This window comes from Nocardioides albidus (genome assembly GCF_006335005.1).
In the GTDB taxonomy this organism is placed as follows: domain Bacteria; phylum Actinomycetota; class Actinomycetes; order Propionibacteriales; family Nocardioidaceae; genus Nocardioides; species Nocardioides albidus.
In genome coordinates this window covers 203,801-246,717 of the sequence record NZ_VDMP01000024.1, presented here as the reverse complement: position 1 = coordinate 246,717, position 42,917 = coordinate 203,801, and the positions used below count along the sequence as shown (strand labels likewise).

Here is a 42,917-nt window from a genome sequence, read left to right as displayed (position 1 = left end):
CCTCCAGGCCGTCGGCGTGCAGGAAGGTGAAGACCATGCCGCCGCCGATGAGCAGCTTGTCGGCCTTGTCGAGGAGGTTGTCGATGACGCCGAGCTTGTCGGAGACCTTGGATCCGCCGAGGACGACGACATAGGGCCGCTCCGGCGCGACGGTGAGTCGGCGCAGCACGTCGATCTCGGCCGCGACGAGAGCGCCCATGGCGTGCGGGAGCCGCTGCGCGACGTCGTACACGCTGGCCTGCTTGCGGTGCACGACACCGAAGCCGTCGGACACGAACGCGCCGTCGGCACCGGCCAGTCCGGCGAGCTGGTCGGCGAAGGCGCCGCGCTCGGCGTCGTCCTTGCTGGTCTCGCCGGCGTTGAACCGGACGTTCTCGAGCAGCGCGACCTCGCCGTCCTCCAGCGCCGCGACGGTCTCCTGCGCCGACGCGCCGACCGTGTCGGTGGCGAACGCGACGGGTGTTCCGAGCAGCTCGCCGAGGCGGGCGGCGACGGGCGCCAGGGAGTACGCCGGATCCGGCTCGCCCTTCGGACGGCCCAGGTGCGCGGTGACGATCACCCGCGCACCCGCGTCGGCCAGTGCCTTGATGGTCGGGACGCTCGCGCGGATCCGCCCGTCGTCGGTGATCCGGGTGCCGTCGAGCGGCACGTTGAGGTCGGAGCGGACCAGGACACGCTTGCCACTGACCTCGCCGAGGCCGTTGAACTCAGTCACGGGGTCAGAGCGTAGTGCCCACGTGCGTGATGAGGTCCGCGAGGCGGTTGGAGTAGCCCCACTCGTTGTCGTACCACCCGGCGACCTTGACCTGGTTGCCGATCACCTTGGTGAGGGGGGCGTCGAAGATGCACGAGGCCGGGTTGGTGACGATGTCCGAGGACACGATCGGATCGGTCGAGTAGACGAGGAAGCGCCCGTCGGCCGCGGCCTTCACGATCGCGTTGACCTCCTCGACGCTGGTCTCGCGCGAGGCCTCGAAGGAGAGGTCGGTGAGCGACCCGGTCGGCGTCGGGACACGCAGGGCGTAGCCGTCGAGCTTGCCCTTCAGCTCCGGCAGGACCAGCCCGATCGCCTTGGCGGCGCCGGTGGAGGTCGGCACGATGTTGAGCGCCGCCGCGCGGGCGCGTCGCAGGTCCTTGTGGATGTTGTCCTGCAGGTTCTGGTCGGCGGTGTAGGCGTGCACCGTCGTCATCAGCCCCTTGACGATGCCGAGGCCGTCGTTGAGCGCCTTGGCCATCGGGCCCAGGCAGTTGGTCGTGCACGACGCGTTGGAGATGACCGTGTGGGCGGCCGGGTCGTAGCTGTCGTGGTTGACGCCCATCACGATGGTGACGTCCTCGTTGGAGGCCGGGGCGGAGATGATGACCTTCCGCGCTCCCCCGCCGTCGATGTGAGCACGCGCCTTGGTGGCGTCGGTGAAGAACCCGGTCGACTCGACGACGACGTCGACGCCCAGGTCACCCCAGCCGAGGGCGGCCGGGTCGCGCTCGGCGAACGCCTTGATCTCGGTGCCGCCGACGATGATCGCGTCGTCGGTCGACTCGACGGTCGCGTCGAGCGGCCCGAGGATGGAGTCGTACTTCAGCAGGTGCGCCAACGTGGCGTTGTCGGTCAGGTCGTTGACACCCACGATCTCGATGTCGGCTCCGCTCGCGCGAACCGCGCGGAAGAAGTTGCGGCCGATCCGGCCGAATCCGTTGATGCCTACGCGGACAGTCACCGTTGTTGCTCCTCTGTCGTCAGCTCTGGGTGAGTCGGGTGTGACGCAGATCATGCGTCCACTCCGACCCTAGCCGTGCGTCCTGACCCGCGGCCATGCGGGTGTCCGCGATACGGGCAGGTAACAACACAAACGAAGGCAAAACAACATGCGCCGGCCCCGGCGGACGGACGACCGGGGCAGGGCCCGAGCTCGGTCAGGCGTCGCCGGCGAGCATCTCCGGCGTCAGCGACGCCTCGGTGTCCGGTACGCCGAGCTCCTCGGCCCGCTTGTCGGCCATGGCCAGCAGCCGGCGGATCCGGCCCGCGATGGCGTCCTTGGTGAGGACGGGCTCGTGGAGCTGGCCGAGCTCCTCGAGCGAGGCCTGCTTGTGCTCGAGGCGCAGCTCGCCGGCCATCCGCAGGTGGTCGGGCACCTCGTCGCCGAGGATCTCCATCGCACGGTGCACGCGTGCCCCCGCGGTGACCGCGGCTCGCGCGGAGCGGCGCAGGTTGGCGTCGTCGAAGTTCGCGAGCCGGTTGGCGGTCGCGCGGACCTCGCGCCGCATGCGGCGCTCCTCCCAGGCCATCAGCGTCTCGTGGGCCCCGAGCCGAGCGAGCAGCTGCCCGATCGCGTCGCCGTCGCGGATCACGACCCGGTCGACGCCGCGCACCTCGCGGGCCTTGGCCTGGATCCCGAGCCGACGGGCGACGCCGACGAGGGCGAGTGCCGCCTCGGAGCCGGGGCACGTCACCTCGAGGGAGGAGGAGCGTCCGGGCTCGGTGAGCGAGCCGTGCGCGAGGAACGCGCCGCGCCACGCGGCGACCGCGTCGCAGGCGCCACCGGAGACCACCGCCGGCGGCAGGCCGCGCACCGGACGGCCGCGCTGGTCGAGGAGGCCGGTCTGGCGCGCCAGGGCCTCGCCGTCCTTGACCACCCGGACGATGTAGCGGCTCCCCTTGCGCAGGCCGTTGCCCTGCACCATCACGACCTCGGAGCCCTGTCCGTAGATCTCGGAGATGTCCTTGCGCAGGCGGCGAGCGGCGGCACCGGTGTCGAGCTCGGCCTCCACGACGATCCGGCCGCTCACGATGTGCAGTCCGCCGGCGAAGCGCAGCATCGACGCGACCTCGGCCTTGCGGCAGCACACCTTCGTCACCGGGATGTTGGCGAGCTCCGCCTTGACCTGTGCCGTCATCGCCATGGCCCCGATCCTCCCACGAGGGTCAACAACGCTCGAAGACGGATGCGTACGCCGCCGCCAGCTTGACCGGGTCGTGGCGGGGGCTTCCGTCGTCGGCCGCGACCTCGCCGACGACCAGTCGGGCGCCGAGCGCCGCGACGGTCTCCTCGAGCTCGTCGAGACCGTCCGCCACGGACGCGCGGTCGGCCAGCACGACGTCGATGCGGAGGTCCGGAGCGTGCTCGGCGAGCACCGCCAGGTGGTCGGCCGGCGCGAACCCGCCGGTCTCGCCGGCCTGCTCCTCGAGGTTGAGGACCACGACCACGCGCGCGGAGGTGGCGACGAGCGCCTCGCGCAGCCGCGGGACCACGAGGTGGGGCAGGACGCTGCTGAACCAGGATCCGGGACCCAGGACGACCCAGTCGGCGTCGGCGATCGCCCGGGTGACGGCGGGGCTGACCTCGGGGTCGGGCGGCTCGAGCGCGATCTCGGTGATCACGCCGTCGGTGGTCGCGACCTCGACCTGGCCGCGCACGGAGGTCAGGGCGTCGGGGTGGTCCGGGTCGAGCCCGCGCACGTCGGCGGTGATGTCCATCGGCGTCATCGCCATCGGCAGCACCCGCCCCTTGGCGCCGAGCAGCCGACCGACCCAGTCGAGGGCGTCGACGTGGTCGCCGAGCAGCTCCCAGAGTCCGACGATGAGCAGGTTGCCGACGACGTGGCCGCGCATCTCGCCGTCGCCCTCGAAGCGGTGCTGGAGGACACGCGCCCAGGTCGCGCCCCAGTCGTCGTCACCGCAGAGCGCCGCGAGCGCCATCCGCAGGTCGCCCGGCGGGAGCACGCCGAACTCGCCGCGCAGGCGTCCCGACGAGCCGCCGTTGTCGGCGACGGTGACGACGGCGGTCAGGTCGTCGACGGTGAGGTCGTCGACCAGATGCCGCAGCGCGCTCAGCGACGCGTGCAGGCCGTGTCCGCCGCCCAGCGCCACGACCGCCTGCGCTCGCTGGTCGGGGCCCGGGCAACCAGCGCTCACTCGCGCCCCAGGTCACGGTGGATGGCGCGGGCGACGTACCCCTGCTCCCCCATCCGGCGGGCGATCTCCTCGCTCATCGCCACGCTGCGGTGCTTGCCGCCGGTGCAGCCGATCGCGACGCGCATGAAGCGCTTGCCCTCGCGCAGATAGCCCTCGGCGACGCCGGTCAGCAGGGGCACGTAGGCGTCGACGAACTCCTCGGCACCGGGCCGCCCCAGGACGTACGCCGAGACCTCGGGGTCCTGTCCCGTGCGCGGGCGCAGCTCCGGGACCCAGTGCGGATTGGGCAGGAAGCGCATGTCGGCGACGTGGTCGGCGTCGACCGGGATGCCGTACTTGAAGCCGAAGCTGATCACCGAGACCCGCAACCGGGTGGTCTCGGTCGTGCCGAAGGACTCCGCGATCCGGTCGGTGAGCTGGTGGACGTTGAGGGCACTGGTGTCGATGACGAGGTCGGCCTCGGCGCGCAGGTCGCCGAGGACGACCCGTTCGCGCTGCAGACCGTCGATCAGACGGCCGCCCTGCTGCAGCGGGTGCGGGCGACGCGCCGCCTCCTGGCGGCGGACGAGCACCTCGTCGGTCGCGTCGAGGAAGACCAGGCTGGTGGTGCGCCCGGAGACGCCGTGCGCGATGGCGCTGCGCAGGCCCTGGAAGAACGACCCGGACCGGACGTCGACGACCACCGCGACGGGCTGGGCCGGGCCGTGGCTCTCGTCGACGAGGCGCACGACCTCCGGGAGCAGGCTCGGCGGGAGGTTGTCGACCACGAAGAAGCCGAGGTCCTCCAGCTCCTTGGCGGCGGTGCTGCGCCCGGCACCGGTCATGCCGGTGATCACCACGAGCTGTCCGTGCGTGTCATCCATGGGCGTCATTGTGCCCATCGCCGGCGCCGAGGGCCTCCTTGATGGCGGCCGCGGTCCGCGGACCCACCCCGGGCACGGCCGCGATCTCCTCGACGGTGGCGGCGCGCAGCTTGCGCAGGGACCCGAAGTGGCGCAGCAGCGTCCTGCGCCGCACCTCGCCGAGGCCGGGCACGTCGTCGAGGAGGCTCTCGACCATCGACTTGGAGCGCCGGTTGCGGTGGTGGGCGATGGCGAAGCGATGCGCCTCGTCGCGGACCCGCTGCAGCAGGTAGAGCCCCTCGGAGGTGCGCGGCAGGATGACGGGGTCCTCGCTGTCGCGGCCGTTCTTGGCGGGCACCCACACCTCCTCGAGGCGCTTCGCGAGTCCGCACACCGGGATGTCGTCGATGCCGAGCTCGTCGAGCGCGCGCTGGGCGGCAGCGACCTGGGGCGCGCCGCCGTCGACGACGACGAGGCCGGGCGCGTAGGCGAACTTGCGCGGACGCCCGGTGTCGGGGTCGACGAGCATCGGTCCGGTGCCCGCGTCGGGGTCTCCTGGCCGCAGCTCGGAGCGCGCCTGCTCGTCGAGGAGACGGCGGAAGCGGCGGGTGATCACCTCGTGCATGGCCTTCACGTCGTCGGATCCGTCCTGGTCCTTGATCACGAACCGGCGGTACTCCCCCTTGCGGGCCAGACCGTCCTCGAAGACGACCATCGACGCGACGATCTGGGTGCCCTGGATGTGGGAGACGTCGTAGCACTCGATGCGCAGGGGCACCTCGTCCAGCTCGAGGGCCTCGGCGATCTCGGCGAGCGCGCGGTTGCGGGTCGTCAGGTCGCTGGCTCGCTTGGTCTTGTGCAGGGCCAGCGACTCCGTGGCGTTGCGCGCCACCGTGGCCTGGAGCGCCTTCTTGTCGCCGCGCTGCGGGACCCGGATCTCGACCCGGGAGCCGCGCAGGTCGGAGAGCAGCTGCTCGAAGGTGGCGTGCTCGCCCGGGAGCGCGGGGACGAGGATCTCGCGCGGCACCGCGTCGCGGGCGTCCTCGGGTGCGACGCCGGCGTACAGCTGGAGCAGGAAGTCCTCGACCAGCGCGGCGGTGTCGCCGTCGTCGGTGCGGTCCGCCACCCACCCGCGCTGTCCGCGGATCCGGCCACCACGGACGTAGAACACCTGGACGGCCACCTCGAGCGGGTCCTCGGCCAGCGCGATCACGTCTGCATCGGAGCCGTCGCCGAGCACCACGGCCTGCTTCTCCAGCGCCTTGTTCATCGCGCCGAGGTCGTCGCGCAGGCGCGCGGCCTTCTCGAAGTCGAGGGCCTCGGAGGCGGCGTACATCTCCTGCTCGATGCGCTTCATGAACGGCCGCGTCCGCCCGGCCATGAACTCGCAGAAGTCGTCCACGATCGCGCGGTGGTCCTCCGGCGAGATGTTGCCGACGCAGGGCGCCGAGCACTTGTCGATGTAGCCGAGCAGGCAGGGTCGGCCGATCTGGCTGGATCGCTTGAACACGCCGTTCGTGCACGAGCGCATGGGGAAGACCCGGAGCAGGATGTCGACGGTCTCGCGGATCGCCCAGGCGTGGCTGTAGGGGCCGAAGTAGCGCGTCCCCTTGCGCTTCGCCCCGCGCCCGACCATCACCCGCGGGAACTCGTCGGACACCGTGACGGCGAGCCACGGGTAGGACTTGTCGTCGCGGTACTTCACGTTGAAGCGCGGGTCGTACTCCTTGATCCAGGAGTACTCCAGCTGCAGCGCCTCGACCTCGGTGCCCACCACCGTCCACTCGACCGAGGTGGCGGTGGTGACCATGGTCGCGGTGCGCGGGTGGAGGTTGCCGATGTCCTGGAAGTACGACGACAGGCGCGCGCGGAGGTTCTTGGCCTTGCCGACGTAGACGACCCGGCCGGTCCGGTCACGGAAGCGGTAGACGCCCGGCTGGGTCGGGATCGAGCCGGGCTTCGGCCGGTAGCTCAGCGCGGGTGACACGACATCCACCCTACGGAGCAGGGCCGACATCGCTTTATTCGCGTTAGTCGCGCGCTTTACTACAGATATGCGCTGTCGGGACGCCTACGGATACGACCTCACCACCAGCCCCCTCGCCGCGACGGCGTACGTCGACGGGGTGCGCGACGTGCTCCGGCTGAGCACCGGCGCCGCGGGCCGGATCGCGACCGCGATCGCCCTCGATCCGACCTTCGCCTTGGGACACGCGGCGCTCGCCCTGCTGGGCCACGAGATGTGCGTCGAGGTCGACATCGCCGCCCGACTCGCCGACGCACGCCTGCACGCCGCGCGCGGCACCGAGCGCGAGCGCAGCCACGTCCACGCGATCGACCGGCACCTGCAGGGGGATGCGGCTCCCCTGGTGACCCACCTCTCGGCGTACCCGCGCGACGCCCTGCTGCTCTCGGTGGCGATGCCGACGATCGCCTTCGCCGGCGTGACGGACGTGCCGGAGCAGGCGTGGCGGATCGTCGAGACCGCTGCCCCGGCGTACGGCGACGATCCCTGGATCAACGGCCTCCTGGCGTTCGTCCGCCAGGAGCAGCGCCGCTTCGACGAGGCCATGGACCTCTCCTGCCGCTCGCTGGCGGCGGAGCCTGCGGGCGGGCACGCCGCGCACGCGCGAGCGCACGCCCACTACGAGACGGGCGACCACGCCGCCGGCCTGGCCTGGATGGACGGCTGGATCGCCGGGGACGGCGCCGTGACGGACAGCCTCACCCACTTCTCCTGGCACGCCGCCCTGCACGAGCTCTCGGTCGGGGATCTCGACGCGGTGCGCGCACGCTACGAGAGCCAGCTCCAGCCGCGCCACGCGGTCGGCTGTCGCGCCCTCGTCGACAGCGGCTCCCTGCTGTTCCGCTGGGCACTCACACCGGACGCCGTCGACGTGCCCCCGATCGAGGACGTCGTCGCCGTCACCGGCCGCGACGTCCTCGAGCGCCCCGCGACGGCGTTCCTCGGACTGCATGCCGCGATCGCCCTGCTCGCCACCGGCGACCGGCACGGCCTGAGCCGGCTCGCCGCGTGGTGCGCCGCCCACCCGGCGCCGACCCATCGCGAGGTGGTCGCTCCCCTGGCCTCCGCCCTGGGCCTGCTCGCCGCAGGACGGTCCTCCGCGGCCGCCGACCGGCTCGCCGCGCTGGCCCCGTCGACCTGGCGGCTCGGAGGATCCGACGCCCAGCGCGAGCTCCTCGAGGAGGCGCGGATCGCGGCGCTGCTCCGCGCCGGCCGGTACGACGAGGCGCGTCAGGTCCTCGACGCCCGGCTGGACCGGCGGCCGTCGCCGCGTGACCGGCGGTGGCGCGATCAGGCCGCGAGGATCTGGTCGCCGTCGACCTTGATCTCGACCTTCGCCAGCGCGGAGGACGCCGGGCCGCCCTCGACGTCACCCGTGCTGGCCGAGAAGGCCGAGCCGTGGTTGGCGCACTTGATGGCGCCGTCCTCGACGGAGGTCACCAGCAGGCCCTGATGGGTGCACACGGCCGTGAACGCCTCGAAGGTGCCCTCCGTCGGCTGCGTGAGCACGATCTTGTGATCGGCGAGGACGATCCCGCCACCGACGGGCACCTCGGACGTCGTCGCCAGCTTCGCGCCGGCATCGACGCTCGTCCCCGATCCCTGCGCGTCGCCGTCGTCGCCGTCGTCACTGCCGGCACAGCCGGCGAGCGCCACGGCGACGCCGAGAGCGCCCAGACCCGAGAAGACGATGCGACGGCTGGCGCGGACCTCTCCGAGCGTCATGCGCGCTGCACCTGCCCGTCGACGACCGTGACGGCGACCGCGGCCAACGGGCTGCTCGCCGGGCCGCTCTCCACGGAGCCGTCCGCGGCGGAGAACCTGCTGTCGTGGCACGGACAGTGGATGGCGCCGTCGGCGACGGAGCCGACCAGGCAGCCCTGATGCGTGCAGAGGGCACTGAACGCCTTGAACTCGCCCTCGGCCGGCTGGGTGACGACCAGCTCCGGGCCCTTGAGGACCACGCCGCCGCCGACGGGGACGTCCCCCGCGGCGACCAGGCCCTCGGCGGCGGAGCCGGAGGCGGAGGCCGTGGACCCGGTGGTGGCCGGAGCGGACGAGGCCGTCGGGGACGACGGGGACGACGGGGTCGTCGCCGGCTCCTGGGCCGATCCGGCCTCCTCGCCACCGCAGGCCGCGAGCAGAGGGACACTGACACCGAGCGAGGCGACGCCGGCCAGCGCGCGCCTCCTGGTCACCGAGGAAGTCATGGGCACACGCTAGGGATACCGGATGAGAGCCGGCTGAGAGAACCGCGGACCGGGCTATGAGACCGCCTTGCGCGCGGCCGTGCCCTTCGCGGGCGCCTTCCGCGCCGCCGCCTTCTTGGCGGTCGTCCTCTTGGCTGCCGTCTTCTTGGCTGCCGTCTTCTTGGCGGCGGTCCTCCTGGCCGGCGTCTCCTCCGCGGGCGGACGCCTCGGCGCAGAGGGCTGCTGGGCGGACCGACCCTCGAGCAGAGGCTTGAGGAACTGGCCGGTGTAGCTGGCCGGCGTCGCAGCGATGTCCTCGGGCGTGCCCTCCGCGACGACCGTGCCGCCGCGGGAGCCGCCCTCGGGACCCATGTCGATGAGCCAGTCGGCGGTCTTGATCACGTCGAGGTTGTGCTCGATCACCAGGACGGTGTTGCCCTTGTCGACCAGGCCCGAGAGCACGCCGAGGAGCTTGCGGATGTCCTCGAAGTGCAGGCCGGTGGTCGGCTCGTCGAGCACGTAGACCGTGCGACCGGTCGAGCGCTTCTGCAGCTCCGCGGCCAGCTTGACCCGCTGCGCCTCGCCGCCGGACAGGGTCGTCGCGGGCTGCCCGAGCCGGACGTAGCCGAGCCCGACCTCGGTGAGCGTCTTCATGTGTCGCGCGATCGGAGGCACGGCCGCGAAGAAGTCCAGGGCCTCCTCGATCGGCATGTCGAGGACCTCGGCGATGGTCTTGCCCTTGTAGTGGACCTCGAGCGTCTCGCGGTTGTAGCGGGCGCCGTGGCACACCTCGCACGGGACGTAGACGTCCGGCAGGAAGTTCATCTCGATCTTGATCGTGCCGTCGCCGGCGCACGCCTCGCAGCGGCCGCCCTTGACGTTGAAGGAGAAGCGGCCCTGCTGGTAGCCGCGCATCTTCGCCTCCGGCGTCTGCGCGAACAGCTTGCGGACGTGGTCGAAGACGCCGGTGTAGGTCGCCGGGTTGGACCGCGGCGTGCGCCCGATCGGCGACTGGTCGACGTGGATGACCTTGTCGACGTGCTCGAGGCCGGTGATCCGCTGGTGGCGGCCCGGGATGGCCCGGGCGTTGTAGATCTGCTTGGCCAGCGAGGTGTAGAGGATGTCGTTGACCAGGGTCGACTTGCCCGAGCCGGACACACCGGTCACCGCGGTGAAGACCCCCAGCGGGAAGGCGACGTCGACGTTCTGGAGGTTGTGCTCGCGCGCGCCGATCACCTTCAGCTCGCGGCCCTTCGTGCGCGGGCGGCGTACGGCGGGCACCGGGATCTCGCGACGTCCGGAGAGGTACTGCCCGGTCATCGAGTCGGGGTGCTCGAGGAGCTCCTTGACCGTGCCGGAGTGGACCACCTGGCCGCCGTGCTCGCCGGCGCCGGGACCGATGTCGACGATCCAGTCGGCGACGCGGATGGTGTCCTCGTCGTGCTCGACGACGATCAGCGTGTTGCCGAGGTCCTTGAGCCGGACCAGGGTCTCGATCAGCTTCTGGTTGTCGCGCTGATGGAGGCCGATCGACGGCTCGTCGAGGACGTAGAGGACTCCGACCAGGCCGGCGCCGATCTGGGTCGCGAGCCGGATCCGCTGGGCCTCGCCGCCGGACAGCGAGCCGGAGGGGCGATCGAGGGAGAGGTAGTCGAGGCCCACGTCGAGCAGGAAGCGCAGCCGCTCCTGGATCTCCTTGAGGACCCGCTCTCCGATCTGGCGCTCGCGGTTCGAGAGATCGAGGTTGTCGAGATAGTCGGCGGCCTCGTTGATGGGCAGGCGGCACACCTCGGCGATGTTCTTGCCGCCGTTCTCGCGCGACCCGAGGGTGACCGCCATCGACACCGGCTTGAGACGGCTGCCGGCGCACACCGGGCAGGGGACCTCGCGCATGAAGCCCTCGAACCGCTCGCGGCTGGTGTCGCTCTCGGCCTCGCGGTGCCTGCGCTCGACGTAGGTCCGCACGCCCTCGAAGTCGGCGTAGTAGGCGCGCTCGCGCCCGTAGCGGTTGCGGGTGACCACGTGCACCTTGGTGGAGTGCCCCTCGAGGATGGCCTTCTGCGCCTTGGCCGGGAGCCGCTCCCAGGGCGTGTCCACGTCGAACCCGAGCTCCTCGCCGAGCGCGATGAGCAGCCTGCCGAAGTAGTCGGCCACATGCGCGTGGCTCCACGGCTGGAGCGCGCCCTCGGCGAGTGTCGCGGTCGGGTCGGGCACCACCAGCTCGGGGTCGACCTCCATCCGGGTGCCGAGCCCGGCGCAGGAGGGACAGGCGCCGAACGGCGAGTTGAACGAGAACGACCGGGGCTCGAGGTCGTCGGTCTCGATGGGATGGTCGTTGGGGCAGGCCATCTTCTCGGAGAACCTCAGCTCCTGGCCCCCGGGCTCGGTGCTGTCGACGAGGTCGAACACGACCAGCCCGCCGGCCAGGCCGAGCGCGGTCTCGACGGAGTCGGTGAGCCGCCGCTTCGCGCTCTCCTTGACCGCCAGCCGGTCCACCACGACCTCGATCGTGTGCTTGTACTTCTTGTCGAGGGTCGGCGGGCTGTCCAGGTTGTGCGTCTCACCGTCGACCCGGGCTCGCGAGAAGCCCTGCGCCTGCAGCTGGCGGAACAGCTCGACGAACTCGCCCTTGCGCCCGCGGACGACGGGGGCCAGCACCTGGAAGCGCGTGCCCTCCTCGAGGGTGAGCATCCGGTCGACGATCTGCTGGGGGGTCTGCCGCTCGATCGGCGCGCCACAGGTCGGGCAGTGCGCCCGCCCGGCGCGGGCGTAGAGGAGACGGAGGTAGTCGTAGACCTCGGTGATGGTGCCGACCGTCGAGCGGGGGTTCTTGGAGGTCGACTTCTGGTCGATCGACACCGCCGGCGAGAGGCCCTCGATGAAGTCGACGTCGGGCTTGTCCATCTGGCCGAGGAACTGGCGGGCGTACGCCGACAGGGACTCGACGTAGCGGCGCTGCCCCTCGGCGAAGATCGTGTCGAACGCCAGGCTCGACTTGCCGGAGCCCGAGAGCCCCGTGAACACGATCAGGGAGTCGCGGGGAAGGTCGATCGAGACGTCCTTGAGGTTGTGCTCTCGTGCCCCACGGATGATCAGCTGATCGGTCACTACCCGTCCCCACTCGATGTCTCAGTTGCCCATGTCGGCGTTCGAACAGGCGTTCGCCATGGTACGGCGCCGGGCAAGTCCCGGCACACAGGAGCCAGCCTCTCACCCGGCACCGACAGTGCCCCCGTTCGCGGCCGGGCATCCGGGCATGATGGCCGCGTGACCTCTCTCACCCACGATCTCACCGATGCCGTCGCCTCCGCCACGGACCGTCTCCTGGGCACCGTCCGCGCGCTCTCCGACGAGGACGGGACCGCGCCCTCGCTGTGCGAGGGGTGGACCCGGTGCCACGTCGTCGCCCACCTCGCGCTCAATGCCGAGGCTCTCGCCGGGGTCCTCCGGGGCCTGCGCGACGGGCGACCGACGACGATGTACGCCTCGGCCGGCGGGCGCGACGCCGACATCGACGCGCTGGCGACGGAGGCGCTGTCGGTCGTGCGCGAGCGCCTGGCGACCGCGAGCCGCTCGTTGGGCGAGGTGCTCGGGATCGCCGCCGGCCTCGGAACGGACATCGTCTTCGAGCGCACCCCGGGCGGACCCCGCATCCCGGCCGGACGGATCGCGCTGATGCGTCTGGGCGAGGTCGAGATCCACCACGCCGACCTCGACGCCGGCTACTCCTGGGCGGACTGGCCCGAGGCCACCGCGCGGACAATGCTCGACGACGCGGTGGGCAGGAACGACGGTCCCGGCGTGGTGCTGTCCGCGACCGAGGGCGGTCGCTGGACGCTCGGCTCGCGTGCCGACGCCGTCACGGTCGCCGGGCCCGCCGCGGCACTGGCCTGGTGGTCGACCGGACGCCGGGCCGACGCCGTACTCTCGAGCTCGACTGGAGAGCTGCCGAGGATGGAGGGGCGATGAGCTACACCGGAGAGGTGACCCCGGGCGGGCCCACCGACGTGAGGGAGCTGACCAGGCTCACCATCACCAAGGTCGCGGTCGACGAGAAGATGTCGAACAACTGCTACCTCCTGCGCTGCAGGGAGTCCGGCGCCCAGGTGCTGATCGACGCGGCCGCATCCCCCGAGACGCTGCTGCCGCTCATCGGCGACGGCGGCCTCGACCGGGTCGTCACGACCCACCAGCACTGGGACCACCACCGGGCGCTCGCCGACGTCGTCCGCGAGACGAAGGCGGTCGTGGTGGCGGGCGAGCCCGACGCCGACGCCATCACCGAGCAGACCGGCGTGAGCGTCGACCAGCGGGTCGGCGACGGCGACACGGTCGCGGTCGGCGCGTGCGATCTCGAGGTCATCCGGATCACCGGACACACGCCCGGCTCGATCTGCCTGCTCTACCGCGACCCCGACGGCCACCCGCACCTGTTCACCGGCGACTCCCTGTTCCCGGGCGGGGTGGGCAACACCTTCGGCGACGCCGACGCGTTCGCGACGCTGATCGACGACGTCGAGACCAAGCTGTTCGGCGCGCTGCCCGACGACACCTGGTTCTACCCCGGCCACGGCAACGACTCGCAGCTCGGTGTCGAGCGGCCGCACCTCGCCGAGTGGCGCGAGCGAGGCTGGTGACCGGCTCCGTGGAGGAGCAGGTCGCGCTGTACGGCGACGACGGCCGCCCGACCGGCGAGGTGGTGCCGCGCTCGGAGATGCGAGCGCGCAACCTGCGGCACGCGGCGACCCTCATCGTGGTCCGCAACAGCGCCGGGGAGATCTACGTCCACCGGCGCACCGACACCAAGGACGTCTTCCCCGGCCGCTACGACCTCGCCGCGGGCGGCGTTCTCCAGGCCGGCGAGGACCCGTACGACGCGGCGGTGCGCGAGGCCGCCGAGGAGCTGGGGGTGACGGGCGTCGAGCTCGAGCCGATCGGCGAGGACGACTACGCCGACGACCACACGTCGTACCACGCCTTCGCCTATGCCTGTGTGTACGACGGCCCCATCACCTGGCAGCCCGAGGAGGTCGCCTGGGGCGACTGGGTGAGCGCCGAGCGGCTGCGGGAGATGGTCGGGACGCTCCCGTTCGTGCCGGACAGCCTGGCCGTGCTGGGCGAGCGCCTCCTCGGGACCGGCTGAGCCTCAGCGCCCTCGTCAGCCCAGAGCGACGAGCTCGGCCAGCTCCTCCTCGAGGTGGTCGATGATGGTGGACACGTCCGGCACCAGGTCGGGACAGCTCGTCAGGCCGAAGGCCAGGGTGTCGCCGTGACTGATCACGGTGATGTTGAGGCCCATGCCGTCGCTCACCATCGACACCGGATAGTGGCCCACGCACCGGGCCCCGGCGAGGTAGAGCTCCTCGCGCGGACCGGGCACGTTGGAGATCACGACGTTGAACGGGAGGCTCACCTTGTCGGCCAGTCGCAGCGAGGCGGCGGACCGGGCGACCAGCTCCGAGGCCGCGGGGGCGGCGAAGTTGCCGAACTCCAGCAGGAGCGCCGCGGGCACCGCCTTGAACTCCTCCTTCGCCGCCGCCATCTCGGACCGGACGGCGTCGAGCCGCTCCCGTGCCGTCGCGAGGTGGGTGGGCAGGTCGGGTGCCATCGACGCGACCTGGTTGCCGGCGGATCCCTCGTCGGTCCGGATCGACACCGGGACCATCGCGCGGATCGGGCCGTCGGGAAGCTCGTCCCGGTCCGACAGCCAGGAGCGCATCGCGCCCGCACACATCGCCATGACCACGTCGTTGACCGTGCATCCCTGGGCGGTCTTGACCCGGGCGACGTCCGCGAACGGCACCGCGCCGTAGACGTACTCCCGGCGGGGGGTCAGGCTCCGGTTGATGGAGAGCCGCGGGGCGCTGCCGCGCAGCGGCTTGCCGAGCTGCGAGGTCGCGAACGTCTGCCAGTCGGCGAGTCCGCGCGTGACGAGCTCCGCGAGCTTCCCGGGACGGGCCATGAGGGCGCTGGCGGTGAGCTGCAGCATCTCGAGGTCGCTCGGCCTGCTCTCGGAGGGCGGCATCTGCGCCGGGGGCGCCAGCGGCTCGGGCCGGGGGTCGGTGGTCAGCAGCGTCGAGAGCAGCGCCATGTTCGCCTTCCCGTCGAAGGCGGCGTGGTGGGTCTTGAGGAAGGTGGCCACCTTGCCGCCCTCGAGACCCTCGATGACGTACAGCTGCCACAGCGGCCGCGACCGGTCGAGCGGGCCCTCGTGGAGGCGGCTGACGAGTTGCAGGAGCTGCTCCTGGCCTCCCGGCGCCGGGACCGCCGAACTGCGGATGTGGTAGTCGAGGTCGACGTCGTGGTCGTCGTACCAGTAGGGCAGGTCCATCCCCATCGGCACCTCGACGAGCCGCCACCGCAGCGCCGCGATGTGCGGGATCCGCGCGGCGTAGTGCTCGCGGATCGCGGCGACGTCGATCGGCTTCTCGGCGGTCGACGGATCGAGGATCATCAGCCCGCCCGTGTGGGCCGTCACGCGGGCGTCCTCCATGTGCAGGAAGGACGCGTCCAGGGCGGTGAGTTGCTGCATGGGGGGCTACCTGCCGATCGGTGCGACGGACGGGGAGACTATCCGACTCCCCGGTATGTTAGTCGTCACGTTCCCACAGCAGCGCCCCCGTCCACAACGAGCGGTCTCGCGGGGGGGCCGCTCCCGCAGCGGCCGGCTCACTCGGGAGGCGTGAAGCGGGCGCGGGCGAGCGCTGCCTCCTCGCGCGTCACGCAGCCCGCGACGTGGTCGTTGACCAGACCCATCGCCTGCATGAACGCGAACGCGGTCGTCGGTCCGACGAAGCGCCAGCCCCGCCTCTTCAGGTCCTTCGACATCGCGATCGCGGCGGGCGAGGTGGTCGACGTCTGCGGCTCCCCCAGCTCCTCGGGAGGAGGCTCGAAGCTCCAGAAGTACGCCGCCAGCGAGCCCCGCTCCTCGATCAGCTCGATCGCCCGGCCGGCGTTGTTGACCACCGCCTCGATCTTGCCGCGGTGGCGGACGATGCGGGCGTCGGCGAGCAGCCGGGCGACGTCGCTCTCGTCGTACGCGGCGATCACCCGGTGGTCGAAGCCGGCGAAGACCTCGCGGAACGCGGGCCTCTTGACCAGGATCGTGCGCCAGCTCAGCCCGGACTGGAAGCCCTCGAGGCTGACCTTCTCGAAGAGCCGCCGGTCGTCGGCGACGGGGAACCCCCACTCGGTGTCGTGGTAGGCGGGGAACTCGGGCGCGGTGAGCGCCCAGGGACAGCGTGGCAGGCCGTCGGCCCCGGGCACGGCAACGCTCATCCCGGAGTCCCCGATCGGTCGTACGCGGAGGAGCGGAGCGGGGCAACGGAGAACCGAGTGGGGTGGTTCATGGGCCGACCCTCCCATGTCCCGCCGACATCCGGCCTCGGACGGTTCCGAGCCCGGATGTAACACCCGGGGGCGGTGGCGACATGTACCGGGTGACGAACGATCCGACCAACGAAGGAGCGTCTCCCATGACCTTCCCCCGCACCGCTGCCGCAGCGGCCGTCCTGACCCTCGGCCTCTCGGTCGCCCCGCTCACCAGCGCGGCCGCCGACACCCCGGCCACCGACGCCCCGTGCGCGACCCAGCAGGCCCAGCTCGACAAGGCGCAGGCCAAGCTGGAGTCCCTCACCGCCAAGCTGGCCGCCAAGAAGGAGGCCGTCGCCGAGGCGAAGGCCGAGGTCAAGGCGTCCGACACGGCGAAGGAGAAGCGCTCGGCCAAGGCCGCGCTCGCCACGGCCAAGGAGAAGAAGGAGCGCGTCCAGAAGGCCAAGAAGTTCCAGCTCAAGCGCGTCGAGCACGCGCAGGAGCGTCTGGACAAGTGCATGGCAGCCCAGCCGGCCTCCTGAGGCTGAGCGCCACCCGGGCCAACGGCCGCCGGCTGCATCCTAGGGGGGTGCAGCCGGTGGCCGTTGTCATTTCCGCCGGCGTCCTGTCGCCGCGCGAAGCTCGGTCCTCACCAAGGAGATCGCGGGCGCGGCAGCGTGGCGCGACGAAGGTCCGACGCGCTCGCGGGACCTAGGAGTAGCTGACCTTGACCGTGTCCGTGAGCGGGACGGACTGGCAGCCGAGGCGGATGCCGTCCTCGAGGTCGTCCTTGTCCAGCACGTCGTTGTAGACCATCTTGACGTCGCCCTCGATGAGCCGGATGGCACACGCCGAGCACTCCCCCTCACGGCAGGAGTACGGCGCCTTGACGCCCTTCGACTCGAGGAAGTCGAGCATCTTGGTGCGCGGGTCCCAGTCGTCGAAGGTGAACTCCTCGCCGTCCAGCTCGACCTCGAGCTTGACCGGGCCGGCGGGAGCGTCGGCGAACACGTCGGCCCCGGCGCCGTCGTCGTCGGACTCGGCGAGGGCGATCTCGGCCTCCACGGCCTGGAGCTCCTCCAGGTCGCCGAAGGGGTTGCCGCCCAGGGAGACGAACTTCTCCTGGTGGCGCAGGCTGCGGGGCACCTCGAGCTCCTTGAGCACGGTGGTGACCATCTTCATGAACGGCGCCGGACCGCAGACGAACGAGTCGAACCCGCCGTACTGGGACGCGAAGGCCTTCATCTGCGCCTCGGTCGGCAGGCCCTGGACGGACTCCAGCCAGTGGATCACCTGGAGCCGGTCGGGGAACTCGCTGGCGAGGCGGGTGAGCTCGCCGGCGAAGATCACCGAGGACTCGTCGCGGTTGGCGTAGAACACCACGATCTGGCCCTTGCCGTGGGCGAGGGCGGTGCGGGTGATCGACATGATCGGCGTCACGCCGGAGCCGCCCGCGAAGAGGAGCAGGTCGGCGTCGATGGAGGCGGGCGTGAAGATGCCGGACGGCGGCAGCACGCGCAGCGTGTCACCGACCTGGAGGTTGTCGCAGATCCAGTTGGACGCGTAGCCGTCGGCGGTGCGCTTGACGGTGACGGTGAGCGGCCCGCCGTCGTGGGGGCTGCTGGAGAGCGAGTAGCACCGCGCCGCGATGCCGGTCCGGTCGCTCGGCACCGCAACGGTCAGGAACTGGCCGGGCAGGTAGTCGAACCGCTCCTCGGCACCCGCGGGCACGGCGAAGCTGATCGACTTCGCGTCGGCGGTCTCCTCGACCACGTCGACGACGTCCAGCACGAAGGACTCGATGTCCACGGAACTCCCACTCCTCGAAGATGGCTCAGTAGCCGTCGTACGCGCCGACCGGGACTGCTCCGGCCCGGACGGCGTCGTCGATGCTAGCCATCAGTCGCGCACAGGGCTTGTGCACGTCCCGTCCGCCGGGACCCTGATCTCGTCGCCCGAGCTCTTGACAGGCGGACCGTGCCTCTGCGCTCCATTGCACGGAGGTGTGATGGTCGCTGTTCTTCTTCACCCTGACCCTGGCCAGGCAGTCGAGGCAGGCGACCTCGACCAGCCGGTCCTCGGTGTAGCGGCGCAGGTCCGCCAGGGTCTCCGCGCTCGTCGGGACGAAGGATGCCATCGCGGGCGACCTCAGGCGTCCGCGGGCGCGGCGGCCTCGGACGCGGCCCGCTTGGCCAGGTTCTCGGCGACCTCGGCGTGCCAGTACTCGTTGGCCTTCGTGGTGTCGACCTCGAACTCGAAGCGGTCGGTCATCTCGGGCTTGATGTCGGCGACGTCGACGTAGAACTGCTCGTACCACCGGCGCAGCTGGTAGACCGGACCGTCCTCCTCGCACAGGAGGGGGTTCTGCACGGCCACCTTGTTCTCCCAGATCGCCACGTCCTGCAGGAAGCCGTCCCCGAACGACTGGGTGTAGCGCTCGGCGATGTAGGCGCAGGTCTGCTCGTCGAGCCCCTCGGGCTTGCGGACGCTGATGCCGTACTGCAGCGTGAACGACTCGGGGCCGGTCGGGATGTGGCAGTTGACGAGGACGACCTCGGTGACGAATCCCTTGTAGTCGACCTCGAGCCAGTTGATCATGTACGACGGCCCGTAGTAGGTCGCCACGGACTTGAGGGTCGAGTTCTCGTCGCCGTACCCGCCACCCATCGTGTCGGGCCGGCCCTTCGACTCCATGAACTGGGTCGCGGTGTGCCCGTCGAAGATGTTGCGGAAGCTCGTCGGGAACGCGAAGTGCACGTAGTAGAAGTGCGCCATGTCGGCGACGTTGTCGATCAGCTCGCGGCAGTGCGATCCGTTGATCTCGCGGGTGTGCCATGACCAGGGCGTGTACTTGTCCGACATCACGTCGGGCAGCTCGGGCGGGAGCACCTCGTGGTCGGCGGCGGAGCCCTCGGGGTCGTGCCAGATCAGGAGCTGACCGTTGCGGACCACCGTCTCGTAGCGCTGGGTGCGCGCGCGCAGCGGGACGCGGCGGGCGTACGGGATCTCCTTGCACTTGCCGTCCCCGCCCCAGCGCCAGTCGTGGAACGGGCAGGCGATGTGGTCGCCCTTGACCTCGCCCTGGGTCAGGTCGCCGCCCATGTGGCGGCAGTAGCCGTCGAGCACGTTGAGCTCGCCGTCACCCCCCTGCCACACGACCAGCTTCGTGCCGAACCCGTGGACGGCGTGCGGCTTGCCGTCGGCGAACGCCGAGGCCAGGCCGAGACAGTGCCAGCCGCGGGCGAAGCGGAGCGGCGTCGTTCCCTGGTCGAGGCTGCGCGCGGGCGTGGCGGTGTCGGTCATGTAGAACACGTTACAGTTTTGCCGTTAGAGTAGGCAACATGCACATCGATCTGGAGCCGCAGCAGGTGGCCCTGCGCGAGGAGCTCCGCGCCTACTTCGCCGAGCTCGTCACCCCCGAGATCCGAGCCGGCCTGGCGTCCGCCACCGGCGAGTTCGGCGAGGCGGGCGTCTACAAGGACGTCATCCGCCGCATCGGCGAGGACGGCTGGCTGGGCATCGGCTGGCCCAAGGAGTACGGCGGCCAGGCGCGTTCGATGGTCGAGCAGCTGATCTTCACCGACGTCGCGGCGATCGCGGGGGTCCCGATCCCCTACCTCACGCTCAACACGGTCGGGCCGACGATCATGCGCTTCGGCAGCGACGAGCAGAAGGCGTACTTCCTTCCCAAGATCCTCGCCGGCGAGCTGCACTTCTCCATCGGCTACTCCGAGCCCGGCTCGGGCACCGACCTGGCCTCGCTGCGCACCAGGGCGACCCTCGAGGGCGACGAGTGGGTGATCAACGGCCAGAAGATGTGGACCTCGCTCATCCAGTACGCCGACTGGCTCTGGCTGGCCTGCCGCACCGAGCCCGACGCCCCCCGCCACAAGGGCCTGTCGATGATCCTCGTCCCGGCCGACGCGCCCGGCGTGTCCTACACCCCGGTCCACACCGTCGCCGGCGTCGGCACGTCGGCGACGTACTACTCCGACGTCCGCGTCCCCGCCGCCAACCTGGTCGGCGAGCGCGGCGGCGGCTGGGCGCTGATGACCAACCAGCTCAACCACGAGCGGGTGGCGCTGACCTCGGCCGCTCCCCTGCAGCACTCGCTGCGGCTCGTGAAGGACTGGGCGGCCGAGACCCGCAACCCCGACGGCTCCCGCGTCATCGACACGGAGTGGGTGCAGATCGCGCTCGGTCGCGCCCACGCGCGGATCGAGGCGCTCACGCTCATCAACTGGAAGCTCGCCGCGGACGCCGACCACGGGGTGGCGCTCTCGCCGGCGGAGGCCTCGGCGACCAAGATCTACGGCTCCGAGCTGGCGACCGAGGTCTACCGCTCGCTGATGGAGATCGTCGGTCCCCACGCCGGGATCACGGGCGACTCCCCCGGCGCCGTCCTGGCCGGCCGCCTCGAGCGGTTCCACCGCTCGTCGCTGGTGATGACCTTCGGCGGCGGCACCAACGAGATCCAGCGCGACATCATCGGGTACGTCGGCCTCGGCCTGCCCGCCGCGAAGCGCGCCTGAGGACAGAGGAAACAGGGCAGATGGACTTTCTCTTCACCCCCGAGCAGGACGAGGCCGCCGAGCTGGCGGCGCAGATCCTCGCCGACAAGACCACCAACGAGCGGCTCAAGGAGGTCGAGGCCGGTGGCGACCGGTTCGATCGCGAGCTGTGGGCGACGCTGGGCGACGCCTTCGACTGGGCCGAGCTCGACCTGATCATGCTCGCCCGCGTGCTGGTCGAGGTCGGCCGGCACGTCGCACCGGTGCCCCTCGCGACCCACACGGCGTGCACGACGCTGCTGACGGGCGCGGGCCTGGACGCGCGCCACGGGCTCTACGCCGCCGCCGTCGCCGAGGAGCTGGCCCACCTGCCGGCGACGCCCACGGTGAGCGCCGACGCGGCCGGCGCGCTGACCGGGACCAAGACGCTGGTGCGGGGCGGCATGGCGGCCGACGCGCTGCTCGTGACCGCGACCGGCCCCTCCGGTGTGGGCGTCCACCTCGTCGAGGCCGCTGCCGTCGACCGCCGCGCCCAGCACACCAGCGACGGTGACGTCGCCGCGCTGGTGACCCTCGATGCCACGCCCTCGACGCGGGTCGGCGGAGCCGAGGCGGCCGAGCGGCTCGGGCAGCTGCTGGTCGCCCTCGCGGCCGCCGAGCAGCTCGGTGTGACGGAGGGCGCGTTGCGCCTGACCTCGGAGTACGCCAAGACCCGCGAGCAGTTCGGCCGGCCCATCGGCACCTTCCAGGCGGTCTCCCAGCGGCTGGCCGACGGGTTCATCGACGTCCTCGGCCAGCGGCTCACGCTGTGGCAGGCGATCTGGCGCCTTCAGGAGGGCCTGCCCGCCGCCACCGAGGTGGCGACCGCGAAGCTCTGGGCCGCCGACGCCGGCCACCGGATCGCCCACACCACGGTCCACGTGCACGGCGGGGTCGGCATCGACCTCGACGGCGAGGCGCACCGCTACTTCACCAGCGGCAAGAGGTTCGAGTTCCTCTTCGGCGGAGCGACCGAGCAGGCGCTGGCGGTCGGCCGCTCCTTCGCATGACGGTCCGCGAGCTGCTGCTGGCCCGTGCGGACGACGACCGTCCCGCGCTGCGTTGGCGGGAGGCCGGCTCGATCCACGAGCTCTCCTGGCGCGCGTACGTCGCCGCGGCGCTCCGGCTCGCCGCGCGGCTCGAGCAGCGGCTCGACCCTGGCGCACCACCGCACGTCGGCGTCCTCCTGCCCAACGGTCCGGCGTTCGCGCTGCATCTCGCGGCCGCGGGCCTCGGCGGCCACGTGCTGGTCGGCCTCAACACGACCCGTCGCGGTGCCGCGCTCGACGCGGACATCGCGAAGACGGACTGCCAGCTGGTCGCCGACTCCCCCGACCTCGCGCTCGCGGCCCTCGCCTCCGCCGACGAGGTCGCGCTGCCCGACGCGACGCCCGCGCCGGACTCGCTGTTCATGCTGATCTTCACCAGCGGCACCAGCGGATCGCCGAAGGCGGTGCGAGTGACCCACGCGAAGGTGACCGGCCCCGGCGCCCACCTCGTCGGACGCCTCGGTCTGCGCGCCGACGACGTGCACTACGTGTCGATGCCGCTGTTCCACTCCAACGCGGTGATGGCCGGCTGGGCTCCGGCCGTCACGACCGGGGCCACGGTCGCGGTCGCCGGCTTCTCGGCCCGCGGCTTCCTGCCCGACGTACGCGACTTCGGGGCGACCTACGCCAACTACGTCGGCAAGCCCCTCACCTACGTGCTGGACACGCCCGCGAGACCCGACGATGCGGACAATCCGCTGCGCGTCGTGTTCGGCAACGAGGCCAACGAGTCCGACATCGCCGCCTTCGGGGAGCGCTTCGGCTGCGAGGTGGTCGACTCGTACTCGTCGACCGAGAACGCGGTCATCGTGCAGCGGCGGCCGGACATGCCGGCCGGCAGCCTCGGGATGCCCTTGCCCGGAGTCGAGGTCCGCTCACCCGAGACCGGCGACCCGACGCCCGACGCCGTCTTCGACGCGAGCGGCCGGCTCCTCAACGCCGACGAGGCGATCGGCGAGCTGGTCAACACGACCGGCGCCGGAGCCTTCGCCGGCTACTACAAGGACGAGGCCGCCGAGGCGGAGCGGATGCGTGGCGGCATGTACTGGTCCGGCGACCTCGCCTACCGCGACGCCGACGGCTGGGTCTACTTCGCCGGTCGCTCCGGCGACTGGCTGCGCGTGGACGGCGAGAACCTGGCGACCGCGCCGATCGAGCGGATCCTGCTGCGGCACCCCTCGGTCGGCGAGGCGTGCGTGTACGCCGTACCCCACCCGAGGACCGGCGACGAGATCGCCTGCGCGCTCGTCCTACGTGGCCCGCTCACGCCCGAGACCCTCGAGGAGTTCCTCGCCGCCCAGGACGACCTGAGCCCGAAGGCCTGGCCGCGATTCGTGCGGATCGTCGACGCCGTCCCGCGCACCGCCACCAACAAGGTGCTCAAGCGCGAGCTGCCCCGCATCCTCGCCCCCTCGGAGGGAGGGTGGGTGCGCGAGGAGCGGGGCCGCTCGTACGACGTCGTCGGCCTTCGGGGTCAGACGGCGATGTGAAGGCGCCGCGCGAGGCGGTGCCGCCGCGACTCGCCGCTGTGGGCGGAGCGGTACTGGGCAGCGACGCCGCGTGCACCTTGGACGTCTCCGGCCTCGAGGGCCTGATGGGCGAGCGCCACGAAGTAGCGATCGTCGGACTCGGTGGTGACCTTGATCTTCCTGTTCGTGTTCATACCTGCTCAACGCTGGAGTTACCTGCCGGTATTGCCGCGCGCGGCGTGACGTCGGGCACGAGACGCGAGACGCGGGTCACGGATCGAGGCTCGCCCCGTCGTCAGTCCGCCGGCAGCAGAGCCGCGGCCGCGCCGCGCAGACCTACGGCGAAGAAGCCCTCGTCCGTGTCGGTGTACCAGACCTGGCGACGGGCGATGTCCCACGCGGGCTGCGACATCGCGGAGGCCCCGTCGGGCCCGGGCTGGTTGAAGTAGCCCACCTCCCGTGGCCGCTCGACGTCGGAGATGTCGAAGAGCCGCAGCCCCGACCCGACCATGGAGCAGGCCGCGATCCTCGGGTCCTGCCGGGTCGGCAGCGAGCAGTAGTGCCCGGTGTAGCTGCGGACGATCGCTCGGGCGCCCGGATCGCCCATCACCTCGGCCCGCAGCGCCGGATCGTGCACGTCGAGCCGCACGTTCGACACCACCACGGGCGCCCGCGGGTCGGTCACGTCGATGATCCGCGCTGCGCCGACCGGGCTGGAGGCCGCATTGAAGCGGGTGATGTCGCCGAACAGGTCGCTGAACTCGTCGACCTCGAAGACGTACCGGCGATCCCCCCGCGTGAACGGCTCGGCCACCTGCGGGATCGACGACTCCTCCCAGGTCAGCCGGGAGAGCGTGCGGATCCGCGGATCGGGTCGCCGGTCCTGGATGTCGGAGACGTCGAGGATGTCGAGCCCGGCATCCTCGAGGACGCTTCCGCTCAGGAGTCCCGGGCTGCCGATGTTGGCGACGTACATGGTGCGACCGTCGTCGGACAGACGCAGCCCGTGGTAGACGACGCCGGTCTTGGTGTGCAGGACGCGGGGCCGGCCCGGGTCGGTGAGGTCGACGGCCGTCAGCGTGAAGCCGGCGGCGCCGGCCGTCCAGAACGTCCGGCCGTCCGGGGCGAAGCCGCTCTCGTGTCCCATGACGCCGGACAGGGTCGTCGACCTGAGCCGCGGCTTGCGGCAGTCCTGGCTGATGTCGTAGACGTCGAGGACGCCGGGCGCGGTCGCGAGGGTGCCCATCACGGCGGCGAGCAGGCCGCGCTCCTGGTTGACCAGCAACGACTCGTGGGGCTGGAGCATGGCCGGCGTGATCAGGTTCGCCGTCTTGACCGGGTGGGCCGGATCGGACATGTCGAGCACCACCACGCCGAGCCCGGCCCCGCCGGTGAGGACTCCGGGAAGGTTGAGTCCCACCATCAGCGCGGAGTCGTAATAGGCGCAGGTACGCCCCGTCACGTCGGTGTAGCGCTGCACCTTGTAGCCACCCGAGCCCAGCACCGAGCGCTTGCCGTGGCGGCCCACCTCCACGGTGTTGCAGCGGTAGCCCTGGCGGGCCCGGCCGGACGTGTAGTCGGCGGCCGGCACGCGGCCCTGGTGCGAGGTCTCCGCGAGATCGCCGGGGGCGCACGACGCCTCGGGGACGCCCCCGAGGGAGAGATCCGCCTGAGACGACCCGGCCGTCGCCACCGCGCCTGCCGTCATCAGCGCGGCCGTCAGGGTCGCCAGCAGGAGCCTGCGGGGTCCCGTGCGTGAACGCCGAGCCGCGGTCTCGTCAGCCATGTCGACCCCCATGTCGTCTCGGGCGAGCGCCGTGGCGCCTACCCTCGCACGCGCGCGGCAGGTCCGTCGAGGCCCGAACAGCAGGTCAGGCGACGCTCTTGCCCAGCAGCGCCAGCTCCTCCTGCAGATAGGTGATCAGGTTCCAGATGTCGGGCACCAACTCGGGCGTCCCGACCAGCCCGAAGTCGATCCGGTCGCGGTAGGACTGCAGCGTGATGTTGAGCCCGATCCCGTCGTTGATGATCGACACCGGATAGTTCGCCTCGAGGAGAGCGCCGGCGTAGTACAGCGGCTCACGCGGTCCGGGCACGTTGGAGACGACCACGTTGAACGGTGGCGCGACGGTGTCGGCCCAGCGCAGGTTCGCCGCGGCGTCGGCGACCAACTGGGCGGCGGCCGGCGCCGCGAACTGGCTGAAGTCCTGCAGCAGGTGCGCCGGGAGCGCCGCGTGCTGGTCCTTGGCCGCCCGCATCGCGTCGCTGGCGGCGGCGAGGCGAGCGAGCGGGTCCTCGAGCTGGGTGGCGAGGGGGGCCACCATCGCGGAGACCTGGTTGCCCGCCTTCCCCGCGTCCTCGGCCGTGCGGATGGAGACCGGCACCATCGCGACGATCGGCTTGTCGGGCAGCTCGTCGTGGTCGATCAGCCAACGACGGAGCGCACCCGCGCACATCGCCATGACCACGTCGTTGAGGGTGCAGCCGTGGGCGTCCTTGACGGCCTTGACGTCGGAGAGCGCGACCGACCCGAAGGCCCAGTTCCGCTGGGCGCCCAGAGTGGCGTTGAACGAGAGCCGCGGAGCGCGGCCCGGGGACTTGAGCACGGTCCGCCACGCGTCGGTGCCGCCCAGGCCGAGGCTGCGCGCCATCCGGGTGCCCTCCTTGCTGACCTCCATCCACAGCCGCGCGCCGTGGGCGGGCTTGGAGAGGACGCCGAGCCAGCCACGGCCCCACATCTCGATCGGGGTCGGCACCGTCTCCGCCGTCGTGGCCGTCGGCGGCTCGGGGTCGGGGCACGCGGGATCGGTCGAGAGCAGGGTGCTCATGATGTGCATCCCCGACTTCCCGTCGACGGCCGCGTGGTGCAGCTTGGTCATGATCGCGACCCGGCCGCCCTCGAGCCCCTCGATCACGTAGAGCTCCCACAGCGGCTTCGACCGGTCGAGGTGGCGGGCGGCGAGCCGCGCCACCTGCTCGGCCAGCTGACGGTCGTTGCCCGGCGCCGGCAGCGCGATGCCCCGCACGTGGAAGTTGAGGTCCAGGTCCGGATCGTCGACCCAGTAGGGCCGGTCGATGCCCAGCGGCACCTCCACCAGCCGCCATCGCAGCGGGTCGAGCAGGTGGATCCGCGCGGCGATGTAGTCGCGGATCGTGTCGGCGTTGATCGGCTGGTCCGCCGTCGACGGGTCGAGGACGACGACTCCGTTGACGTGCCCGTAGGTCCGTGCGTTCTCCATGTGCAAGAACGTCGTGTCCACCCCGGTGAGCTGTCGCATGGCTGGCCCTTCCCTCTCAGCTCGGCGTTCCGACCGGCTTCTCGATGGCGCGCTTGAGGATCTTCCCGGTCGCGCCCTTGGGCAGGTCGTCGAGGAACCAGACGACGCGCGGGTACTTGTACGGCGCGACCCGCTCCTTGACGTACTGCCGGATCTCGTCCTCGCTGACCTCGGCACCCGGCTGGAGCGAGACCGCCGCGCCCACCTCCTCGCCGTGGGTCTCGTGCGGCAGTCCGATCACGGCCGCCTCGCGCACGGCCGGGTGCTCGTAGAGCACCTCCTCGATCTCCTTGGGGTAGACGTTGAAGCCGCCGCGGATGATGAGCTCCTTCTTGCGGTCGACGATGTAGTAGAACCCGTCCTCGTCGACGCGGCCCATGTCGCCGCTCTTGAACCAGCCCTCGTCGTCGATGGCCTCGGCCGTCGCCTCCGGCCGGTTCCAGTAGCCCTTCATGATGTTGTGGCCGCGGATCCAGATCTCACCGATCTCACCCGTCGGCACATCGGCTCCGTCCTCCCCCACGACGCGGAACTCGACGCCGGGGATCGGCGTGCCGATCGAGCCGACCCGGGCCTGGTCCTGTCGGTTGAAGCTCGCGACCGGCGAGGTCTCGGAGAGCCCGTAGCCCTCGAGGACCCTGGCGCCGAACTTCTCCTCGAAGGAGCGCAGGACCTCGGCCGGCAGCGACGCGCCCCCGGACGTGCACACGCGCAGCGCGGCCACCGCGGTCGGGTCGGCGTCCGGGACGTTGGCGAGGGCGGTGTACATCGTCGGAACGCCCTGGAAGATCGTGGCGCGGTCGCGAGCCATGACCTCCAGCACCGCGACCGGGTCGAAGCGCGGGACCAGGGTGAGCATCGCGCCAGCCGCCACCGCGGTGTTCAGGCCGCAGGTCAGGCCGAACACGTGGAAGAGCGGCAGGCAGCCGACGATGACGTCGCCCGGACCGATGCTCATCAGATCGTCCATGCAGATCCGGACGTTGCGGTCCAGCCCGCCGTGGGTCAGCTCGGCGCCCTTCGGCGTGCCGGTGGTGCCGGACGTGTAGAGGATGACCGCGGTGTCCTCGGCCGCCTTCGCGACGGCGGGGGCCGGGTCGGCGTCCGCGAGGCTGGCGAGCAGCCCGGGCCCGACCTGCTCGACCCGGCATCCGTCGGCCGCCTGCCCGGTGTCCTCGTCGCTCACCGAGGGATGGGCCCAGAGCAGGCTCATGCCGGAGTCACCGGTGTAGTGGGCGATCTCGCGTCCCTTGAGCAGCGGGTTCATCGGCACGACGATTGCTCCGAGCCGCAAGGCCCCGTAGAACAGCACGGGGAACTCCAAGACATTGGGCAGCATGAGTCCGACCCGGTCACCGGGTGTGATCCCGAGCGCGGCCATCCGGCCGGCGGCTCGGCTCGCGAGGTCGTCGAACTGCTGGAAGGTGAGGGTCACGTCCTGCAGGCGCAGCGCAGGCTCGTCGGGGTGACGGGAGGCTGTTCCCGTGAGGTTGTCGGCCAGGTTGCTCATGGTGCTCTCTCTGGTGGTGGGATCGGGAGGGGGCGGACGGGTCAGGTGGTGAGGATCCCGCCCTCCACCGGAAGCGTGATGCCGGTGCAGTAGCCACCGGCGTCGCTGGCGAGGAAGAGCAGTGCCGCGGACAGCTCGTCGTGGTCCCCCAGCCGGCCCATCAGGGTGCGGGGCACGACGGTCCTCTCGACGTACTCGCCCTCGAGCACGTCGGTCATCTCGGATGCGAAGTAGCCGGGTGCGATCGCGTTGACCCGGATGCCCTTGCGCGGCGTCCACTGCTGCGCCAGGTCGCGGGTCAGCCCGATCACGCCCGCCTTGCTCGACGCGTACGCCGCCTGCGGCAACCCCATCGTCGTCAGGCCGAGGACACTGCTGATGTTGATGATGGAGCTGCCCGGCTGCATGACCCTGCCTGCCGCCTGCGCCATCCAGTAGCAGGCGTTGAGGTTGAGCTCGACCACCGAGCGGAACTGCTCCGGGGTCTCGCGGGTGGCGGGGACGGCGGTGCCGACCCCCGCGTTGTTGACGAGGACGTCGACGCGGCCGAAGGCCTCCATGGCGGCGCCGACCAGCCCCTGGCAGTCCTCCGGACTGGTCACGTCGGTCCGGACGGCGATCGCCTTGCGACCCAGCGCCTCCACCCGCGCGACGGTGTCGGCGAGCTTGTCCTCGCGGCGGGCACCGAGGGCGACGTCGGCACCGGCCTCGGCCAGCGCGACGGCGAAGCTGACCCCCAGCCCGCTGGAGGCACCGGTCACGACCGCGACCTTGCCGTCGAGCCGGAACTTCTCGAGTACTGCCATGTCAGTTTCCTTCCAAGAGGTCGTCGAGGCCGACGGCGCTCATCGACTCGAATGTCTGGTCCGCGAGGTGGGCCAGCATGATCAGGTCCTGCAGCGCACCGGACCGGTCGCGGAAGTGGTCGCGCAGCAGCGCCTCCCCGGTGAAGCCGAGGGCGAGGAACATCTCGATGATCCGCTCGTGGGCAGCGGGCACCTCGACGACGACCTTCCGCTGCCCCGAGCGCAGGGAGTGCGCCAAGGCGTGCTGGGCGAGCGAGCGGCCTATCCCCCGGCCCCGACCGGCCGGGTCGACGACGAGTCGGAGCTCGCCCACGTGGTCGGACCATCCGGTGAGGGGGAGCAGCGCCGCCAGGCCCACCACCGTGCCGTCCGGCTCGACGTGGACCCACCGCCGGCCAGGTGCGTCGGGCCATGCCGCGACCGCCTGGGGCGAGACGTCCTCCTTGATGAAGGTGAGGTCGCTCTCGGGCAGCCGCGCGAAGAGCTCGCCGACCGCCGGCACGTGGTCGGACCGGAAGTCCTCGATGGTCATGACACCGCCTCGCTTCGCTGCTTCAGGAAATCGATCACGACAGGGAGCGTGTTCTTCGCCGCGGTCCGACCGACCATCAGGCCGACATGGCCCGCGTCGAGGCGCAGCTCCTGCCTGTCCTCGGAGCCGACGAGTGAGACGAGAGGAGCCGCCGCCGGCTCGGGGATGATGTGGTCACGCAACCCGAGGACGTGCAGGAAGGGGACCCGGATGTCGGCCAGCCGGACATGGTCGCCGCCGAGGAAGACCCGGTCGTTGACCAGTGCGTTGTCCTCGACCATCCGCTTGAACTGGCGGGCCACTCCCCCGGGCAGCGGCACCTGGTCGTTGCCCCAGCCCGCCATCGCCTGGTAGGCAGTCACGAACTCGTCGCTCCACATCTTCTCCAGCAGGTCGACCCGGCCGGTGATCTCGCCCATCGGCGCGAGGGAGCGGAAGCCCTGCAGGATCACGGAGGGCGGGACCATGCCGTCGACGCCCAGCACGTCCTCGAGGTCCGAGCGCGCCATCACGTCGGTCATCGGGCCCAGTTGCTGCAGGTCCGCCGGCGTGGTCAGCACGGTCAGGCTGCGCAGCGGGGAGTCGGGGTGGTGCGCGGCATGCAGCGTCGCCAGGACGCCGCCGAAGCAGTAGCCGAACAGGTTGATGCTGTCGTCACCGGACAGCTCGCACACCCGGTTGATCGCCGCGGGGATGTAGGAGTCGACATAGTCCTCGAGCTGGTTGGCCGCATCGCGCTCGTCGGGCACGCCCCAGTCGAGCATGTAGACGTCGAACCCGGCCGCGATCAACTGCTCGATCACGCTGTTCCCGGGACGGAGGTCGAGGATGTAGGACTTGTTGAAGAGGCTGTAGATGATGAGCAGCGGCGGGCGCAGCGACACCTGATCGCTGCGGTAGTGCCACAGCTCGGTGCGCCCGTGGGCCCACACGACGTCCTTGGGGCTCAATCCGACGTCGGTGCGCTGGATGCCGGTCGCCATCCGGATCCCGTTGCGGGCCCGGAGCGCGTTGCGCTCGACCTCACGCTTGATCCGGTCGATCGTGCTCAGACCCGGTAGGGACACCACGGCGACTCACCCCCTTCGCCTTCGCACGCTCCTTCTCGAGCTCGATGGTCAGCAGCCGGACCTCACGGTCGAGGGCACCGAGCTGGCGGCGCAGGCGTTGGACGTCGGTGCCGGCCGGCAGGTTGACCGCGTGCCAGCACCGGGCCTGGAGCTGCTCGACCTCGGTGCGCACCTTCTTGTTGACGACCGTCACGGCGGCGGCCACGCGCGCGAACTCCTCGGTCCGGATCACGCTCGAGAGCAGGGGGGAGGCAGTCTGCTCGATCGCGTTGTAGACGTCACGCAGGCCGGGAAGCGCCATCAGCGGACCGCCCCGCGCACCCCGTCGGCACCCGCAGTATCGCGGCGACCGCCTGACGCAGCTTCTTCGGATCCGGCGTCTCGCCGGCGATCACATCGGCGTAGACGTAGGTCTCCGAGATACGGACGAGGAGATAGGCCGTGTCGTGGACGGAGAGCGGAGGAGCCAGCCGGCCGGCCTGCATCTCCTCCCGCAACAGCAACTCGAAGGCGGCGACGAGGCGGCTCTGGAACGGACTCGCCCGCGTGGTGAGCAGCCGCAGCGCCCGCTCCGAGTCGGTGCGGACGAACTCCACGAACGAGGAAGCCCCCATCGTGGCCTCGGCGAACCGTCCGATGGCGTCCACCAGGCGTGGACCGCCCCGCTCCCCCTCGGCCGCCTCGGCCGCCCTGCGCAGCGTCGGCTCGGTGACCGACCAGATCACCTCCGCGAGCAACGGGTCGCGACCGCCGACCCAGCGGAACAGCGTCGCCCGGCTCACGCCGAGCTCCGCCGCCAACTCGCTCATCTCGACACGGCGGCCGGCGAGGAAGGTGCGACGCGCTGCCCGCAGCGCGCTCAGCGCGTCCGGACGGGGCTCCTGCTCGCCGAGCATCCGCGACAGCGTCGTCGTGCTCATCCGGCTCCTCCCAACCGTCGCCATGTGACCCGCGTCTCATGGCGAGAGACACTACTGATGTATGTCACGTCCGTGCAACACATTCGACAATGAGTCATCACCAACCTGACTGCGACTCTGCCGGCCGCCCGTCACCCGGTGTAGGGGATCTCGCTGCTCCAGTCCGCCTCGTCCTGGTCGATGGCCGCGCGGAGCGCCCGGGCGACGTTGTCGGGCGCGAACGGACCCTCCTTCTTCAACAGGCCGCGGACGGTGACCGACACCGCCCGGATGCCGTCGTCCTTCAGGGTGACGTCGATGCTGCGCACGAGATTCTGCAGCCCGGCCTTCTGCACTCCCAGGGAGGCGGCACCGGCCCATGGCGAGTCGGCGGCCATGCTGCCGGTGACGGTGACCCGGCCGCCCGGTCCCATGAACGGGCGGGCCGCCTGGAGCACCGAGAGCAACGCGCCGACGCCGAGGTGGACGTCCGCGAGCAACTCGTCGGGGGTCAGGCTCAGCGGGTCCTTCTCGCGGTACGCCGACGGGTTGAAGTGCACGACGTCGAGGTGCCCGACGTGCTCGGCCATCCGCGTCACCGCTGAGCGGGTGGCCGTGTCGTCGGTGAGGTCGACGACCGTCGAGCCGGCGAGGGCGCCGGCGGCCTCGACCTCGGCCCGCAACCGCGCGAGGACGTCCTCCTCGGTCCCGAGCAGGCCGACCGAGCCGCCCTCCGCGGCGTAGAGGCGGGCGAGCGAGCCGCTCACCCCGGGTCCGGCTCCGGCGATCAGCACATTGCGGGTCATCGAGGCAGCGTAGTGCGCTAGCCGGCGCAGTCGTCCAGGTCAGCCCGCGCCACGACCTCGCCGTCCCGGACGACGACCTGGTCGGGAGCGAGCGACGCGAGCTGGGCCGGGGTGAAGGACACCTGGGTGGCCTCGGCGTCCTGGTCGGAGTCCGACGCGGACAGGACGTACGTGGAGTCGTCCTCGAGCGCGATCTCCTCCGGGCCGCGCCAGCCGTCGTCGGCGGAGCCGAGGACGAGCTCGACGGTCCCGTCGCGCTCGGTCGCGGCCCGCCAGGTGCCGAGGACCGGGTTCGGCTCGTCGTCGGCGAGGCCGGTGCGATCGCCCAGCAGCTGGAGCGTGTCGATCCCGCCGGTGCAGACGCGGACCACCGCGACCGGGCGGCCGTCGGCACCGACGGTGACGGCCGTCGTACCGATGACGTCGGCGTCGACGGCGTTGCCGCAGGCAGCGAGAGCCGCGACGGTCGAGGTGAGGGCGAGGACGAGCGGGGCGCAGGTGCGCAGCATCGAGATCATGCTCCGATCCTGCGCACCCCCGCTCGGATCCGGCTGAGTACGCGGCCTCAGCCGGGAGTGGCTCCGGGCTCAGATGCCGGCGATGCCGTCGAGCTTCTTGACCGTCGCCTCGAACTCCGCGACCAGGTCGGCGACGACCTCGGCGACGGGGCGGACCTCGTTCATCCGGCCGACGATCTGCCCGACGGGCATGGAGATCACGTCGGGGTCGCCGGAGGCGTTGATCCGGTTGTGGGCGTCGGCGACGAGGAGGTTCTGCAGGGGCATCGGGAGCGGCGCCGGAGCACCCTCCTCCGCCCAGGCCTCGGTCCACTTCGTCCTGAGCAGGCGGGCCGGCTTGCCGGTGTAGATCCGGGTGCGCACGGTGTCGGACGAGGTGGCCCGCAGGAAGGCGGTCTCCCAGCCCCTGTTGCCGGCGAGGTTGCGGTACTCCTCGGTGCCGAGCCAGATCGAGCCGGTCCACACCCCCTGCGCGCCGAGAGCGAGGGAGGCGGCGATCTGCCGGCCCGAGCCGATGCCGCCGGCGCCGAGGACGGGGACCTCGGGGCCGACGGCGTCCACGATGTCCGGGGTGAGCACCATGCTGGCGATCTCGCCGGTGTGGCCTCCGGCCTCGTAGCCCTGGGCGATGATGATGTCGACGCCGTTGGCCACGTGGCTCAGCGCGTGCTTCGGGGCGCCGGCGAGCGCGGCGACCTTGAGGCCCGCCGCGTGGCACTGCTCGATCACGTCGACCGGCGGCGAGCCCAGCGCGTTGGCGATGAGCACCGGGCGGTGCTGCAGCGCCACGTCCACGTGGGACCGGGCGACCGAGTGCAGCCAGCCGAGGACGCCCTCGCGGCCCTCGCCCTCCGGCAGGGGCGGGACCCCCAGCTTGAGGAGGGTCTCGTCGACGAACCGCCTGTGGTCCTCCGGGATGTACGACGACAGGTCGGCCGAGGTCCCCTCGGTGGGGATCTTCATCGGCATGACCACGTCGACGCCGTACGGCTTCCCGTCGGTGTTCTCGTCCATCCAGGTCAGGACCCGCTCGAGCTCGTCGGTGTCGTTGAACCGGACGCAGCCGAGGACGCCGAGCCCCCCGGCGCGCGACACGGCAGCCGCGACGTGCTCGGAGGGGGTGAAGGCGAAGATCGGGTACTCGATGCCGAAGGCATCGCACAGCGCGGTGTGCATCAGGCGTTGGCTCCTGTGGTCGTGTCGTCAGGGTGGAGCGAGGCAAGGGCGAGCTCCTTGGCCCGGGGGTACTGGGCCTTGCCGGTGGCGTTGCGCGGGATCTCCGGCACGAGCGTCAGCGCGCGCGGCAGCTTGTAGCCGGACAGGTGCGCGCGCAGGAAGGTCCGCAGCTCGTCGAGCTCGACCGTGTGTCCGGGCCGCGGCTCGACGACGGCCGCCACGGTCTGGCCGTACTTGTCGTCGGGCAGGCCGACCACCAGGACGTCGTACACGCCGGGGTGGGCCTTGATCGCCTGCTCCACCTCCTCCGGGTAGACCTTCTCGCCGCCGGTGTTGATGCAGTTGGAGCCGCGGCCGAGCAGGGTGATCCGGTTGCCCTCCTCGATCCGCGCGTTGTCGCCGGGGATCGCGTAGCGGACGCCGTCGATCTCGACGAACGTCTTGGCGGACTTCTCGGGGTCCTTGTAGTAGCCGACCGGCACATTGCCCGAGCGGGCGGTGCGGCCCACCCGGCCCACGTCCCGGACCGGGTCGAGGATCTGGTTGTCGTCACCCAGGATCACCGTGGTGGGCGGGATCGAGACGACCGGACCATCGGTGGACAGGGCGCTGGCGTCCTGCAGGCCGGTGCCCTGGAACCCGGTCTCGGAGGACCCGACGGAGTCGGTGAAGACGGCGTTGGGGAAATGCCTCATCCACCGCTCCTTGACCGACTTGGAGAAGATCGCGGCGCTGGAGGCGATGGCGAACAGGGTCTGCCCGTCGAACCCGCCGGCCTCGTAGGCGTCGATCAGCGGGATCGCCATGGCGTCGCCGGTCATGAAGAGCATCTGCACCCCGTGCGCGTCGACGAGCTCCCAGGTGCGGACCGGGTCGAACTTCGGCTCGAGGATGGTCACCTGGCCGGCGAACAGGTGCATGAGCAGCGATGCCTGGGCCCCGCCGTGCATGAGTGGGCTGAGCGGCAGGGTGACCAGGCCGCCCTCGAGCGCCTTCTTGGACTGGTCGTACTCCTCGAGCGGCTCGGCGGTCATGAAGTCGATGCCGCCGCCGAGCACGCGCCAGAAGTCCTCGTGTCGCCACATGACGCCCTTGGGGAACCCGGTCGTGCCACCGGTGTAGATGATGTGGATGTCGTCGGGGCTGCGCTCGCCGAAGTCGCGGGCGTCCGACTGCCCCTCGAGCGCCTCCGCGAGGGTGACCCCGCCGAACGACGCGAGATCGCTGGCGTCGTCGGGCTCCAGGGGATTCGGGATCGCCACGAACGTCCGCAGGCCGGGGATCCTGGGTGCGACCTCGGCGACCAGCGGGGCGTACACCCGGTCGTGGACGAGGCCGACGAGGTCGGCGTTGTCGAAGAGGTACTCCAGCTCGCCGGCGACGTACCGGTAGTTGACGTTGATCGCGACGGCCCGCACCTTCAGGATCGCGATCAGCGCGACGACGTGCTCGATGCTGTTCTTGGCGTAGAGCCCGACGTGATCGCCCGGTCCGATGCCCCGCGACTGCAGGAAGTGGGCGAGACGGTTGGCCTCCGCCTCCAGCTCGGCGAAGGTGATGACGCGCTCGCCCACCTGGACGGCGGGCTTGTCGGGAACGGCGTCGACGGCGTGCTCGAAGAGATCGGCGATGTTCAGGGCCACGACGCCGAGACTAGAACACGTTTCACTTTTTCGCTAGCGTGGTTCACATGACTGACTGCCTCGTCGAGCAGGACGGCCACAAGCTGGTCGTCACCATGAACCGTCCGGAGCGGCGCAACGCCCTCTCCAGCGAGATGCTGCGGATCATGGAGGGCGCCTGGGACCGGGTCAACGAGGACCCCGAGATCCGGGTGTGCATCCTCACCGGCGCCGGCGGCTACTTCTGCGCGGGCATGGACCTCAAGGCCGCCGACGACAAGCCCCCGTCGGAGAGCTTCGAGTCCGGCGCCTACGACCCGACGACGATCAAGGGCCTGCTCAAGGGCTTCCGACTCACCAAGCCGCTCATCGCCGCCGTCGAGGGTCCGGCGATCGCCGGCGGCACCGAGATCCTGCAGGGAACCGACATCCGCGTCGCGGGCGAGTCGGCGAGGTTCGGGGTCGCCGAGGCTCGGTGGTCGCTCTATCCCCTGGGCGGCTCCGCCGTACGCCTGCCGCGCCAGATCCCCTACACGGTCGCGGCGGAGCTCCTGCTGACCGGCCGCACCCTCGGCGCGGCCGAGGCCCGCGAGCTCGGCCTGATCGGTCACGTCGTCCCTGACGGCGAGGCATTGGCGAAGGCGCACGAGATCGCCGACCGGATCGCGGCCAACGGCCCCCTCGCCGTCCAGGCGATCCTCAAGACGATGCGCGACTCCGAGGGGAGGCACGAGGACGACTGCTGGGCCGACGACGCCAGGATCGGCGCCGCCGTCTTCTCCTCCGACGACGCCAAGGAGGGCCCGCGGGCGTTCCTCGAGAAGCGCGCTCCGGAGTTCCACGGGCGGTAGCGGCGCGACGACCCGCCGGGGGTCAGTGGCGCCGGCCGGCGGCATCGGCCGTCCGCACCGGGAGCCCCGTCCCCCGCGGGCCGCGCATCACCAGCAGGCCGATGGCCGACCACGCCCCGAACATGACGACGAGGCTGAGGTCGTGCCAGGGATCGGGCTCGAGCGCGAGCGCGGCGAACGCGGCCACACCGGACACGACGAGCGCCGGGGCGACACCGGGCGCGGGCGGCCGTCGACGCAGGGACAGCCCCCAGGTCACCGGCCCGACCGCGAGGAGCAGCATCCCGAGCAGGAAGGGGACGAACGCGAGTCCTGCCGGCTCGCCGTCGACGACTCCGGTCACCAGGACCGCCGCGGCGAAGAGGGCCAGGAGTCCAGCACCCGCCACCGTCATGGCCGCGCCCACCCGGGCCGGCCTGGTCCGGCTCACCATGGCGCGGCGCAGTCCGCTCGCGGCGACGACGAGCAGCACGAATCCCGCGAGCGAGACGAGCAGCAGCACCGCGAACAGCGGCACGCTGGTCAGGGTGCCGTCGTCGCGCTGGGGGTTCAGCAGCCACTCGCCCTCGACCCCGGCGGTCATCAACAACCCTGCGGCGAGCGCGGTGCGCCCTGTGGGCACGAGGTGAACAGCCATGACTCTCTCCCTTCTCGGCCGGCGACTCCCGCCGGTGGCATGACGCTAGGTCTGCGGGGCGGGCCGGCGCGTCCGCCACGGGAGCGGTCTTCGGGTCCGCCACGCAGCGGATGCCGGGGCCCGGCCGATCCACCGCATTGCGGATGTGCGGGCACGTCGAAGTCACTACCGTCGACACATGTCACGGGCCCGACTGCTGCAGCTCCTCGACGTCGTCGTGGTGCTGACGCTCGCGCTCACCGCTCTGATCCAGGTGGCCGCCCTTCCGGGACCCGACCTCCAGGGCGGCCGCACCGTGCACGCCGTCCTCGTCGTGGCGTTCACCCTTCCCCTCCTGCTGCGTCGCCGGTACGCCGCGGCCGTCTTCGTCACCGTCGTCGCCGCCGCCTGGCTCCAGTTCGAGCTCGGGGGCGGCCTGGGCCAGCCGTTCTTCGCCGCGCTGCTCGCCCTGTACTCGGTCGGGGCACACGCATCGATGCCGCTGGCAGCAGTCGGCCCGGCCGCCGTGGTCGCCCAGGCCGCGCTGGCCGACGTGCCCCGACTGCGCGCGGGCGAGCCCGTCGACGAGGTCGTGCCGGCGTGGTTCATCCTCCTCGGGGTCTGGGGATTCGGGCGCTGGATGCGCCATCGTGCCTCCGAGGCGGCCGCGATGACCGAGCGCGCGGAGTCCGCCGAGCGCGACCGGCTGGAGCAGGCGGCGCGTGCCGTGTCGGCGGAGCGAGCCAGGATCGCGCGCGAGCTGCACGATCTGGTGGCCCACAGCATGGGGGGTGATCGTCATCCAGGCACAGGGTGCCCAGCGGGCGATCGACACCACGCCGGAGCAGGCCAGGGCGGCGTTGCGGTCGATCGAGAGCACCGGACGCACCGGGCTGGAGGAGATGCGTCGCCTGCTCGGCCTCCTTGCCGAGGATCCCGGCCAGGAGGCGGTCACGACCACCCGCTCCCAGCCGACGCTCGCCGAGGTGCCCGACCTCGTCTCCCGGGTGCGCGACGCAGGCCTGCCGGTGGACCTGCGGGTGGAGGGCGACGTCCGCAGGCTGGCCCCCGGACTGGAGCTCACCGGGTTCCGGGTCGTGCAGGAGGCGGTGACCAACGCCTTCAAGCACGCGGGCGCCGTACCCGTCGCGGTGTGCCTCCGCTACGGGGCGACCGCTCTGGACATCGACGTCACCGACGTCGGTGGCGCTGCGGATCAGCAGGCGACGAGTGGCGGTCAGGGACTGATCGGCATGCGCGAGCGGGTGCGTCTCTATGGCGGAACCCTCGACGCCGGGCCGTGCCCGGGTGGCGGCTTCGCGGTGCATGCACGGCTGCCGACGGAGGTGGAGCCGCTGTGATCAAGGTCCTCGTCGTCGACGACGAAGAGCTCGTGCGCACGGGTCTGCGGATGATCCTCGACGCCGAGCCCGACATCGAGGTCGTCGGCGACGCACGCGACGGCGACGAGGGGGTCGCCCTGGTCGGCCGACGACGGCCCGACGTGGTCCTGATGGACATTCGGATGCCGACGATGGACGGCGTCGAGGCCACCCGCCGGATCTGCGCGGGCGGCACCGGAGCGAGAGTCGTCGTCCTCACCACCTTCGACCTCGACGAGCACGTCTACGCGGCGCTCGCGGCCGGAGCGAGCGGATTCCTGTTGAAGGACGCGCCCGCCAGCCAGCTCACCCACGCGATCCGGGTCGCCGCCGCCGGCGACGCCCTGCTCGCACCCAGCGTCACCCGGCGGCTGATCTCCCGCTTCACCGAGACACCGGACCGGACCCGACCGAGCCTGCCCGACGACCTGACGCCCCGCGAGGCCGAGGTCCTCTCGCTCCTCGCCGAGGGCCTGTCGAACGCGGAGATCGCGGACCGGCTGGTGCTGGGCGAGGCGACGGTGAAGACGCACGTGGCCCGCGTGCTCGCGAAGCTGGGCGTCCGCGACCGCGTGCAGGCGGTCGTCCTCGCCCACCGCGCCGGTCTCGCCCGTTGAACCCCGCCGGCGATCGCGGGATGCCGCGAGGAGTCGGAGGGGTCGGACGGGGGAAGGGAGGGGGACATGAGCGCTCTTCCCCTCTTCATGATCGTGATCTTCGCGATCGTCCTCGGAGGCATTCTCGTGCTGTTCCCGATCGCGATCGTCACCTCCTACCGGAAGGCGGCCGAACGCCGTGAGGGGCTGGCGCGCTTCGCCCACCAGCGCGAATGGGAGTTCCGGGCCGACGACCGCGCGCTCGTCGACCGGTTCACCGGCGCGCCCTTCGGCCGCGGCAGCGGGCGGTATGCGACGAACGTGATCATCGGCGACCACGACGGCCGCCCCTTCACCGCGTTCGACTACCAGTACGCCAGCACGCGCGGCGAGAGCAACAACCAGCACTTCTACTCCGTCGTCGCGCTGAACCTCGGCGTGCAGGCGCCCGATCTGTCGGTCGGGCCGACCACGCTGCTCAGCGGCTGGGTCGACGGCCTCACCGGTCGGGACATCGAGATCGGGGACCCGGCGTTCGACGCCCACTTCACCGTGCACTCGCCCGCGCCCGAGTTCGCCGCCGACGTGCTCCTCTCCGACGTGCGCGAGGTCATGCGCCACCACCCGGGCGAGGCTTGGCGGATCACCGGCGACTCGCTGCTGGTGATCCGGTCGGGCCGGCACGTCCCGGCCGACATCGACGCCCGGCTGCACATGATGGACGCGCTGCTCGACCGGGTGCCCGATCGGGTCTGGGACCGGCTGCGTGGGGAGCAGCCCCGCTGACTCAGCGGAGCATCCTGCCCAGCAGCCCGTACCGCAGCACCACCGCGAGGTGCGCGGCGAGGGCCACGAAGAACACGAGGTGCGATCCCACGTGCACGGCGAGGAGGTCGTGGGCCCCGAACGCGAGCAGCAGGCCGCTGAGCGGCATCGCGAACAGGGCACCCAGGAGGCCGACCTCGCTGGCGTGCAGTGTCCGTCGACCCGCAGGACCCAGCCGCGGATCCCACGGCGGCAGCGGCGTCGACCGGCGCCAGCCCAGCCGGACGAGCGCCAGCCCGAGCAGGACCAGGCCGAGGGCCACATGCAACGGCGACGGGCGGCCCTCGGCCTGGTCCTCGATCCGCTCCTGGCGCGCCTCGCACCGATCCTCGAGCCGGTCGAGCCGGTCATCCTCCGCGTCCGAGGTGTCCCCGCCGCTGCGGTCCTCGCCTGCCGGGTCACACTCGACCCGGTCAGCGCGGCCGTCCGTGTCCATCGTGTAGCCCACGACGAGCTGAGCGGCGAGGAGCACCACGGTCAGCCAGTGCAGCGCCCGGGTGACCACCCCGTAGCCGTGCTCACCGTTGCGCAGGCGCATGAGTCCTTCCTACCGGACGCAGCGGCGTCCGGGGCGGCGGTCAGCCGACCGAGCGCTCCCCCGTCCAGAACCGCGCCCGCAACGCCTTCTTGTCGGGCTTGCCGAGGGCGGTGAGGGGGAGGGCATCGACGGCGATGACGTCCTTCGGCGCCTGCACCGACCCCTTGCGCTCCTTGACCGCGGCCTTGATCTCGTCGACCACCGCATCGGTGAGCTCGTGTCCCTCCCGCAGCACCACGACGGCCGTCACGGCCTCGCCGAACCTCTCGTGCGGGGTGCCGATGACGCCTACCTGCGCGATCGCCGGATGCTCGGCGATCACGTCCTCGACCTCGCGGGGGAACACGTTGAAGCCGCCGGTGACGATCATGTCCTTGGTGCGGTCGACGATGTACCAGAAGCCGTCCTCGTCCTCGCGGGCGACGTCGCCGGTGTGCATCCAGCCGTCGCGGAAGGTCTCCGCGGTCGCCTCGGGCAGCCGCCAGTAGCCGGCCGCCAGCAGCGGGCCGGACACGCAGATCTCTCCCGGCTCCCCCGGCGCCACCGGGGTGCCGTCCTCGCCGAGCAACGCCGTCCTGACGTACGCCGAGGGCCGTCCACACGACGTGAGCCGGCTCTCGAGCGGTCTGCCCTCGGCGTCGACGTGGTCGCCCTTCGCGAAGTAGCTGATGACCATCGGAGCCTCGGACTGGCCGTAGTACTGGGCGAAGATCGGCCCGAACCTCTCGATCGCCTCCTTGAGCCGGACCGGGTTGATCGCGGAGGCGCCGTAGTAGACGGTCTCGAGCGACGACAGGTCGCGGGTGCGCGAGTCGGGATGGTCCATCAGGGCATAGAGCATCGTGGGCACGAGCATCAGCGAGTTGATCCGCTTCTCCTCGATGGTCGCGAGCACCTCCGCCGGATCGAACCGTGCCGACACGAACAGCGTGCCGCCCTTGAGCACGACCGGGACGAAGAAGGCGGCGCCGGCGTGCGAGAGCGGCGTGCACATCAGGAAGCGCGGCTCCTCGGGCCACTCCCACTCCGCCATCTGGATCTGCGCCATCGTCGAGAACGCGCGGACGGTGCCGACGACGCCCTTGGGCTTGCCGGTCGTGCCTCCGGTGTAGGTGATGGACGTGATGTGGTCGGGCTCGAGGAGGGCGGCCTGGACGGGCCCGGGCTCGAACGACGCCGCGACCTCGGTGAGGTCGGTGCCGACCTCGACGAGCTCCGGCGGCACCGGTCCGATGGTGAGGACCTGGTCGAGGCCGGGGCACTTGCCGAGCAGCTCGACGGCGCGTCCGGCGAAGGAGGGATCGACGACCAGCGTGGTGATGCCCGCGTCGTTGATGACATAGGCGTGGTCGTCGGCCGAGCCGAGGGGGTGCAGCGAGGTCCGCTGGAAGCCCTGGGTCTGCCCGGCGCCGAGGATGAAGAGCACCTCCGGCCGGTTGAGGGCGAGCAGCGCGCCCGGCGTACCGCGGCCCGCGCCCAGCGACTCGAACGCCTGGACGTACTGAGAGATCCGGTCCGCTGTCTCCTTGCCGGTCAGCGTCACGTCCCCGAGGTGCACGATCGGGCGGTTCGCGTGCCGCTTGAGGGCGGCGACCATGAGGTGTCCGTTGTGGGCAGGAGTGCGGAGCGTGTCGGTCACCCCCGCAGATTAGAACGTGTTCTATTTGTCCGGCAAGGGCTCAGCCGGCGAAGCGCTCGACCGGGGCGACGAGGGGCCGCACGCCGCCGAGCCGGCGGTGGAACCGCACCTGGTCGGCATGGGCGTCGAGCGCCTGCCACAGCGCCCGGTGCGCGGCCCAGGGCAGCGGGTCGTCGCCGCTGGCCCACCGCTCGCCGAAGCTGATCCACACCGGCACCCACGTCGCCGCACAGTCCCAGGCGCCGCGCTGCGCCTCGACCAGTCGACGACGCACCTGGAACGCCGTGCGCGGCCCGTCGACGCAGATCGGCGCGCTCCGCACCGGCCACACCCACAGATCGAGCTCGACCAGCTCCAGCTCGAGGTCGGGCAGCAGCGCAGGATCGACCAGCACCGTGGCGACGTTCTCGTGCGGCTCGCGCCTCATGTCGAGGACGGTAGCCCGCGGCGCCGACGGCGACCAGGCTCAGGCGAGCAGCTCGGCGATCTGCCGGACCTCGGCGGCGCTGCGGCAGGACAGCAGCAGCGTCGTCACGCCGGTCTCCTCCCACTGCGCGACGCGCTCGCGGACCTCCGGCGGCGTGCCGATGATGTGCATGTCGTCGACCAGCTCGTCGGGGATCAGCGCGGTCGCCCTGTCCTTCTCTCCGGCCAGATAGAGCTCCTGCACCTCGTCGGCGAGCTCCTCGTAGCCCATCCGGGCGAAGACCTGCTTGTGGAAGTTCTGCTCCTTGGCGCCCATGCCGCCCATGTAGAGCGAGACGTAGGGCTTCATCGCTCCGATCACCGCCTGCTTCTGCGCGGCATCCTCGACGATCTGCAGATGGCAGGTCGCGGCGATCTCGAAGTCCGCACGGGTACGGCGAGCGCCCGGGCGGGCGAAGCCCTCGTCGAGCCACGGCTG

At 71.4% G+C, this 42,917-nt stretch carries 43 protein-coding genes and 2 pseudogenes; 13 read left to right on the top strand and 32 right to left on the bottom strand.

All coding sequences use genetic code 11. The features are described 5' to 3' along the window. From FHP29_RS22715 to uvrC, 6 genes are all read right to left on the bottom strand, one after another. Positions 1-715, bottom strand: a 715-nt coding sequence (locus FHP29_RS22715; protein WP_420813415.1) for a phosphoglycerate kinase, incomplete at its 3' end; no start/stop codon positions are given. Positions 716-719: 4 nt separating this feature from the next. After that, a complete protein-coding gene (gap, locus tag FHP29_RS12125; protein ID WP_139623107.1) occupies positions 720-1,718 on the bottom strand; it encodes a type I glyceraldehyde-3-phosphate dehydrogenase in 999 nt (332 codons plus the stop codon). Positions 1,719-1,914: 196 nt separating this feature from the next. Then, the gene (gene whiA / locus FHP29_RS12120; RefSeq protein ID WP_139623106.1) at positions 1,915-2,901 is read right to left on the bottom strand and encodes a DNA-binding protein WhiA; all 987 of its coding nucleotides are present in this window, start codon (positions 2,899-2,901) and stop codon (positions 1,915-1,917) included. A 22-nt stretch (positions 2,902-2,923) separates the two neighbouring features. Then, entirely contained in the window at positions 2,924-3,913 is a 990-nt protein-coding gene (locus tag FHP29_RS12115) for a gluconeogenesis factor YvcK family protein (protein WP_240044463.1), read from the bottom strand. Next, the gene (rapZ, locus tag FHP29_RS12110) at positions 3,910-4,776 is read right to left on the bottom strand and encodes an RNase adapter RapZ (protein WP_205014053.1); all 867 of its coding nucleotides are present in this window, start codon (positions 4,774-4,776) and stop codon (positions 3,910-3,912) included. Before rapZ ends, FHP29_RS12115 begins: the two co-directional genes overlap by 4 nt. Beyond that, the gene (gene uvrC / locus FHP29_RS12105) at positions 4,769-6,772 is read right to left on the bottom strand and encodes an excinuclease ABC subunit UvrC (RefSeq protein WP_192904009.1); all 2,004 of its coding nucleotides are present in this window, start codon (positions 6,770-6,772) and stop codon (positions 4,769-4,771) included. Before uvrC ends, rapZ begins: the two co-directional genes overlap by 8 nt. Before the next feature lie 37 nt (positions 6,773-6,809). On the opposite strand from uvrC, the gene FHP29_RS22710 reads away from it, so the two are divergent. Continuing rightward, entirely contained in the window at positions 6,810-8,234 is a 1,425-nt protein-coding gene (locus tag FHP29_RS22710) for a tetratricopeptide repeat protein (protein ID WP_240044462.1), read from the top strand. Here the strand turns inward: FHP29_RS22710 and FHP29_RS12095 are convergent. From FHP29_RS12095 to uvrA, 3 genes and pseudogenes are all read right to left on the bottom strand, one after another. Then, positions 8,174-8,506, bottom strand: a pseudogene (locus FHP29_RS12095) (Rieske 2Fe-2S domain-containing protein); the annotation flags it as partial. The gene FHP29_RS22710 and the pseudogene FHP29_RS12095 overlap by 61 nt on opposite strands. Beyond that, a complete protein-coding gene (locus FHP29_RS12090) occupies positions 8,503-8,991 on the bottom strand; it encodes a Rieske (2Fe-2S) protein (protein WP_139623102.1) in 489 nt (162 codons plus the stop codon). The gene FHP29_RS12090 and the pseudogene FHP29_RS12095, both read right to left, overlap by 4 nt. A 54-nt stretch (positions 8,992-9,045) precedes the next feature. Continuing rightward, positions 9,046-12,078, bottom strand: coding sequence for an excinuclease ABC subunit UvrA (gene uvrA, locus FHP29_RS12085; RefSeq protein WP_139623101.1), 3,033 nt, complete (start codon positions 12,076-12,078; stop codon positions 9,046-9,048). 159 nt (positions 12,079-12,237) lie between these two features. On the opposite strand from uvrA, the gene FHP29_RS12080 reads away from it, so the two are divergent. From FHP29_RS12080 to FHP29_RS12070, 3 genes are read left to right on the top strand one after another with little or no spacing between them, the layout of a single operon-like run. Continuing rightward, positions 12,238-12,939, top strand: coding sequence for a maleylpyruvate isomerase family mycothiol-dependent enzyme (locus FHP29_RS12080; RefSeq protein ID WP_158296553.1), 702 nt, complete (start codon positions 12,238-12,240; stop codon positions 12,937-12,939). Beyond that, entirely contained in the window at positions 12,936-13,607 is a 672-nt protein-coding gene (locus FHP29_RS12075) for an MBL fold metallo-hydrolase (RefSeq protein WP_139623099.1), read from the top strand. Before FHP29_RS12080 ends, FHP29_RS12075 begins: the two co-directional genes overlap by 4 nt. After that, positions 13,604-14,113 carry an NUDIX hydrolase gene (locus tag FHP29_RS12070; RefSeq protein ID WP_240044461.1) on the top strand — a complete coding sequence of 170 codons (510 nt, stop codon included), beginning with the start codon at positions 13,604-13,606 and terminating at the stop codon, positions 14,111-14,113. The genes FHP29_RS12075 and FHP29_RS12070 overlap by 4 nt, the downstream gene beginning before the upstream one ends. A gap of 15 nt (positions 14,114-14,128) precedes the next feature. Here the strand turns inward: FHP29_RS12070 and FHP29_RS12065 are convergent, their stop codons facing one another. After that, entirely contained in the window at positions 14,129-15,502 is a 1,374-nt protein-coding gene (locus FHP29_RS12065; RefSeq protein WP_139623098.1) for a WS/DGAT/MGAT family O-acyltransferase, read from the bottom strand. Positions 15,503-15,639: 137 nt separating this feature from the next. Further along, a complete protein-coding gene (locus FHP29_RS12060; RefSeq protein ID WP_139623097.1) occupies positions 15,640-16,248 on the bottom strand; it encodes a DNA-3-methyladenine glycosylase I in 609 nt (202 codons plus the stop codon). A gap of 197 nt (positions 16,249-16,445) precedes the next feature. On the opposite strand from FHP29_RS12060, the gene FHP29_RS12055 reads away from it, so the two are divergent. After that, complete coding sequence (locus tag FHP29_RS12055) at positions 16,446-16,823, top strand: hypothetical protein (protein WP_139623096.1); 378 nt, start codon at positions 16,446-16,448, stop codon at positions 16,821-16,823. 169 nt (positions 16,824-16,992) lie between these two features. Here FHP29_RS12055 and FHP29_RS12050 read toward each other — a convergent pair whose 3' ends face one another. From FHP29_RS12050 to FHP29_RS12040, 3 genes are read right to left on the bottom strand one after another with little or no spacing between them, the layout of a single operon-like run. Next, the gene (locus FHP29_RS12050; RefSeq protein ID WP_139623095.1) at positions 16,993-18,090 is read right to left on the bottom strand and encodes a ferredoxin--NADP reductase; all 1,098 of its coding nucleotides are present in this window, start codon (positions 18,088-18,090) and stop codon (positions 16,993-16,995) included. 25 nt (positions 18,091-18,115) lie between these two features. Next, the gene (locus tag FHP29_RS12045; protein WP_139623094.1) at positions 18,116-18,418 is read right to left on the bottom strand and encodes a hypothetical protein; all 303 of its coding nucleotides are present in this window, start codon (positions 18,416-18,418) and stop codon (positions 18,116-18,118) included. 11 nt (positions 18,419-18,429) lie between these two features. After that, on the bottom strand, positions 18,430-19,584 hold the full coding sequence (locus tag FHP29_RS12040; RefSeq protein ID WP_139623093.1) for a 3-ketosteroid-9-alpha-monooxygenase, oxygenase component: 1,155 nt from the start codon (positions 19,582-19,584) through the stop codon (positions 18,430-18,432). 38 nt (positions 19,585-19,622) lie between these two features. Between FHP29_RS12040 and FHP29_RS12035 the strand changes: the two genes are divergently transcribed. The 3 genes from FHP29_RS12035 to FHP29_RS12025 are packed head-to-tail and all read left to right on the top strand — an operon-like array spanning position 19,623 to position 23,370. Further along, complete coding sequence (locus FHP29_RS12035; RefSeq protein WP_139623092.1) at positions 19,623-20,813, top strand: acyl-CoA dehydrogenase family protein; 1,191 nt, start codon at positions 19,623-19,625, stop codon at positions 20,811-20,813. A gap of 20 nt (positions 20,814-20,833) precedes the next feature. After that, complete coding sequence (locus tag FHP29_RS12030; protein ID WP_139623091.1) at positions 20,834-21,841, top strand: acyl-CoA dehydrogenase family protein; 1,008 nt, start codon at positions 20,834-20,836, stop codon at positions 21,839-21,841. Then, positions 21,838-23,370 (top strand): AMP-binding protein, encoded by a 1,533-nt coding sequence (locus tag FHP29_RS12025; RefSeq protein WP_139623090.1) that lies wholly within the window; start codon positions 21,838-21,840, stop codon positions 23,368-23,370. The genes FHP29_RS12030 and FHP29_RS12025 overlap by 4 nt, the downstream gene beginning before the upstream one ends. Here the strand turns inward: FHP29_RS12025 and FHP29_RS12020 are convergent. The 13 genes from FHP29_RS12020 to FHP29_RS11960 form a co-directional block, all read right to left on the bottom strand. Further along, positions 23,355-23,543, bottom strand: a complete 189-nt coding sequence (locus tag FHP29_RS12020) for a hypothetical protein (protein WP_139623089.1) — start codon at positions 23,541-23,543, stop codon at positions 23,355-23,357. The genes FHP29_RS12025 and FHP29_RS12020 overlap by 16 nt on opposite strands. Before the next feature lie 101 nt (positions 23,544-23,644). Further along, a complete protein-coding gene (locus FHP29_RS12015) occupies positions 23,645-25,135 on the bottom strand; it encodes an LVIVD repeat-containing protein (protein WP_139623088.1) in 1,491 nt (496 codons plus the stop codon). An 85-nt stretch (positions 25,136-25,220) separates the two neighbouring features. Then, complete coding sequence (locus tag FHP29_RS12010) at positions 25,221-26,627, bottom strand: WS/DGAT/MGAT family O-acyltransferase (RefSeq protein WP_139623087.1); 1,407 nt, start codon at positions 26,625-26,627, stop codon at positions 25,221-25,223. Between the two features lie 16 nt (positions 26,628-26,643). Continuing rightward, a complete protein-coding gene (locus FHP29_RS12005) occupies positions 26,644-28,137 on the bottom strand; it encodes a long-chain-fatty-acid--CoA ligase (RefSeq protein ID WP_139623086.1) in 1,494 nt (497 codons plus the stop codon). A gap of 41 nt (positions 28,138-28,178) precedes the next feature. Further along, complete coding sequence (locus tag FHP29_RS12000) at positions 28,179-28,943, bottom strand: SDR family NAD(P)-dependent oxidoreductase (protein WP_139623085.1); 765 nt, start codon at positions 28,941-28,943, stop codon at positions 28,179-28,181. A 1-nt stretch (position 28,944) separates the two neighbouring features. After that, the gene (locus FHP29_RS11995; RefSeq protein ID WP_139623084.1) at positions 28,945-29,475 is read right to left on the bottom strand and encodes a GNAT family N-acetyltransferase; all 531 of its coding nucleotides are present in this window, start codon (positions 29,473-29,475) and stop codon (positions 28,945-28,947) included. Beyond that, complete coding sequence (locus tag FHP29_RS11990) at positions 29,472-30,545, bottom strand: alpha/beta fold hydrolase (RefSeq protein ID WP_205014051.1); 1,074 nt, start codon at positions 30,543-30,545, stop codon at positions 29,472-29,474. Before FHP29_RS11990 ends, FHP29_RS11995 begins: the two co-directional genes overlap by 4 nt. After that, positions 30,499-30,846 (bottom strand): hypothetical protein, encoded by a 348-nt coding sequence (locus FHP29_RS11985; protein ID WP_139623083.1) that lies wholly within the window; start codon positions 30,844-30,846, stop codon positions 30,499-30,501. The genes FHP29_RS11990 and FHP29_RS11985 overlap by 47 nt, the downstream gene beginning before the upstream one ends. Next, on the bottom strand, positions 30,824-31,465 hold the full coding sequence (locus FHP29_RS11980) for a QsdR family transcriptional regulator (RefSeq protein ID WP_205014049.1): 642 nt from the start codon (positions 31,463-31,465) through the stop codon (positions 30,824-30,826). The genes FHP29_RS11985 and FHP29_RS11980 overlap by 23 nt, the downstream gene beginning before the upstream one ends. A gap of 131 nt (positions 31,466-31,596) precedes the next feature. Then, positions 31,597-32,250, bottom strand: a complete 654-nt coding sequence (locus FHP29_RS11975; RefSeq protein ID WP_139623082.1) for an SDR family oxidoreductase — start codon at positions 32,248-32,250, stop codon at positions 31,597-31,599. A gap of 17 nt (positions 32,251-32,267) precedes the next feature. After that, a complete protein-coding gene (locus tag FHP29_RS11970) occupies positions 32,268-32,768 on the bottom strand; it encodes a hypothetical protein (RefSeq protein ID WP_139623081.1) in 501 nt (166 codons plus the stop codon). Between the two features lie 69 nt (positions 32,769-32,837). Next, entirely contained in the window at positions 32,838-33,944 is a 1,107-nt protein-coding gene (locus tag FHP29_RS11965) for an NAD(P)H-dependent flavin oxidoreductase (RefSeq protein WP_139623080.1), read from the bottom strand. After that, entirely contained in the window at positions 33,944-35,587 is a 1,644-nt protein-coding gene (locus FHP29_RS11960; protein WP_139623079.1) for an acyl-CoA synthetase, read from the bottom strand. Before FHP29_RS11960 ends, FHP29_RS11965 begins: the two co-directional genes overlap by 1 nt. A 47-nt stretch (positions 35,588-35,634) precedes the next feature. Here FHP29_RS11960 and FHP29_RS11955 point away from each other — a divergent pair, with 47 nt between their 5' ends. Then, positions 35,635-36,417 carry a crotonase/enoyl-CoA hydratase family protein gene (locus FHP29_RS11955; RefSeq protein WP_139623078.1) on the top strand — a complete coding sequence of 261 codons (783 nt, stop codon included), beginning with the start codon at positions 35,635-35,637 and terminating at the stop codon, positions 36,415-36,417. A 22-nt stretch (positions 36,418-36,439) separates the two neighbouring features. Here FHP29_RS11955 and FHP29_RS11950 read toward each other — a convergent pair whose 3' ends face one another. Then, positions 36,440-37,054: a hypothetical protein gene (locus FHP29_RS11950; protein ID WP_139623077.1), complete on the bottom strand. Its 615-nt coding sequence runs from the start codon at positions 37,052-37,054 to the stop codon at positions 36,440-36,442. A 178-nt stretch (positions 37,055-37,232) separates the two neighbouring features. Between FHP29_RS11950 and FHP29_RS23245 the strand changes: the two are divergent. The 4 genes and pseudogenes from FHP29_RS23245 to FHP29_RS11930 all read left to right on the top strand — a co-directional run. Next, positions 37,233-37,625, top strand: a pseudogene (locus FHP29_RS23245) (DUF7134 domain-containing protein); the annotation flags it as partial. 199 nt (positions 37,626-37,824) lie between these two features. Continuing rightward, positions 37,825-38,394 (top strand): sensor histidine kinase, encoded by a 570-nt coding sequence (locus tag FHP29_RS11940; RefSeq protein ID WP_158296552.1) that lies wholly within the window; start codon positions 37,825-37,827, stop codon positions 38,392-38,394. Then, the gene (locus tag FHP29_RS11935; RefSeq protein ID WP_139623330.1) at positions 38,391-39,032 is read left to right on the top strand and encodes a response regulator; all 642 of its coding nucleotides are present in this window, start codon (positions 38,391-38,393) and stop codon (positions 39,030-39,032) included. The genes FHP29_RS11940 and FHP29_RS11935 overlap by 4 nt, the downstream gene beginning before the upstream one ends. 66 nt (positions 39,033-39,098) lie before the next feature. Further along, entirely contained in the window at positions 39,099-39,797 is a 699-nt protein-coding gene (locus FHP29_RS11930; RefSeq protein WP_139623075.1) for a type III secretion system chaperone family protein, read from the top strand. A gap of 1 nt (position 39,798) precedes the next feature. Here the strand turns inward: FHP29_RS11930 and FHP29_RS11925 are convergent, their stop codons facing one another. From FHP29_RS11925 to FHP29_RS22700, 4 genes are all read right to left on the bottom strand, one after another. After that, complete coding sequence (locus FHP29_RS11925) at positions 39,799-40,374, bottom strand: cytochrome b/b6 domain-containing protein (protein ID WP_139623074.1); 576 nt, start codon at positions 40,372-40,374, stop codon at positions 39,799-39,801. Positions 40,375-40,414: 40 nt separating this feature from the next. Continuing rightward, complete coding sequence (gene fadD8, locus FHP29_RS11920; protein WP_139623073.1) at positions 40,415-42,013, bottom strand: fatty-acid--CoA ligase FadD8; 1,599 nt, start codon at positions 42,011-42,013, stop codon at positions 40,415-40,417. A 40-nt stretch (positions 42,014-42,053) separates the two neighbouring features. Continuing rightward, positions 42,054-42,440, bottom strand: coding sequence for a hypothetical protein (locus FHP29_RS11915; protein ID WP_139623072.1), 387 nt, complete (start codon positions 42,438-42,440; stop codon positions 42,054-42,056). Between the two features lie 39 nt (positions 42,441-42,479). After that, positions 42,480-42,917, bottom strand: a 438-nt coding sequence (locus FHP29_RS22700; protein ID WP_240044459.1) for an LLM class flavin-dependent oxidoreductase, incomplete at its 5' end; no start/stop codon positions are given.

Excerpts from the sequence above, each read along its gene's own strand:
- FHP29_RS11995 (WP_139623084.1), bottom strand. The coding sequence starts at position 29,475 with ATGACCATCGAGGACTTCCGGTCCGACCACGTGCCGGCGGTCGGCGAG.
- FHP29_RS11930 (WP_139623075.1), top strand. The coding sequence starts at position 39,099 with ATGAGCGCTCTTCCCCTCTTCATGATCGTGATCTTCGCGATCGTCCTC.
- FHP29_RS11985 (WP_139623083.1), bottom strand. The coding sequence starts at position 30,846 with ATGGCGCTTCCCGGCCTGCGTGACGTCTACAACGCGATCGAGCAGACT.
- FHP29_RS12040 (WP_139623093.1), bottom strand. The coding sequence starts at position 19,584 with ATGACCGACACCGCCACGCCCGCGCGCAGCCTCGACCAGGGAACGACG.
- FHP29_RS11980 (WP_205014049.1), bottom strand. The coding sequence starts at position 31,465 with ATGAGCACGACGACGCTGTCGCGGATGCTCGGCGAGCAGGAGCCCCGT.
- FHP29_RS11950 (WP_139623077.1), bottom strand. The coding sequence starts at position 37,054 with ATGGCTGTTCACCTCGTGCCCACAGGGCGCACCGCGCTCGCCGCAGGG.
- FHP29_RS12010 (WP_139623087.1), bottom strand. The coding sequence starts at position 26,627 with ATGCGACAGCTCACCGGGGTGGACACGACGTTCTTGCACATGGAGAAC.
- FHP29_RS12055 (WP_139623096.1), top strand. The coding sequence starts at position 16,446 with ATGACCTTCCCCCGCACCGCTGCCGCAGCGGCCGTCCTGACCCTCGGC.
- FHP29_RS12005 (WP_139623086.1), bottom strand. The coding sequence starts at position 28,137 with ATGAGCAACCTGGCCGACAACCTCACGGGAACAGCCTCCCGTCACCCC.
- FHP29_RS11925 (WP_139623074.1), bottom strand. The coding sequence starts at position 40,374 with ATGCGCCTGCGCAACGGTGAGCACGGCTACGGGGTGGTCACCCGGGCG.
- FHP29_RS22710 (WP_240044462.1), top strand. The coding sequence starts at position 6,810 with ATGCGCTGTCGGGACGCCTACGGATACGACCTCACCACCAGCCCCCTC.
- FHP29_RS11915 (WP_139623072.1), bottom strand. The coding sequence starts at position 42,440 with ATGAGGCGCGAGCCGCACGAGAACGTCGCCACGGTGCTGGTCGATCCT.
- FHP29_RS12045 (WP_139623094.1), bottom strand. The coding sequence starts at position 18,418 with ATGGCATCCTTCGTCCCGACGAGCGCGGAGACCCTGGCGGACCTGCGC.
- FHP29_RS11975 (WP_139623082.1), bottom strand. The coding sequence starts at position 32,250 with ATGACCCGCAATGTGCTGATCGCCGGAGCCGGACCCGGGGTGAGCGGC.
- FHP29_RS12025 (WP_139623090.1), top strand. The coding sequence starts at position 21,838 with ATGACGGTCCGCGAGCTGCTGCTGGCCCGTGCGGACGACGACCGTCCC.
- FHP29_RS11955 (WP_139623078.1), top strand. The coding sequence starts at position 35,635 with ATGACTGACTGCCTCGTCGAGCAGGACGGCCACAAGCTGGTCGTCACC.
- FHP29_RS12015 (WP_139623088.1), bottom strand. The coding sequence starts at position 25,135 with ATGGCTGACGAGACCGCGGCTCGGCGTTCACGCACGGGACCCCGCAGG.
- FHP29_RS12065 (WP_139623098.1), bottom strand. The coding sequence starts at position 15,502 with ATGCAGCAACTCACCGCCCTGGACGCGTCCTTCCTGCACATGGAGGAC.
- FHP29_RS12075 (WP_139623099.1), top strand. The coding sequence starts at position 12,936 with ATGAGCTACACCGGAGAGGTGACCCCGGGCGGGCCCACCGACGTGAGG.
- FHP29_RS12090 (WP_139623102.1), bottom strand. The coding sequence starts at position 8,991 with ATGACTTCCTCGGTGACCAGGAGGCGCGCGCTGGCCGGCGTCGCCTCG.
- whiA (WP_139623106.1), bottom strand. The coding sequence starts at position 2,901 with ATGGCGATGACGGCACAGGTCAAGGCGGAGCTCGCCAACATCCCGGTG.
- FHP29_RS12000 (WP_139623085.1), bottom strand. The coding sequence starts at position 28,943 with ATGGCAGTACTCGAGAAGTTCCGGCTCGACGGCAAGGTCGCGGTCGTG.
- uvrC (WP_192904009.1), bottom strand. The coding sequence starts at position 6,772 with ATGTCGGCCCTGCTCCGTAGGGTGGATGTCGTGTCACCCGCGCTGAGC.
- FHP29_RS12020 (WP_139623089.1), bottom strand. The coding sequence starts at position 23,543 with ATGAACACGAACAGGAAGATCAAGGTCACCACCGAGTCCGACGATCGC.
- FHP29_RS12060 (WP_139623097.1), bottom strand. The coding sequence starts at position 16,248 with ATGAGCGTTGCCGTGCCCGGGGCCGACGGCCTGCCACGCTGTCCCTGG.
- FHP29_RS12030 (WP_139623091.1), top strand. The coding sequence starts at position 20,834 with ATGGACTTTCTCTTCACCCCCGAGCAGGACGAGGCCGCCGAGCTGGCG.
- FHP29_RS11970 (WP_139623081.1), bottom strand. The coding sequence starts at position 32,768 with ATGATCTCGATGCTGCGCACCTGCGCCCCGCTCGTCCTCGCCCTCACC.
- rapZ (WP_205014053.1), bottom strand. The coding sequence starts at position 4,776 with ATGGATGACACGCACGGACAGCTCGTGGTGATCACCGGCATGACCGGT.
- FHP29_RS11965 (WP_139623080.1), bottom strand. The coding sequence starts at position 33,944 with ATGCACACCGCGCTGTGCGATGCCTTCGGCATCGAGTACCCGATCTTC.
- FHP29_RS12035 (WP_139623092.1), top strand. The coding sequence starts at position 19,623 with ATGCACATCGATCTGGAGCCGCAGCAGGTGGCCCTGCGCGAGGAGCTC.